The 57,671-nt window shown below is 69.2% G+C and carries 32 protein-coding genes, 2 pseudogenes and 1 riboswitch (2 of these 35 running past the window's edge); of the genes and pseudogenes, 7 read left to right on the top strand and 27 right to left on the bottom strand.

Annotation, left to right across the window (positions count from 1 at the left end):
* On the top strand, nt 1-66 hold the 3' end of the coding sequence (locus ACFWAY_RS08890) for a glutamate ABC transporter substrate-binding protein (protein WP_378510470.1). It extends 915 nt beyond the left edge of the window; 66 of the gene's 981 nt are visible here — the last part of the coding sequence; its start codon lies off the left edge, out of view; it ends in the stop codon at nt 64-66.
* An 8-nt stretch (nt 67-74) separates the two neighbouring features.
* Entirely contained in the window at nt 75-2,396 is a 2,322-nt protein-coding gene (locus ACFWAY_RS08885) for a tetratricopeptide repeat protein (RefSeq protein WP_378451816.1), read from the top strand.
* A 3-nt stretch (nt 2,397-2,399) separates the two neighbouring features.
* On the opposite strand, the gene ACFWAY_RS08880 is transcribed toward ACFWAY_RS08885, so the two are convergent.
* Both ACFWAY_RS08880 and pta read right to left on the bottom strand, forming a co-directional pair.
* Nucleotides 2,400-3,593: an acetate kinase gene (locus tag ACFWAY_RS08880; RefSeq protein ID WP_378510469.1), complete on the bottom strand. Its 1,194-nt coding sequence runs from the start codon at nt 3,591-3,593 to the stop codon at nt 2,400-2,402.
* Complete coding sequence (pta, locus tag ACFWAY_RS08875; RefSeq protein ID WP_378510468.1) at nt 3,590-5,710, bottom strand: phosphate acetyltransferase; 2,121 nt, start codon at nt 5,708-5,710, stop codon at nt 3,590-3,592. The genes ACFWAY_RS08880 and pta overlap by 4 nt, the downstream gene beginning before the upstream one ends.
* Before the next feature lie 62 nt (nt 5,711-5,772).
* Here pta and ACFWAY_RS08870 point away from each other — a divergent pair, with 62 nt between their 5' ends.
* Nucleotides 5,773-6,282 (top strand): nitroreductase/quinone reductase family protein, encoded by a 510-nt coding sequence (locus ACFWAY_RS08870; RefSeq protein ID WP_378510467.1) that lies wholly within the window; start codon nt 5,773-5,775, stop codon nt 6,280-6,282.
* Here the strand turns inward: ACFWAY_RS08870 and ACFWAY_RS08865 are convergent.
* Nucleotides 6,228-7,456: pseudogene (locus ACFWAY_RS08865) on the bottom strand (HNH endonuclease). The gene ACFWAY_RS08870 and the pseudogene ACFWAY_RS08865 sit on opposite strands and share 55 nt — an antisense overlap.
* A gap of 118 nt (nt 7,457-7,574) precedes the next feature.
* Here ACFWAY_RS08865 and ACFWAY_RS08860 point away from each other — a divergent pair.
* The gene (locus ACFWAY_RS08860; RefSeq protein ID WP_378510466.1) at nt 7,575-8,237 is read left to right on the top strand and encodes a CatB-related O-acetyltransferase; all 663 of its coding nucleotides are present in this window, start codon (nt 7,575-7,577) and stop codon (nt 8,235-8,237) included.
* A gap of 1 nt (nt 8,238) precedes the next feature.
* Here ACFWAY_RS08860 and ACFWAY_RS08855 read toward each other — a convergent pair whose 3' ends face one another.
* The gene (locus ACFWAY_RS08855) at nt 8,239-8,511 is read right to left on the bottom strand and encodes a hypothetical protein (protein WP_378451810.1); all 273 of its coding nucleotides are present in this window, start codon (nt 8,509-8,511) and stop codon (nt 8,239-8,241) included.
* A gap of 255 nt (nt 8,512-8,766) precedes the next feature.
* On the opposite strand from ACFWAY_RS08855, the gene ACFWAY_RS08850 reads away from it, so the two are divergent.
* Nucleotides 8,767-9,681, top strand: a complete 915-nt coding sequence (locus tag ACFWAY_RS08850; protein WP_378451809.1) for a diiron oxygenase — start codon at nt 8,767-8,769, stop codon at nt 9,679-9,681.
* Between the two features lie 90 nt (nt 9,682-9,771).
* Nucleotides 9,772-10,462: pseudogene (locus tag ACFWAY_RS08845) on the top strand (ATP-binding cassette domain-containing protein).
* Between the two features lie 479 nt (nt 10,463-10,941).
* Here the strand turns inward: ACFWAY_RS08845 and fgd are convergent.
* Entirely contained in the window at nt 10,942-11,949 is a 1,008-nt protein-coding gene (gene fgd / locus ACFWAY_RS08840) for a glucose-6-phosphate dehydrogenase (coenzyme-F420) (protein WP_378510465.1), read from the bottom strand.
* Between the two features lie 55 nt (nt 11,950-12,004).
* On the bottom strand, nt 12,005-12,346 hold the full coding sequence (locus ACFWAY_RS08835; RefSeq protein ID WP_378451807.1) for a YidH family protein: 342 nt from the start codon (nt 12,344-12,346) through the stop codon (nt 12,005-12,007).
* A 92-nt stretch (nt 12,347-12,438) separates the two neighbouring features.
* On the opposite strand from ACFWAY_RS08835, the gene ACFWAY_RS08830 reads away from it, so the two are divergent.
* Nucleotides 12,439-13,398, top strand: coding sequence for an alpha/beta hydrolase (locus ACFWAY_RS08830; protein ID WP_378451806.1), 960 nt, complete (start codon nt 12,439-12,441; stop codon nt 13,396-13,398).
* Here ACFWAY_RS08830 and ACFWAY_RS08825 read toward each other — a convergent pair.
* The 21 genes from ACFWAY_RS08825 to ACFWAY_RS08725 all read right to left on the bottom strand — a co-directional run.
* Nucleotides 13,354-24,888 carry an amino acid adenylation domain-containing protein gene (locus ACFWAY_RS08825; protein ID WP_378510464.1) on the bottom strand — a complete coding sequence of 3,845 codons (11,535 nt, stop codon included), beginning with the start codon at nt 24,886-24,888 and terminating at the stop codon, nt 13,354-13,356. The two genes, ACFWAY_RS08830 and ACFWAY_RS08825, sit on opposite strands and share 45 nt — an antisense overlap.
* Complete coding sequence (locus ACFWAY_RS08820) at nt 24,875-25,735, bottom strand: 3-hydroxyacyl-CoA dehydrogenase family protein (protein ID WP_378510492.1); 861 nt, start codon at nt 25,733-25,735, stop codon at nt 24,875-24,877. Before ACFWAY_RS08820 ends, ACFWAY_RS08825 begins: the two co-directional genes overlap by 14 nt.
* Before the next feature lie 14 nt (nt 25,736-25,749).
* Nucleotides 25,750-30,222 (bottom strand): condensation domain-containing protein, encoded by a 4,473-nt coding sequence (locus ACFWAY_RS08815; RefSeq protein WP_378510491.1) that lies wholly within the window; start codon nt 30,220-30,222, stop codon nt 25,750-25,752.
* A 26-nt stretch (nt 30,223-30,248) separates the two neighbouring features.
* A complete protein-coding gene (locus ACFWAY_RS08810) occupies nt 30,249-39,395 on the bottom strand; it encodes an amino acid adenylation domain-containing protein (RefSeq protein WP_378510463.1) in 9,147 nt (3,048 codons plus the stop codon).
* Nucleotides 39,382-40,953 carry an amino acid adenylation domain-containing protein gene (locus ACFWAY_RS08805; RefSeq protein ID WP_378510462.1) on the bottom strand — a complete coding sequence of 524 codons (1,572 nt, stop codon included), beginning with the start codon at nt 40,951-40,953 and terminating at the stop codon, nt 39,382-39,384. Before ACFWAY_RS08805 ends, ACFWAY_RS08810 begins: the two co-directional genes overlap by 14 nt.
* Nucleotides 40,950-42,002, bottom strand: a complete 1,053-nt coding sequence (locus tag ACFWAY_RS08800) for an HAD-IIIC family phosphatase (protein ID WP_378510461.1) — start codon at nt 42,000-42,002, stop codon at nt 40,950-40,952. Before ACFWAY_RS08800 ends, ACFWAY_RS08805 begins: the two co-directional genes overlap by 4 nt.
* A complete protein-coding gene (locus ACFWAY_RS08795) occupies nt 41,999-43,009 on the bottom strand; it encodes a 3-oxoacyl-ACP synthase (protein ID WP_378451801.1) in 1,011 nt (336 codons plus the stop codon). Before ACFWAY_RS08795 ends, ACFWAY_RS08800 begins: the two co-directional genes overlap by 4 nt.
* Entirely contained in the window at nt 43,006-44,103 is a 1,098-nt protein-coding gene (locus ACFWAY_RS08790) for an acyl-CoA dehydrogenase family protein (RefSeq protein WP_378451800.1), read from the bottom strand. Before ACFWAY_RS08790 ends, ACFWAY_RS08795 begins: the two co-directional genes overlap by 4 nt.
* Entirely contained in the window at nt 44,100-44,399 is a 300-nt protein-coding gene (locus ACFWAY_RS08785; RefSeq protein ID WP_009474881.1) for an acyl carrier protein, read from the bottom strand. Before ACFWAY_RS08785 ends, ACFWAY_RS08790 begins: the two co-directional genes overlap by 4 nt.
* 44 nt (nt 44,400-44,443) lie before the next feature.
* A complete protein-coding gene (locus ACFWAY_RS08780; protein ID WP_378510460.1) occupies nt 44,444-45,586 on the bottom strand; it encodes an LLM class flavin-dependent oxidoreductase in 1,143 nt (380 codons plus the stop codon).
* Complete coding sequence (locus ACFWAY_RS08775) at nt 45,583-46,497, bottom strand: LLM class flavin-dependent oxidoreductase (RefSeq protein WP_378451798.1); 915 nt, start codon at nt 46,495-46,497, stop codon at nt 45,583-45,585. The genes ACFWAY_RS08780 and ACFWAY_RS08775 overlap by 4 nt, the downstream gene beginning before the upstream one ends.
* 2 nt (nt 46,498-46,499) lie before the next feature.
* Nucleotides 46,500-47,297, bottom strand: a complete 798-nt coding sequence (locus ACFWAY_RS08770) for a DUF1684 domain-containing protein (RefSeq protein ID WP_378510459.1) — start codon at nt 47,295-47,297, stop codon at nt 46,500-46,502.
* The gene (locus ACFWAY_RS08765) at nt 47,294-48,658 is read right to left on the bottom strand and encodes an NtaA/DmoA family FMN-dependent monooxygenase (protein WP_378510458.1); all 1,365 of its coding nucleotides are present in this window, start codon (nt 48,656-48,658) and stop codon (nt 47,294-47,296) included. The genes ACFWAY_RS08770 and ACFWAY_RS08765 overlap by 4 nt, the downstream gene beginning before the upstream one ends.
* Nucleotides 48,659-48,662: 4 nt before the next feature.
* The gene (locus ACFWAY_RS08760) at nt 48,663-49,799 is read right to left on the bottom strand and encodes an LLM class flavin-dependent oxidoreductase (protein WP_378510457.1); all 1,137 of its coding nucleotides are present in this window, start codon (nt 49,797-49,799) and stop codon (nt 48,663-48,665) included.
* The gene (locus tag ACFWAY_RS08755; RefSeq protein ID WP_378510456.1) at nt 49,792-51,450 is read right to left on the bottom strand and encodes a dipeptide ABC transporter ATP-binding protein; all 1,659 of its coding nucleotides are present in this window, start codon (nt 51,448-51,450) and stop codon (nt 49,792-49,794) included. Before ACFWAY_RS08755 ends, ACFWAY_RS08760 begins: the two co-directional genes overlap by 8 nt.
* Complete coding sequence (locus ACFWAY_RS08750; RefSeq protein ID WP_378451793.1) at nt 51,447-52,367, bottom strand: ABC transporter permease; 921 nt, start codon at nt 52,365-52,367, stop codon at nt 51,447-51,449. Before ACFWAY_RS08750 ends, ACFWAY_RS08755 begins: the two co-directional genes overlap by 4 nt.
* Complete coding sequence (locus ACFWAY_RS08745; protein WP_378451792.1) at nt 52,360-53,352, bottom strand: ABC transporter permease; 993 nt, start codon at nt 53,350-53,352, stop codon at nt 52,360-52,362. The genes ACFWAY_RS08750 and ACFWAY_RS08745 overlap by 8 nt, the downstream gene beginning before the upstream one ends.
* A 3-nt stretch (nt 53,353-53,355) precedes the next feature.
* Nucleotides 53,356-54,981, bottom strand: a complete 1,626-nt coding sequence (locus ACFWAY_RS08740; RefSeq protein ID WP_378451922.1) for an ABC transporter substrate-binding protein — start codon at nt 54,979-54,981, stop codon at nt 53,356-53,358.
* A 155-nt stretch (nt 54,982-55,136) separates the two neighbouring features.
* Nucleotides 55,137-55,220, bottom strand: a complete 84-nt coding sequence (locus tag ACFWAY_RS08735) for a putative leader peptide (protein WP_310794466.1) — start codon at nt 55,218-55,220, stop codon at nt 55,137-55,139.
* A gap of 4 nt (nt 55,221-55,224) precedes the next feature.
* Nucleotides 55,225-55,318, bottom strand: a riboswitch (SAM riboswitch).
* Between the two features lie 47 nt (nt 55,319-55,365).
* Nucleotides 55,366-56,760, bottom strand: a complete 1,395-nt coding sequence (locus tag ACFWAY_RS08730) for an NtaA/DmoA family FMN-dependent monooxygenase (RefSeq protein ID WP_378510455.1) — start codon at nt 56,758-56,760, stop codon at nt 55,366-55,368.
* Nucleotides 56,761-56,775: 15 nt separating this feature from the next.
* On the bottom strand, nt 56,776-57,671 hold the 3' portion of the coding sequence (locus ACFWAY_RS08725) for an LLM class flavin-dependent oxidoreductase (protein ID WP_378510454.1). It continues 163 nt past the right edge of the window; the window shows 896 of its 1,059 coding nt (coding positions 164-1,059); its start codon lies beyond the right edge, outside the window; it ends in the stop codon at nt 56,776-56,778.

Below are 57,671 nucleotides of genomic sequence, written 5' to 3'. Positions count from 1 at the left end.
TACGACCAGTGGCTGTCGATGCTGGGGCCGTCCCCCGCCCCGCCGTCCGCCGCGTACCAGGATTGAGGGGACGCATGCCGCAACACTCGAAGAATCCGGAGTCCACCGACCCGGACATCGCCACCCAGGCCGCCGTCCGGGAACCCGAAGAGGACGCCACCCAGGCCGCGGTCCGGGAAGAACCGGACGAGGGTCCAGCCACCCAGGCCGCGCCGACGTCCCGGCCGTCCGGCGCGTCCGGCACCGGCCGCTCGACGCGCTCACCGCGCACCCGGTCCGGGCAGCGCCTGCGTCTCGGCGGCGGTCTCGTCGAGGTTCCCGTCGTGAAGACACTCGACCCGGCGTCCGCCGTGACGACCGACCCGAAAGTACCCGAGAGCAAGCGCTTCTGCTGGAAATGCAACAAGCCGGTCGGCCGCACCAGTGCCACGTCGGGGGGTTCCGAGTTCGGTCTGTGCCCCTCGTGCGGAGCCACGTACGACTTCCGGCCGCTCCTCGGCCCGAACGAGTTGATCGGCGGCCAGTACGAGGTGCAGGGCTGCATCGCGCACGGCGGCCTCGGCTGGATCTATCTGGCCATCGATCGCAATGTCAGCGACCGCTGGGTGGTCCTCAAGGGCCTGTTGCACTTCGGCGACGCCGAGGCTCAGGCCGTGGCGGTGGCCGAACGCCAGTTCCTCGCCGAGGTGGCCCACCCGAGCATCGTGAAGATCTTCAACTTCGTGGAACATCCCCGGTCGGACGGGACCCCGATGGGCTACATCGTCATGGAGTACGTGGGCGGTCATTCGCTGCGGGACGTCCTGTCGACACACACGAAGCCCGAGCGCATGCCGGTCGAGCAGGCCATCGCCTACGTACTCGAAATCCTTCCCGCACTGGCGTATCTGCACTCCACCGGCCTGGTGTACAACGACCTCAAACCCGACAACGTGATGGTCACCGAGGATGCCCTCAAATTGATCGACCTCGGGGCCGTCGCGGGCATCGAGGACTACGGTTACCTGTACGGCACTCCCGGGTATCAGGCGCCGGAGATCGTCAAGACCGGCCCGACCGTGGCGTCCGACATCTACACGGTGGGGCGCACACTCGCCGTGCTGACGCTCGACATGCCGTCCGACAAGGGCCGGTATCTCGACGGGATCCCGTCCCCCGAGCAGGCGCCGCTCCTCGCGGAATACGAGTTCTTCCATCGACTCCTGTTGCGCGCCACCGACCCCGATCCGAACCGGCGTTTCGCGTCGGCCGAGGAAATGGCGGGTCAGCTCACGGCGGTACTGCGGGAGGCCCTCGCGCAGCAGACCGGCGAGGAGCATCCCGGACTGTCGACCGTGTTCAGCAAGCAGAGAACGACTTTCGGCACGGACGGGGCCGTCGAGCAGACCGATGTGTACGTCGACGGCGTCGAACGGGACGAGAATCTCGATCCGCAGTCCGTGGCGCAGGCGTTGGCGGTGCCCCTGATCGACCCGACCGATCCCAACGCCCCACTCCTGGCCGCCGCGGTGCACAGCGAACCGCAGCAGACGCTGGATTCCATTCGGCACGCGCGCGAGAACGGTATCGAACGGGTCGTCGGCGACCTGGACACGTCGTTCTCCCGGGAACTCACGCTCGCCGAGATCAAGGCGCACCTCGATCTCGGTGACGCCGCCACCGCCACCGCACTCCTCCACGACGTCGAGGGAGACATGGGCGGGAACTGGCGCGTCGACTGGTACGCCGGACTCGCGACGCTCATCGACGGCGACTACGAGACGGCGTTCTCCCGTTTCGAATCCGTGCTGCAGGCGATGCCCGGGGAGACGGCTCCCAAACTTGCGCTGGCCGCCACCGCCGAACTGATTCTGCAGCACTGGGAGAGTTCCGATCCCCACCAGTGGCGGACGTTCGCCGAGAAGTACTACCGGACGGTGTGGCGCACCGACCACAGCATGGTGAGTGCGGCATTCGGGCTGGCGCGGCAACTCACCGACCGCGGAGATCTGCCCGGTGCCATCGCCGCCCTCGATCAGGTTCCCGCGACCTCCCGGCACTTCACGATGGCCCGGATGACGAGTGTGCTGATGCTGTTGTCCGGCAAGCCGATCGAGGAGATCGACGAAGCAGCCCTCCGGGAGGCTGCACTCCGTGTCGCCGCGCTCGCACCCGAGGAGAGCCGGGCACTGCAGATGCGCACGCTCGTACTGGGCACCGCACTGGACTGGATGCGTGCCGGTCACACGTCGGCGACGGAACGCGAGCAGATCCTCGGTGTGCCGTTCACCGAACGGGGCCTACGCAAGGGCGCCGAGGCCGGCCTGAGGGCGCTGGCCCGCAATGCCCCCGAGCGCACTCACCGGTACACCCTGGTGGATCTGGCCAACGCCATCCGGCCCAAGAGCCTGCTGTAACGCTCAGGCCCCGATCAGGTCCGCCGCCGCACGGGCGATCGCGAACTCCTCGTTGGTGGGCACGACCAGCACCTCCACGTCGGACTCGTCCGCCGAGATACGTCGTGCGTCCCGGGAATCCGCGCGGTTGCGGTCGTCGTCGACGACGATGCCGAGGCGCCCCAGCCCGGCCAGGCTGTCGCGGCGCACGTCGACGTTGTTCTCGCCGACTCCCCCGGTGAACGTGATGACGTCGACGCCACCCAGTTCCACCAGGTAGGCGCCGATGTACTTGCGGAGTCGGTGCACGTACACGTCGTACGCCAGCGCCGCAGCCTCGTCGCCCTCACCGACCAGTTTCAGGAGCGCCCGGAAGTCGTTGACCCCCGACAGCCCCTTGAGGCCGGAGTGCCGGTTCAGGAGGTCGTCGATCTGATCGATACCCATCCCGCTGCGGTGCAGGTGCATGATGACTCCGGGGTCGACGTCCCCGGACCGCGTGCCCATGACGAGTCCCTCGAGCGGGGTCAAACCCATGCTCGTATCGACGGCCCGTCCCCCGCGGATGGCGGAGGCCGATGCACCGTTCCCCAGGTGCAGCACGATCTGGTTCAGCTCCGACAGGTCCCGGCCGAGGAACTCGGCCGCCCGCGCCGACACGTACTGGTGCGACGTGCCGTGGAAGCCGTACCGCCGGATGGCGTGCTCCTCCGCGACCGTCCGGTCGATCGCATACGTCGACGCCTCCGCGGGCAGGGTGTGGAAGAACGCGGTGTCGAACACCGCGACGTGCGGGATGTCCGGCAGCTCCTCGCGCGCCACCTCGATCCCGATCACGTTCGCCGGATTGTGCAGCGGCGCAAGGGTCGAGAGGTCCGAGATGGACTGAACCACCGTGTCGTCGATGATCGTGGGTTCGAAGAACACGTCGCCGCCGTGGACGATGCGATGGCCGACCGCGACGATTCCCGCCTCCCTCAACGGTCGGCCCACCTCGGCGACGATGTCCGACACCATCTTCAGCCCGGCCCGGTGGTCGGCGATGTGAACGTGGCGCTCCGCCAATCCGGTGCGATGGTGATAGACGATGCGCCCCTCGGGTTCCCCGATCCTCTCGATGAGACCGGATGCCGAGGACTCACCGGTCTCCGGGTGGATCAGCTGGAACTTGATCGACGACGAACCGGAATTGAGTACCAGTACGGACCCCTCGCTCACTGCTCTGCTCCCTGCGCCTGGATCGCGGTGATGGCCACGGTGTTCACGATGTCCTCGACCAGCGCCCCCCGCGAGAGGTCGTTGACGGGTTTGTCGAGGCCCTGCAACACCGGCCCGACGGCGATGGCGCCGGCACTGCGCTGCACGGCCTTGTACGTGTTGTTCCCGGTGTTGAGGTCGGGGAAGATGAAGACCGTCGCCTTGCCGGCCACCTCCGAATCGGGCATCTTCTTGTCGGCCACACTCTGCTCGATGGCGGCGTCGTACTGAATGGGGCCTTCCACCAACAGGTCCGGGCGACGTTCCCGGACGAGTTTCGTCCCAGAGCGCACCTTGTCGACGTCCGCGCCACTGCCGGAGTCGCCGGTCGAGTACGACAGCATCGCGATGCGCGGATCGATGCCGAACTGGGCTGCCGTCTGCGCCGACGAGATCGCGATGTCGGCCAGCTGTTCGGCCGTCGGGTCGGGCACCACCGCGCAGTCCCCGTACGCGAGCACCCGATCGGACAGGCACATCAGGAACACACTCGACACCGTCGACACCCCCGGTTGCGTCTTGATGATCTCGAACGACGGCCGGATAGTGTGCGCCGTGGTGTGCGCGGCACCGGAGACCATGCCGTCCGCGATTCCCAAGTGCACCATCATGGTTCCGAAGTACGAGATGTCGGCCATCACCTCGCGGGCCCGCTCCACGGTCATGCCCTTGTGGGCGCGGAGCCGCGCGTACTCCTCGGCGAACGGACCGGCGTGCTCGGACGTCCGGGGGTCGAGTACCTGCGCGTCACCGAGGTCGACGCCGAGCTCCGCGGCGCGGCGACGCACCTGCACCTCGTCGCCGAGAATGGTCAGCTCCGCCACCTGACGTTGCAACAATCTCCCCGCCGCCCGGAGGATGCGGTCGTCGTCGCCCTCCGGGAGCACGATGTGCTTGCGGTCGCGGCGGGCGCGGTCGACCAGCTGATATTCGAACATCTGCGGAGTCACCACCGAGGGGATCGGCAGCTTCAACCGCTCCAGCAGGGTGGGTGCGTCCACCCGGAGTTCCATCACACTCAGGGCGGTGTCGATCTTGCGCTGCGAACCGACCGCCACCCGGCCACGGGTCTGAGCGGCCGCGCTGGCCGTGTCGAACGTGCCCAGTTCGGTGGTGAGGATCGGCAACCGCGGCTTGAGGCCGGCCATCAGCTTCGCGATCGCCGGGTGCGGCATCAGCCCACCGTTCATGATGATGCCCGCCAGCGACGGGAATCCTTCGGCCTCATGCGCATTCACCATGGCCAGCAGCACGTCGGAACGGTCGGCCGGGGCGATGACCACCGTGCCCTCCGTCAACCGTTCGAGAATGTGCTCGGCCGTCATTCCGCCCACCATCACCCGCAGCGCCTCGCGATGGAGAAGCTCGGGGTCGCCACTGAACAGGCTGCCGTCGATCGACTCGAGGAGTTCGGCAATGGTCGGTGCGACCAGCAGCGGGATTTCGGGCAGGCTCCACGCGGGCACACCGGTGGATGCCAAAGCGTCGGTGACCGCATCGAGCTGGTCGGGGTCACACCGATTGGCGACCACGGCCAGCAGGTGCGCGTGGTGGGCGGTCAGTTCACCGATGGCGAGCTGGGCGAGTTGGGCGATCTCCTCGGGGGTGCGCCGGGCTCCCTTCACTGCGAGCAGCACCGGTGCGCCGAGGTTCACCGCGATCCTGGCGTTGTAGCCGAGCTCGCTCGGGCTGGCCACGTCGGTGTAGTCGCTGCCGATCACGACGACGGCATCGCACTGCGCCGCCACCTGGTGATACCGGGAGACGATCTCGCTGAGCGCGCCGTCGGGATCGGCGTGGACCTGCTCGTACGTGACCCCCAGGGACTCCTCGTACCCGATGTCGGCGGTCGTGTGCTCGAGGAGCAATTCGAGGATGTAGTCGGTTTCCTGCGTCGATCGGGCGATGGGACGGAAGACGCCCACCCTCGCCGCGGACGCACACAGCATCTGCAGGACACCCAGCGCGATGGTGGACTTGCCGGTGTCCCCCTCCGGTGAGGCGATGTAGACGCTCGACGGCTGGGGACGTGCGTGCGGATTCACGGGTGAGGGTGTCACTGGCGCAGCCATGGCCATAGCGTATCCGGCCGCCGACTCTGGGCGATTGACACCGCACCCGCCCGGCGGTCAGATGACCTATGGCCGAATCACCCTTCCCCGACGTCCGATGGGGCAGCGACAACAGCTTCCTCCGCGAACCTGCCGCCACATTTGCCGCCACCCGACCCGGATCGTGGGTGATCCGGAATCTCGCCGGAGTCGACCGCCGACTCCTCCAGAAGAGCAGGGGGCGCTTCACGATCCTCGGCCCGATCGCCGCACCGGTAGTCCTGCTGACCACGACGGGTCGCAAGTCGGGCGCACTGCGGACGAGCCCGCTCCTGTACTACCGCGAGGGTGAGCAGATCTTCGTCGTGGGCAGCAACTTCGGGCAGGATCACCACCCGGCATGGTCGGGAAACCTCCTCGCCCAGCCGAACGCGAAGGTCACGATCGGCGGGAAGGACATCCCCGTCACCGCTTCCCTGCTCGCCGAACCGGAGCGGACGCGGATCTATCGCGAATTCGACGAGATGGTCCGCGTCTACGGCGTCTACGAGCACCGGACGAATCGCACGATGCGGGTATTCGCTCTCACCGCCTCGTGACCAGACCGCCGCGCCGCGCCCGGGAGCGGTGGCGCGGCCGAGCGGTAGTGGTCGGACCCATTGTCCGCCGTCGTGGCACCCTGATTCCGGCGGGAGCGGATGTGGTCGTGGTGCCGGATCGGCGCATCACACCATGGCGTACGGCACGTCCGATCCCTGAGGTCGATCAGCTTTCGCAGGCTTTTCGGAAACGTGCGCGACTGCGATTCCATCGCCGTCAACGCCCCCGACTGCGGGCATGCATACACCCGCCGCAACGACGTCTCGGTGTCGCTATCGACGGCGTCGGCCACCAACTGCCGGGCAATCCCCGCCGGCACCGGCCCGAAACCCTGCAGCTGCGCCGCCTCCTGCCCGCCGGCCAGCAGCGTCTCGTCCGAGAGCACGAGATTCACCGCCACCGGCACACCCGACGCCACTTCGGCTCCGGTGCCGCGTGCGAACAACAGGTCGACCATCAGCTGATTGCGGGTGCGGCCGCCGCTGTTGCCGGTCGCGATGAGACTGTCCGCGTCACGACCCAGGGTCGCCTGCAGGCACACCGCCTGTTCCACCGGCATCAGCACGCTCAGATACGCCATCGAATCCGGCGCGGGGCGTGTCGTGACGCGCCGTTCCGACACCGCTTTGCGGTGCCTTCGGACCACCGCGGCGGCGTCGAGTTCGACCGCCAACGCTTTCGCCCGTGCGATCAGACCGCAGTCGCCGACCCCGTCGAGGGTGGCCGGGTCCGAGCACAACCGGCGGTCGACGATTCCCCGATCTGCCGCGGACAGGCACGCTGTTTCCCGCACGAGCAACGTCGCACGCCATTCGTTCAACCGGCCGGTCTGCAACATGGCCAGAGTGTGGGCATCTCGTGCACCAGAGCCTGCGCGAACCCCAGATGCCGGCCGCCCCGATTCGGGGACTCCCTGCGTGCCAAGGCAATCTGCGAGGCAATGCCCCGACCCCACTCGGACTGCGGAAGTCGCCGAGCCCTGCGGTCCGCACGAATAATCGTCGCGACGTCGTCGGTGATCACCGCCTGCGCCGCGCACCCGACAGACTTCAACGCCTCGATCGCATCGAGCAAATCGATCCCCACCCCCGCATCCCCGTCAGCGGAAACCACAGGCAGCCGCGCCGTGAACGCACGCAACTCATCCGGATCCGGCGCCATCAACTCCCCCACAACCAACCTCCCCCAAGGTCGTTCGAATGCATGTTCGACCCTAGCAACAGTCCCTGGACAATGGCAATAGCCGTGCCCTCGTAAAAGCGCGGGCAGCACAGCCGCCGTACGCCGAAGAATGGAGACACAGTTGCCCACGAATGCCGCACCGGACCCAATGACCCTGCACCCCGTTTCGGGTCAGCCTCGGGTGGTTTTGCTCAAACCGCTGATCGAGAACCCGCTGATCGAGGTCGGAGAGTACAGCTACTACGACGACCCCGAGTTCGCGGACGAGTTCGAAACGCGCAATGTCCTGCACCATTACGGCCCCGACCGGCTGATCATCGGCAAGTTCTGCGCATTCGCGACCGGGACGACGTTCATCATGAACGGCGCTAATCATCGAATGAGCGGAGTCTCGACCTTCCCGTTTCCGATCATGAGAGGGGCGTGGGCCGAGCATGCCGATCTGCTCGCCGATCTACCGTCGCGCGGCGACACCGTCGTCGGCAACGACGTGTGGATCGGGGGCAACGCGACGATCATGCCCGGGGCGCGAATCGGGCACGGCGCGATCGTCTCGACCGGTTCGGTGGTGACGCGGGACGTGCCGGACTATGCCGTCGTGGGCGGGAATCCGGCCGTTCGCATCAAGGACCGCTTTTCGGAATCCGATATCGCCGCGCTGGTGCGGATCGCGTGGTGGGACTGGCCGATTTCCGTCGTCACCGAACATGTGCGAGCCATCGCCGCAGGCACTGTCGAGCAACTTCAGGAGATCGCCGACGGACTCGGCTGAATCAGCCGCGTGCCGCCTGCGGCGCTTCGGTGTCGAGGTCGAGTTCGAGCTCGCCGTCGTCGGCGAACACGAGGCGCCCGTCGTCGAGAGCGACGGCCCAGCGGTGCACGGGCGCCCAATCCCGTCCGAGGAGCCCCTCCGACTGGGACAGATCCGCGAAATCCTCGATCACGACACCCGGTGCGGGAGCGTCGGGGTCGCGGCGAACCCGAACGCGAGTGCCGACGACGACATCGGGGCCGTGGGGCTGTGCGGCACTCTTCTGATCAGACATGGGTTCATTCCGCTTTCTGCAGGGTGACGCCAGGGCAAGGGATCATCCGGGCCCGCTGCCGAGAACTCACTACAGACGATCGGCAAATTTTGAGCAAGCCTTCGGTCGGAGTTGTGGGGATCATCACCGAGGCCTTGACGTCCGAAGAACTACCCGTCACTTGTCCATCATTTGTACACCAAATACATTGACGTCAAGGAGTTCCTTCGACATGATTAGATGTAACTGTTGGTCACACTGACATGGAGGAATTTCATGGCACGCTCGACGCTCGCTATCCGCAATCCGAAGATCACGGATCGCCAGGACACCGGCGCCCGGCTCCTCCAGTCCTCCGCACGCATGTCATACGACCCGACTGTCGAGGTGGACTGGGACGCGCCCGTCCCCGACGACCTGTACGGCCTCACCCCCGAGTGGTCCTCGCTGTACGGCACGCCGATGTGGGACGAGATGACGTTCGAACAGCAGATCACGCTGACGAAGCACGAGGTGTCCTCGATCATGGGCACCGGAATCTGGTTCGAGATGATTCTCCAGCAGATGGTGATCCGGGACATGTACGCGAAGGATGCGTCGCAGGCCCACTTCCAGTTCGCGTTGACGGAGGTGGCCGACGAGTGCAGGCACTCGGTGATGTTCGCTCGCACCGCCGAGAAGTTCGGTTGCCCGTCCTACGTTCCGCGCAAGTCGGTGGTCACGCTGGGTCGCGGGTTCAAGGCGCTCGCCTCGGGGGAGGTCGCGTACGCCGGCATTCTCGTCGCCGAGGAGATCCTCGACGTCATGCAGCGCGACTGGATGAAGGACACGCGCGTCCAGCCGATCGTCCGCGTCACCAGCAAGATTCACGTGGTCGAGGAAGCGCGGCACATGCGCTTCGCCCGGGAGGAGACCCTGCGACGGGCCCAGGGCATGAGCAGGACGCACCGCGCGGCGAGCCGCGCCTGCATCGCGATCGCGTCGAACCTGATCGTCTCCAGCATGATCAATCCCGCCGTCTATGCGGCAGCCGGATTGGACACCGAACGCGCGTTGCGCGAGGCGAAGAACAACCGGTTCCGGGCGGAGAAGATCCGTGAGAGTTCGCAGCCGCTCATGCGGTTCCTGGACGACGCCGATCTGCTGGGCGGTCCTTCCCGGCACCTCTACAAGCGCGTGAACATGCTCTGATCGTCGAGATCCCGAGGGTGTAGGACCGAATCTGTCCTCAATTGTCTCTAGGTTCTGTGCAACGAGCCTACGACGACGAACGAGGACGTAATGATCCGCACCGAAGGACTGACGAAACACTTCACGCAGGGCAAGAAGACGCTCGAGGCCGTCCGAGAGGTCTCCCTCGACGTCGCCGAGGGCGGACTGGTGGCGCTCCTCGGCCCCAACGGCGCAGGCAAATCCACCACCCTGCGCATGCTCACGACGCTGTTGCCGCCGACGGCGGGCCGAGCGTCGATCGCGGGTTTCGACGTGGCGTCGGACCGCGACCAGGTGCGCCGCAGCATCGGCTATGTCGGGCAGGGCAACGGCGCCGGGCACAACCAGGGCCTCTGCTGACGAGCCGACACCGGCATGGACCCGCAAAGCCGCACCAATCTGTGGGACCACATCCTGCGCTTACGCAGGGAGATGGGCACAACGATCGTGCTCACCACCCACCACCTCGAAGAGGCCGATTCGATGGCCGAACGGGTGATCGTCATCGATCAACCCACGGTCATCGCCGACGACACCGCGGTGACGTTGAAAGCCGAACTGGCCGGCTGATCGTCCTGGCGTTCGAAGACGAAGGATCGGCGCGCGAAGCAGCGGTCGTGCCGTGTTGCCGGAACTGTTGCGCCTCAGCGAATCACGAAGGCTTCGCGTCCTCACCGCAGACCTCGCGCATCCCACACTCGACGACGTCTTCCTCGGACTCACCGGACGCAGCCTGCGCGAAACCAACGCCCACGCCTGACGTCCCACACACCCACTCGGGAAGGAAATCCCAAGCACGGAATTGTTCGAGACAGCATCATCGTGATGAACCGGGAACTGCGTCCGACACTCCGCGACCCGGTCAGCGTCGCCTTCAGCCTCATCCAGCCACCCATCCTGCTCGCCCTGTTCGGCCCGCTGCTGAAGGCCGTTCCCGCGATGGGTGAGGGCGTGTGGAACTGGTTCGTACCGGGCGTCCTCGTCACGATCGCGAGTCCTGCTCGGCGTGTTCGGCATCGGACTCGGAGCCCTGTCCTATGCACTGGCATTGGCTGTGCGTGAACAGGATTGGCTGTTCTGGGTCGTGCAGCAGACGCTGAGTTCCCGCTGCTCATCCTGTCCGGAACGATGCTGCCGCTCGACGACGCACCCGGGTGGATGCGCGCGGTAGGCCCTTCGGGCTTGTGCGCCTTTCTGGTAGCTCCCACTACCAAAAAGGCGCACGGGCGGCGAAGCCGCCTACCCCCGCAGGCGCGGCGCCAGATCCCGCTCGAAGAGTTCCAGGAACCGCTTCTGATCGTGGCCGGGAGCGTGGAAGACCAGGTGGTTCAACCCCGCATCGAGGTACGGGCGGATCTGCGCCACCGCCTCATCCGGATCCGACGCCACGATCCACCGCTTCGCCACCTGCTCGATCGGCAACGCATCCGCCGCCTTCTCCATCTCGATCGGATCATCGATGCTGTGCTTCTGCTCCGGCGTCAACGACAACGGCGCCCAGAACCGCGTGTTCTCCAGCGCCAACCCCGGATCCGTGTCGTACGAAATCTTGATCTCGATCATCTTGTCGATCTCCGCCACATCACGGTCCGCCTTCGCCGCCCCCTCCGCGACCGCCGGCATCAACTTCTCCGTGTACAACTCCATGCCCTTACCGGACGTGCAGATGAACCCGTCACCACTACGACCGGCATACCGGGCCACCACCGGACCACCGGCGGCGATGTACACCGGGATCCCGCCCTCGGGCACGTCGTAGATCGACGCCCCCCTGGTGGTGAAGTACTCGCCCTCGAAATCGACCCGATCACCCAACCACAGTTCGCGCATCAGCCGGACCGCCTCCCGCAGCCGCGCGAACCGCTCCTTGAACTCCGGCCACTCTCCGGCAAAACCCGTCGCGATCTCGTTCAAAGCCTCACCGGTACCCACCCCGAGCATGATCCGCCCCGGATACAGGCACCCCATCGTCGCGAACGCCTGCGCCACCACCGCCGGGTTGTACCGGAACGTCGGCGTCATCACCGACGTCCCCAACTGCAACCGTGACGTGCGCTCCCCGACCGCCGTCATCCACGCCAACGAAAACGGCGCATGGCCACCCTCGTGCCGCCACGGCTGAAAATGATCCGACACCGTCGCCGAATCCATCCCGTGCGCCTCCGCCAGAACACCCAGCTCCACCAACTCCCGCGGACCGAACTGCTCCGCGGACGCCTTGTAACCGAGCTTGAGTTCGTGGGCCACCGTGTACTCCTTCGTCTTCACGTCCGGTTCGCGAGATGCAAACCTCTTCTGCAGGTTAGAGCGCAGCCACCAGGCTGGCGACCGCCGCTCCCACTGCCACCACCGTCAGTGTCACCGCGAACAGCCACAACTCGTGGGGCGGTGGCATCGGTGCGCCGTCGCGCAGGGCCTTCTCGACCTGCGACCACCGCCGCATGCCGACGAGGGCCGCCGCGGCGGCGAGACCGATCAGGATCAGGCCGAGGGTCGTCCGCACCCACCCGGTGCTGAACTCGGGGACCAGGTGGATCATCGCGATGCCGCCGGCCAGGAGTGCGAGCGAACTCCGCATCCAGGCGAGGAACGTCCGCTCGCTTGCGAGGGTGAAACGCTCGTCGGGCCGGTCGTTGTCGGTCACCGAATCATCTTTACACCGGTTCACCGGAACCGCACCAAGCAGGTACCCCGCAGTCCTAGATTGGAAGGGCAGGCCACAGCCAGGGGGCGTCCATGCGACCGTTCGAAGCTCTGCGATCCGCGATCTCTCTGCGTGTACTGGTGGTGATGCTGCTGGTCGTCGCCGGGTGGGCGGTGCTCGGCCCGCCGTCGGCCTCTGCCGAGCCCCGCATCACCAGGGTGGACGTGTATTCGGAGTCGATGGGCCGGTGGGTGGCCAACGACGTCATTTCTCCCGCATCGGGCGGTCCGGCGCCGACCTTCTATCTGCTCACCGGCATCGGCGGCGGGTCGGACGGTATCTCCTGGTTCAACAACACCGGTGTGCGGGACTTCTTCGCCGACAAGCACGTCAACGTGGTAATGCCGATCGGCGGCCAGTACAGCATGTACACCGACTGGGACGCCGACGATCCGGTTCTCGGCCGGAACAAGTGGCAGACGTACCTGACGAGCGAACTCCCCGCAGCCATCGACAACCGGTTCGCGACCACCGGCGCCAACGCGATCGGAGGGGTGTCGATGGCAGGCGGCGCGGTACTCGACCTCGCCGTCCAGGTTCCGGGGTTCTACCGGGCCGTCGGCTCGTACAGCGGGTGTGCCGCGACGAGCGGACTGCTGGGGCAGGCAATGGTGCGGTCGATGGTCGAACTGCGTGGCGGCGGCAATGCAGGCAACATGTGGGGCTCTGCCCTGGACCCGCGGTGGCGGGTGCACGACCCGATGCTGAATTCCGAACGTCTGCGCGGCACAGAATTGTTCGTCTCGAGCGGCAACGGACTTCCCGGCAGCATCGACAACCACGACCCCGTGCTGGTGGTGCCCCAGACGATCGGCGGCAGCGTCGTCGAGATGGTGACCAACGTGTGTGCAGCCGCGTTCCAGTCGCGCCTGCACTCGCTGGGGATTCCCGCCACGTTCGCCTATCTCTCGCAGGGCACGCATTCGTGGGGGCTGTTCGAGACCGAGCTACGGGAGTCCTGGCCCGTCATCGGCGGTGCGATCGGGGCGTGACCCCAGCGAGCGCTCCAGGATCGGCCCGATGACCGCGAGGGCTTCCGGTGTGGTCATCCGCAGGTGGTCGCACTCCACCTTGTGCTCGACGATCACGCCGGTGATCGCGGGCTGCCAGACGCTCGGCGACGGCCGTTCGCCGTCCTCCCCGTCGGCGGACTGCGCGGCGCTGAAGAACAACAGGTCGCCGTCGAACACCCGCGGCAGGTATCCGGTGGAGATCTGCTTCGAGTTCTCCAGACCGGTGCTGATGCGACCGAGGAGGGTCGACGCGAACGCGGGGTCGCGGCCGAAGGATCGTCCGAGCATCTCGACCAGCTGCTCGCGGTACGACGTGCCGGCATCGCCCTCGCCCTCGAACTCGACACCCAGCCCGTGCAGCCACTCCTCGGCGTTCACCTCGAGGTCACCGAAGTCGTCGCCCTCCGCGACGTAGCTGTCCATCATCGCGAGTGTGCCCACCTCGGCGCCGGACTCACGGAGTTCGACGGCGATGGCCTGGGCGATGACACCGCCGAGGGACCAGCCCAGCAGGTGGTAGGGCCCCTGCGGCTGCACCGCGCGCATCTCGACGACGTACCGGTGGGCGAGCTCCGCCATCGACTCGAACGTCGCTCCGCCGCTGAGGATCGGCAGCTGCAGCCCGTACAGCGGACGGTCGGACGCGAGATGCTTCATCAGTCCGGCGTATCCCAGCGCGAGTCCGCCTGCCGGGTGCACGCAGAACAGCGCGGGTTGCGCGCCGGACCCCCGGAACGGAACGACGACGTTCAGCACGTCGTCTGCCGGCATGCTTCCGAGCGCCGACGGGTCGACGATGCGGCGAGCCAGGCCCTCCGGGGTGGGATTGCGGAAGATCCACTGCAGCACGACGTCGGTGCCGAGCCGGTCGCGGAGCGCGGACGCCACCCGGGTCGCGACGAGCGAGTTCCCGCCCAGTTCGAAGAAGTCGTCGTCGGCCCCGACGCTGTCGATGCCGAGGACGTCGGCGAAGACGTCCGCCACCGCCTCCTCGACCGGGGTGGCGGGTGCCCGGAACTCTCTGGGCGCGAGCACCGGTGCGGGAAGCGCTCGCCGGTCCAGCTTGCCGGTGCGGCCGACGGGCAGCCGGTCGAGCACCACCAGCTGGGCGGGCACCATGTACGGCGCGAGGTGGGATCCGGCGTACCGGAGTACCTCGGCGGTGTCGATGCTCGCACCGGCTTCGGCCGTCACGTATCCCACCAGCCGGTCGCCGGTGCCGCCGTGCACGGTGACCGCCGCGCGGCCGACACCGTCGCAGCGGGCCAGCACCGATTCGATCTCGCCGAGTTCCACTCGCTGTCCACGGATCTTCACCTGGAAGTCGTTGCGTCCCACATACTCCAGCCTGCCGATCTCGCTCCACCGCACGAGGTCGCCGGTCCGGTACATGCGGGAGCCGGGTTCGCCGAACGGGTTCGCCACGAAGGACGCGCCCGTCAGCGCGGGCCGCCGGTGGTAGCCGCGCGCGAGGCCCGGCCCCGCGACGTACAGTTCCCCGATCACTCCCACCGGAACGGGCTGCAGCCAGGTGTTCACCACGATCACGTCGACGCCCCGCCCGGGACCTCCGACGTTCATCGGTTCGTCGGGGGACAGCACCTCGCTGATCGTGGTCTGCACCGTCGCCTCGGTGGGTCCGTATCCGTTGAAGACGAATCGTCCCGGGGTCCAGCGGTCGGCCAGTTCGGGTGGGAACCGTTCGCCCGCGACGGCGAGTATCCGCAGGGACGGAAGGTCCTCGGGACGGAGGGTGTCCAGGATCGTGGGTGTGAAGAATGCGTGCGAGACGTGTTCACTTGCGAGGAGTTCGACCAGTTCCCGTCCCCCGAGGACCGTCGGTGGCACGACGACCAGTGTCGCGCCGACGGCGAACGCCATCAGCAGTTCGAACAACGACGCGTCGAAGCTCGGCGACGCCAGATGCGACACCCGCGCACCGTGCATGGATGCGAACCGTTCCCGTTCCTCGACTGCGAGGTTCGCGAGTCCGCCGTGCGTGAGTACGACCCCCTTCGGTGTTCCCGTCGATCCGGACGTGTAGAGCAGGAACGCGGCGTGTTCGACTCTCAGCGGACGCAGACGGTCGGCGTCGGTCACCGGGTCACCGGAGTACCCGTTCGCCATCTCGGGATCGTCGAGCAGCAGCCATGGCACCACCCCGGGCAGCCGGTCACGGTGCGCCGTCACCGTCAACCCGAGCACCGCACCCGAGTCCTCGAGCATGCCGCCGGTGCGCGCGGACGGCAGGGCGGGATCGACCGGCACGTACGCCGCCCCCGATTTCGCGACCGCCCACACCGACAGCACCCATTCGATCGATCGCGGCACGCCGATCGCGACGAAGGCGTCCGGACCGGCACCCCGACGGATCAGCGCCCTGGCCAGCCGGTTCGACCGCTCGTCGAGTTCCCGGTACGACACGGTGACGCCTTCGCACGACACTGCGGTCGCCCCCGGTGCGAGCGCGGCGCCCGCGGTGAGGACGTCCGGGAGTGTGCGTTCCGCGGCCGCGGGGAAGCCGCGCATGGGCACGAGTTCGTCCTGTTCGAGGGCATCGAGGATCTCGAGGTCGCCGACCCTGATCGACGAATCGGACACGGCCGCATCGAGCATCCGGACGAACCGGTCGGCCAGGCCGGCGACGGTTTCGGCGTCGAAAAGGTCGGTGGCGTAGGTGAAACCGGCGGTGATGCCTGCCGGTGATCCGTCGTCCGTGTACTCCTCGGACAACGTCAGCTGCAGGTCGAACCTCGCGATCGTCGCACCGAGGTCGATACCCTCGACCTCGACGCCAGGCAGCGAAAGGTCGGGGCGTTCGACGTTCTGGAACTCGAGCAGCACCTGGAACAGCGGCGAGTGTGCCGTCGAGCGGGGCGGATCGAGCGCTTCGACGACCTTCTCGAACGGCACCTCCGCGTGGGCGTACGCACCGAGATCGACGTCGCGCGCCTGCTCGAGCAGTTCGGAGAACCGGCTCGAGTCGGAGACGACGGTCCGCAGCACCACGGTGTTGACGAACATCCCGACGACGTCGTCGAGTGCGGCCTCGCCGCGCCCGGCCACCGGGGTGCCGACGGCGATGTCCTCGGTACCGGACATCCTCGCGAGGAACGCGGCCAGGGCGGCGTGCGCGACCATGAACACGGTCGACTGGTGCGTGGACGCAGTCGTCAGCAGCCGTCGGTGCAGACCGGCGTCGATCTCGAATCCGACCCTGCTCCCGTCGGGCGTGCGTTGCATCGACCGCGGGCGGTCGGCGGGCAGGTCCAGGGCTGCGGGGAGGCCGGCGAGCGTGGTGCGCCAGTAGTCGAGTTGCTGCGACACCATCGACTGCGGATCGTCCTCCGACCCGAGGAGTTCACGCTGCCAGAGCGTGAAATCGGCGTACTGGACCGTCGGCGGGTGCCACTGCGGGGCGTGCCCGGCCGCCCGCGCGGTGTACGCCACCATCATGTCGCGCGCGAGCGGGACCATCGACACGCCGTCCGCAACGATGTGGTGGACCACGATCAGCAGTACTCGATCGGTGGCGGACGTCTCGAACACGGCTGCCCGCAACGGGATCTGTCCAGTGACGTCGAACCCTTCCGAGACGGCCGCCGACAGCCGGTCCCGCAACTCCTCGTCGCTCGACACGGTCGCGACAGGCAGGTCCGGCACCGAATCCGCAGCCGAGAGGATCACCTGCACCGGTTCGTCGCCGGCCATCGGGAATCGGGTGCGGAGTGATTCGTGTCGCTCCACCACATCGGACACCGCAGCCGGCAGTGCGTCGAGGTCGAGTGCGCCGGTGAGCCGGAACGCCATGGCGATGTTGTAGGCGGGCGAAGAGGTGTCGAACTGGTTGAGGAACCACATGCGGGTCTGGGCCAGGGAAAGGGGAATGCGCTCGGGGCGCGGTACTGCCCGCAACGCCGGCCGGTGAGTCAGCACACCTGCTTTCGCCGCGCGCTCCGCGAACCCCGTCACGGTGGGCGCCTCGAACAGGGCGTGCACGCCGACGTCGACGCCGAGAGCGGCATCGACCCGTGCGACGACCCGGGTGGCCGACAGCGAATCTCCACCCAACCGGAAGAAGTCGTCGTCGGCACCGACGCGGTCGACGCCGAGGACGTCGCCGTACACCTCGGCGACGACGGCCTCGAACGGGGTTGCCGGAGCATGGAATCGACGCACCGGAGCGTCCGGTACGGGGAGTGCGGCACGATCCAACTTCCCACTCGCCGACACCGGCAACCCGTCCAACACCACCACCACCGACGGCACCACACCCACCGGCAACACCGACCCCGCAAACTCCACCACCACACCCGGATCCACCCGCACCCCCACCTCCGGCACCACATACCCCACCAACCGACCACCCTCACTCACCACCACCACAGCCGCCGCCACCCCCGGACACCGCCCCAACACCGACTCCACCTCCCCCAACTCCACCCGCTGCCCCCGCACCTTCACCTGAAAATCAGCACGCCCCACAAACACCAACGACCCCAACCCATCCCACCGCACCAAATCCCCCGTCCGATACAACCGCGACCCCACACCCCCGAACGGATCCGCCACAAACGACCCCGCCGTCAACCCCGCCCGCCCCAAATACCCCCGCGCCAACCCCACACCCCCCACATACAACTCCCCCACCACACCCACCGGCACCGGCCGCAACCACCCATCCAGCACCACCACCTCCACACCCACCGCCGGACCCCCCACCGTCACCACACCCCCCGCCACCAACGCCCCACTCACCGTCGCCTGCACCGTCACCTCCGTCGGCCCATACGCATCGAACAACTCCCGCCCCGGCGCCCACCGCGCCACCAACTCCGGCCCCAACACCTCCCCCGCCACCACCAACACCCGCACCGACCCCAACGCCCCCACCTCCACCGTCGCCAACACCGACGGCGTCACAAAACAATGCGTCACCCCATTAACCGCCAACCACTCCCCCAACGCCGCACCCCCGAACACCCCCGGCGGCGCCACCACCAACCGCGCCCCCACCGAAAACGCCATCAACCACTCGTACACCGACGCATCAAAACTCACCGACGCCACATGCGACACCCGACACCCCGACCACAAACCAAACCGAACCCGCACCTCCTCAACCAAATTCGCCAACCCCCCATGCGTCACCACCACCCCCTTCCGACCCCCCGTAGACCCCCACGTATACATCACATACGCCGCACACCCACCCACCAACCGCCCCGTCCGCTCCCCATCCCACACCACACCCCCCGACACCCCCTCCACCACCGACACATCATCAACCCGCAACCACTCCACCACCGACGGCAACACCACCCCCGACACCGACAACCCCACCACCGCACCCGAATCCACCAACAACTCCCGCACCCGCACCTCCGGCAACACCGGATCCACCGGCACAAAAGCCGCCCCCGACTTCACCACCGCCCACACCGCCACCACCAACTCCACCGACCGCGGCACCGCCACCCCCACCACCAACTCCGGACCCACACCCCGCCCGATCAACACCCGCGCCCACCGATTCGACCACTCATCCAACTCCCCATACGACAACTCCACACCCCCACACGACACCGCCACACCACCCCCACCCAACCCCACACCCCCCGCCAAAATCTCCGGCAACAACCGCACCCCCACACCCGCCACACCCCGCACCGGCACCAACACACCCCGCTCACCCACACCCAACACATCCACACGAGCCAACGTGACATCCGGATCGGAGGCCATCGCCTCGAGCACCCGGGTGACCCGGCCGGCCATCGCGTCGACGGTGGCCCGGTCGACCAGGTCGGGTCGGTAGTGAAACGTCATGCGCAGCTGCGTGTCCACCGAGAAGGCGACGCTCAGCGGATAATGCGTGGCGTCGACGCCGCGCACGTCGACCACCCGGATGCCCGCGAGGTCGGTGTCCTCGGTCAGGCCTCCCCGGTCGATCGGGTACGACTCGAAGACGGTTGCCGTGTCGAACCCGATGTCGGGGCCGGCTGCTCGCTGGATGTCGGCGAGACCGAGGTGATGGTGGTCGAGGAGCGCTGCCTGTTCCGCTTGTGTCCGGTCGAGCAACCGGCCCAGCGTTTCCCGGGGGTTCAGCGTGATTCGTGTGGGCACGGTGTTGACGAACAATCCGATCATCGATTCGACGCCGGACAGGTGCGGCGACCGCCCGGACACGGTGCTGCCGAACGTCACGTCGTGGCGGGACGTCGCTGCCCCGAGCACGATGCCCCACGCCACCTGCGTCACCGTGTTCAGTGTCGTGTTGCGGGTACGCGCGAGGGTGGTGAGGTCGGCGGTCAGTTCCTCGGACACGGTGAACGGGGCACTCTCGGGAGGAGCCGACAACGGCCGATCCCGTGCGTCCGGCAGCAGCAGTGTGGGACCGTCGACGCCGGCGAGCGCGGTCGCCCACGCCACTCGCGAGTCCGCCGGGTCCCGGCGATGCAGCCACGACAGGAAGTCCCGGTAGGGCCGGGGTCGCGGCAACGCCGACCCATCGTCTCCGGCCACATAGAGCGCGAGCAGCTCGCGGATCGCCAGCGGCATCGACCATCCGTCGAGGAGGGTGTGGTGATTGGTCCACACGAGTCGCGATTCGTGGCTGCCGGTCGTCACGAGCAGGAACCGCACCAGTGGGGCCCGGGAGGTGTCGAACGGCGCGGCCCGGTCGGCGGTGACGGCCCGGTCCAGTTCGTCGGTCCGCGCCACCTCGGGCAGGTCCGTGAGGTCGATCTCGCGGAACGGTAGGTCGACCGACGCGGGAACCACCTGGACGAATGTTCCGTCTCGGGCGGGAACGAACGCCACCCGCAGATTCGCGTGCCGACCCAGCAATGCCTGTGCGGCGCGGCGCATCCGGGCCGGGTCGACGGCACCCTTCAGGTGCAGTTCCACCTGCACCGTGTATGCGTCGATCGACGGCTTCGCCAGCAGGGCGTGGAACAGCAACCCGGCTTGCAGGGGTGCGGGCGGCCACACGTCGGCGAGCGCGCCGAAGCGTTCCTCCCACGTGTCGAGGTCGCCCTGGGTCACGTCGACGAGGGGCACGTCCGACGGTGTGAGTCCGCCGGCGTCCCCACTGCGAGCGTGGGATACCAATGCGGACACGGCCTCCCGCCACCGTTCGGCCAGCCGCTCCACCTCGGTGTGCGCGAGCAGGGTGTCCGGGAAGCCGAACCCGACCCGGAGTCGTCCGCCGATCACGATCGCGTTGACCTCGACGGAAGCAGACGCCGGCATGTCGGGGTCCGGGACGTACCGCAGGTCGCCGAACCCGTCGGCGGGACTCCAGCCGACCGCGGTGCCCTGATCCGCCGAATCCGGAACCTGGCCGAGATAGTTGAAACTGATCTGCCCCGGTTCTGTTCTCGGCAGGCCGCCCGCGGTGTCCGGGTTCAGGTAGCGGAGCAGTCCGTAACCGATACCCATGTCGGGCACTGCCCGGAGGTGTTCTTTCACGCGTTTCACGGCACTGCCCATGTCGTGGCCGCCGGCAAGCGCGTTGTCGAGGTCGATGCCGCGGAGATCGACGCGGACGGGGAAGACCGTCGTGAACCAGCCGACAGTGCGGGACAGGTCGGCGCCGGGCACCACCTGCTGCTCCCGGCCGTGCCCTTCCAGCCGGATCAGCATCGACGTTCCCGGGATCCCCCGCTCGGCCCGCCACCTCGACGACGCCACCACCAGCGCCGTCAGCACGACGTCGAGGACGCCCCCGTGATACAGCTCCGGCAGGCGAGTGAGCAGAGCAGACGTGTCGTCGGGGGAGATCTCGACGCTCACGTTCTGCAACGCGGTCGCGAGGTCCCGGCCCGGATCGAGGGGGCGTTCGGTGATGAGCGGGTCGGGTCCTTCTACGACGTTCTGCCACCACACCAGTTCGGCGACTCTCTTGCTCCGGACCGCTTCGTCGGCCAGCGCGTGCGCCCACCGGCGCATCGACGTCGCCGGTTCCGGGAGGGACGGCACGCTCCCTGTGCTGATCTGATACCAGGCACCGGCGAAGTCGGGCAGCAGAATCCGCCACGACACCCCGTCGACCGCGAGGTGGTGCGCCACCACGATCAATCGTCCGGTCCGGGCCGGGGGCGCGGCGGCGGGCTCCGGGTCGAGCCAGACGAACTGGACGACCACACCGTCGGACGGGCGCAATCTCTCCACGGCCGCCTGGTGCTCGGCCGCGATCAGGTCTGCCAGCGTGCCGGGATCGGTCGCCGGGTCGTAGCCGATGCGCCGGACCAGTGTGCCGGTGTCGATGTCGGTCGCGGCACGAGTTTCCATCTGCCACTGCCCGTTCGCGTCCTGGTAGAGCCGCGACCGCAGCATGTCGTGTCGTGCGAGCACCGCGGTGACGGTCGCGAGGAGGCGGTCCGGGTCGATGCCGCCCGGGAGGTCGAGCAGCACGCTCTGGCTGAACCGCTCGAAGTGCCCGCCGCGCTCGATCAGGTACCGGACCACCGGCGTGGGCGGGAACGTGCCGATTCCGCCGCCCTCGAGTTCGGCGAGCGCAACTGGGGTCTCACCGTCCGCGATCTCCGATTCCGCCGCGAGGGCGGCCACCGTCCGGTGCTCGAACACCTGTTGCGGCGTGAACACCAATCCTCGTGCCTTGGCGTGGGATACGAGCCGGATCGACAGGATGCTGTCGCCGCCCAGCGCGAAGAACGACTCGTCCAACCCGACCTCATCGACGCCGAGCACTTCGGCGTACACCGACGCCAGAGTGTGTTCCGCCGCTGTCCGTGGCGCACGGGTTGGTGCACGCGCCACGACGGGCGCGGGGAGTGCGGCACGATCCAACTTCCCACTCGCCGACACCGGCAACCCGTCCAACACCACCACCACCGACGGCACCACACCCACCGGCAACACCGACCCCGCAAACTCCACCACCACACCCGGATCCACCCGCACCCCCACCTCCGGCACCACATACCCCACCAACCGACCACCCTCACTCACCACCACCACAGCCGCCGCCACCCCCGGACACCGCCCCAACACCGACTCCACCTCCCCCAACTCCACCCGCTGCCCCCGCACCTTCACCTGAAAATCAGCACGCCCCACAAACACCAACGACCCCAACCCATCCCACCGCACCAAATCCCCCGTCCGATACAACCGCGACCCCACACCCCCGAACGGATCCGCCACAAACGACCCCGCCGTCAACCCCGCCCGCCCCAAATACCCCCGCGCCAACCCCACACCCCCCACATACAACTCCCCCACCACACCCACCGGCACCGGCCGCAACCACCCATCCAGCACCACCACCTCCACACCCACCGCCGGACCCCCCACCGTCACCACACCCCCCGCCACCAACGCCCCACTCACCGTCGCCTGCACCGTCACCTCCGTCGGCCCATACGCATCGAACAACTCCCGCCCCGGCGCCCACCGCGCCACCAACTCCGGCCCCAACACCTCCCCCGCCACCACCAACACCCGCACCGACCCCAACGCCCCCACCTCCACCGTCGCCAACACCGACGGCGTCACAAAACAATGCGTCACCCCATTAACCGCCAACCACTCCCCCAACGCCGCACCCCCGAACACCCCCGGCGGCGCCACCACCAACCGCGCCCCCACCGAAAACGCCATCAACCACTCGTACACCGACGCATCAAAACTCACCGACGCCACATGCGACACCCGACACCCCGACCACAAACCAAACCGAACCCGCACCTCCTCAACCAAATTCGCCAACCCCCCAAGCGTCACCACCACCCCCTTCGGACGCCCCGTCGACCCCGACGTATACATCACATACGCCGCACACCCACCCACCAACCGCCCCGTCCGCTCCCCATCCGACACCACACCCCCCGACACCCCCGCCACCACCGACACATCATCAACCCGCAACCACTCCACCACCGACGGCAACACCACCCCCGACACCGACAACCCCACCACCGCACCCGAATCCACCAACAACTCCCGCACCCGCACCTCCGGCAACACCGGATCCACCGGCACAAAAGCCGCCCCCGACTTCACCACCGCCCACACCGCCACCACCAACTCCACCGACCGCGGCACCGCCACCCCCACCACCAACTCCGGACCCACACCCCGCCCGATCAACACCCGCGCCCACCGATTCGACCACTCATCCAACTCCCCATACGACAACTCCACACCCCCACACGACACCGCCACACCACCCCCACCCAACCCCACACCCCCCGCCAAAATCTCCGGCAACAACCGCACCCCCACACCCGCCACACCCCGCACCGGCACCAACACACCCCGCTCACCCACACCCAACACATCCAGCCCGGCGAGCGGTGTATCCGGTGCCCCGACCGCGGCGGCGAGGATGTGTGCGAGGCGCTGCGCGTCGCCAGGACCGTGCACGTCGACGGTCCAGGAGCCGTCGTGGTCGTCGACTTCCACGATCACCCCGTCGCCGCCGGAGTCCCACCGCTTCACGACGGCGACGGCACCCGCACCGATGCGTTCGACGCCGAGCGGTTCCCGCATGCCGCCCGCCACCGGCCACCAGTCCACTGCACCATCTTCGGAAGCGAGGAACCGGTGTCGTCGGGATCTCCGGAGTTGCAGACCCACGTGCCGTGTCAGCGCGTCGAACGTGAGTTGCGGTGCGAGGGAAAGCCTCACGGGTGTGGTGGAACCGTGCGACCGGTGCCCGACCACCACGTCCTCGACGGCGGTGCGGCTGTGCCAGTACACCGCCAGCGCGGCGAGCAGGACGGCAGCGGGACCACCACCGCTGCGGCGCGCGAGCCGCACGAGCGCGCCGTCGGCGGGAATGGTGAACGGGCCGAGGTTCTCCTCTTCGGAGACCGGACCGGGTGGGGTCTCGTGTCGCGGCGCTCCGGCGAGCAGGTGCTCCCAGTAGCGGCGGTCGTCCGCCCACGATTCGCTCTCGCGGTACCGCGCATCGGAGGTCAGTGGGACGGACGGCGGCACGAACGGCCGGGACTCGGGCGGCGAGGTGGGGGCGGCGTCTCCCGACTCGTAGGCCTCGGCGGTGCGGCGGACGATCGCCGTCATGCCCGGTTCGTCGTTCACCAGCCAGTGGTAGCGCTGGAACCACCCGTATCTGCCGTGCGGCAGCCGGAACAGGACGTGTACGTACAGCGGTCCGGTGCCGGGGTCCATGGGCCGGTTCAGCTCGTGGTCGATCCACGTCGTCACGAGTCGGCCGGGATCGTCGGACGCGGTGGCGTCGAGGACGTCCGGGCCGGTCACCGCGGCGCCGGTGACCTGCCCGGGTTCCGGTCCGTCGAGCACGAAAGTACTGTGCAGGCCGGTGCATTCGGCCAAAGTCGTCTGCAGTGCCCGGCAGAACCGGTCTTCGTCGAGCGGCCCGTCGAGTTCGAGATACTGGCCGAAGGAGGCATCGGGCACACCGGCGCGGAGCACCGCGAGTTGATCGTAGGTGAGGGGCAGCACCTCACCGGTACTCATGGAATCCTCGCCCGGTCTTACGCCCGAGGTGACCGGCCTCGACCAGGGCGACGAGCGACTCGGGCGGGCGGTAGTGGTCGTCACCGGTCAACTCGCGCAGCGCGGTCATCGTGTCGTGGACGTTGTCCAGACCGATCAGGTCCGCTGTCCGCAGTGGTCCCATCGGGTGGCCGAGGCAGCCTTCGAACAACGCATCGGTGGTGTCCGCGTCGGCGATACCGTCGCCGAGCGCGGCGGCCGCCTCGGCGATACACAGCATGAGGACACGGTTGAGCAGGAATCCGGGTCCGTCGCCGACGACGATGCCGGTCTTGTTCAGTGAGGCGAGGAGCGCCAGCGCACGGTCCAGCGACTGCGGCGACGTCCGCGGCCCCCGCACCACCTCGACGGTGTCCTTGAGCGGTGCGGGGTTCATGAAGTGCAGTCCGACAACCTGTTCCGGCCTTGCGGTGCTCTCCGCGAGTCGGTCGACGGGGATGCCGGAGGTGCACGACGCGAGTAGCGCGTCGGGTGCGCAGACCCGGTCCAGTTCGGCGAAGACCTTCTCCTTGAGATCGATTCGCTCGGGGACGCATTCGATGATTACGGTGGCCTCGCGCAGATCGGTCATCTGCCCGGTCCAGTGCACCCGCGCGGTCACCTCGGCGGGCTTCGGACCACCGGCCCGGCCGAGGAGAATCGCCAGGCGCAGCGAGTCGCGCATCCGAGACCGGGCCTGTTCGACAGCCTGCGGGTCGGGGTCGACGACGATCACGTCGTGGCCGGCCTGCGCGAGACATTCGGCCACCCCGGCGCCCATGGTCCCCGCTCCGACCACACCGATCCTCATCGCACTGCCCCCAGTCATCGCGCTGCCACTGGTCATCGCGCTGCCTCCGTGGAGAAGCCTGGGTCGTCCTGATGCACGTACTCCATCGCCACCTCCTGGGTGGGCTGGTCGGGATGAGCCACGAGTCCGGCCAGCAGGCGCCGGAGGTCGGTGAGCATCGCGGTAGCCGTGCTCCGGTCGAAGAGATCGGTGGCGTAGTCGAGTTCGAGGATGAGTGTCGTGGGGCCGCGGGTCCACGACAGCCCGAGTTCGACGGGCGACGGGTCTGCCCGCTCGGCACTGTCGTCGCGCTCCCCGTCGCAGCGCACCGGGAAGTGCCGCGCCGCCGTGTCGGCCACGCGACTGTCCGAGGACAGCTCCCGGCGTACGGTCTCCACCAGTTCCGGGTAGGTGGGGTCGCCGGACAGGTCGACGGCCACGAGCCGCGGCGATGCCCCCGGTCTCGCGGCCGTGCCCACCGCCACCTCGTCCTGCGCCGTGTACCAGGCGAGGAGCGTGAGCCAGGCGGCGAGCAGTTCCGGGTGGCCCGGGTGTCCGTCGAGCGTCGCCGTTACCCGTGCCGTCGAATAGCTCGGCGGTTCCGCGCCGGTCGAGGGCTGCCGGGGCCGGTCGGCCGGGACCAGGGGCGGCGCCTCCACACGCGACACCGGCGCTGGAGCCGCGTCGGTCAGGAACGCGGAGATAGGTTGTGTGCGCGGCGCATCCGCGACACCGTCGAGGATGCGAACGTACTCGGCGCACAGCGCGGCGGCAGTCTGCTCGGTGAACAGTTCCGTGCTGAACTCGAGCCCGGCCGCCATGCCGTCCTCGCCGCCCCGCTCCGTGGTGACGAGGGTGAGATCGAACTTGGCCGTGCCGGACGGCACCCCGCCGAACGCGATGGCCGCGGGATCCTCCTGGTCGAACAGCGTCTCGGTGAGTCCTTGCTGCGACTGCAGCGCCGGCAGTTCCTGGTGGACGTGGCAGACGTCGAACAGGGGTGTCCGGCTCAGGTCCCGGTCGCCGGTGAGTGCGGTGACGACGCGGTCGAACGGGATCTCCTGGTGTTCGAGGGCGCCGAGCACGACGTCACGCACGCGGGCGCACAACTCCGTGACACTCGGGTCCCCGGACAGGTCGGCGCGCAGTGCCACCGTGCTGTTGAAGTACCCGATCATGCCGGACAGTTCCTGTCGGTTGCGTCCGGTCGTCGGTGTCCCGACCACGAGGTCGCGCTGGCGGCTGCGGCTCGCCATGAGGAGGTAGAACGCGGAGAGCAGCACCACGAACAGCGACACGGACTCCCTCCGCGCCACGACCCGCAGGCTCCGTGTCAGGTCCTCGGACACGGTGAACGTGTGGAACGCGCCGGTGAAGTTCTTCCGCTCCGGGCGCGGGAAGTCGGTGGGCAGCCGGAGCAGCGGAACGTCGTCCAGAACGGTTCTCCAGTAGTCGAGTTCGGAGTCGAGTGCGGCGCTCGCGATCAGTTCCCGCTGCCACAGGGCGTAGTCCCAGTACTCGATGGGAAGCGGGGCCAGGTCGGCGCGGCGACCGGCTCGGCGTGCCGCGTACAGGGCGGGCAGTTCCTGCTCGAAGATCCTCGGCGAACCCCCGTCGTTGACGGAATGGTGGGTGGTGACCTGCAGGACGTGCTCGTCCGGGCCGACCCTGATCAGCAGTGCGCGCACGAGCGGGTCGGTGGCCAGGTCGAACGGTGCCACCGCGGCCTCGTGTACGAGGGCCCGGGCCGAGGCCACCGGATCCGGTTCGCCCGACACGTCGGCGGTGCGGAAGAAGTCGCCGAGGGATTCGCGGATCCGCAGTTCCGGCTCCCCGTCGACCTCGACGTAGTTGGACAGCAGCACCCGATGCCGTGCGGCGAGGTCGTCCCACATTCCCCGGACGGCGGATTCGTCGATCGGCCCGTGCAGTTCGCTGACCATCGGCAGGTTGTAGATGGTCGTGGCGGCGTCGAGTTGATGACGGAACCACATGCGTACCTGACCGAACGACAGCACGTGCCGCCCCCGCGGCATGATCGGGGGCAGCCCACCCGACGCGGACGTGCCGTCCGCGAGGAGTGCGGCGAAGTCGGCGACCTTCGGGCGCTCGTAGAGGTCGATGAGTTTGGGCCGGACCCCGTATCGGTCCGACACCCGGTCGACGAGTTGCATGCCGATCAGCGAGTTTCCACCGAGGTCGAAATAGTCGTCGTCGGCGCCGACGTCCCTCTCGCTGTGGAGCAACTCGCGCAGTGTCGTCTGCAACCAGTCGAGGCTGTCTTCCGGCGCGGCCGTCACCGATCGGGTGCTCGGTTCCGCCGACGGATTTTCCGTTACGTCGGCCCAGTCGGGTCGGCCCGGGAGGTCGAACCAGCACCGCGAACCGCGCATCGGGTGGCCGGGAAGTCGCACTCGCCGGGCGGAGTCGTCACCGCGGTCGACGGCCGCCCAGTCGAGGTCGATTCCGCGCTCGTACAGACCAGCGAGGAGGTGTGTGACCGCCTCGGATGTGTCCGGCGCACGGAGTATTTCGGCGTCCGGCGTATCACGGAGGGCGTCGGCGAGCAGTGCCCCGAGGCGTCCCTCCGGGCTCGGCTCCACGAAGACGACGGGTCCGTCCGCGAGCATTCCCTTCGCGACGGCGACTAGCCGGTCCGTGTCGATCGACGGGTTCGCGGCCGCGTCGGCGATGTCGGCCGCATCCACCGCCGACAGTGTGTCCCGCAGATACCGGGCCGCGTACCGGGACACGCCGCCGCTGAGGACGGCGTCGACCGTGACGCCCATGGCGCGGAGTTCCCGGTGGACGGCGATCTGGCCGGCGAGGAGGTCCGCCTCGTCGCCGGTGGCGGGAAGCTCCGACGGCAGGGTGCGGCCGCGCAGCGCGGGCGGCATCCGGTCGGGTGACAGCAGCAACGCCACGGCGGGGCGTTGCCGGGTCGTCGGTGCGGAGTCCTCGCCGCGGGCGCCGAGTTCGGCCGCGCGCGCAGCGAGCGACTGCGAGAGTTCGGCGATGCTGCGTGCGTGCACCGCCACCCGGTGGTCGTGGTGCGGGCGGCCGCGGTTGAGGGTGAAGACGACACCGTCGACGTCGTGCCCGCGCACTGCCGTCGCCAGTTCGGCACACAGAGTGGCGAGGGCGCCCTCGCTCTTCGCCGACACCCCGACCAGTCGGGTCGTATCGGCGGCGCGGGATCCGGCGGCACGCTCCGGCGGCTGTTCCACCACGCAGTGGGCGTTGATGCCGCCGAGGCTGAACGAACTCACCCCGGCGCGCCGGGGTCCGGTCTCGTCGCTCCACGTCCGGGCCTCGGTGACCACCTCGATTCCGTTGCCCGCGAGGTCGACTCCACCGGTGGGTCGTTCGAAGTGCAGCGACGGATACAACTCGCCGTGCTCGACCCCCAGGATCGCCTTCACGAGGCCGGACACCCCGGCGGCGTGGTCGAGGTGACCGATATTGGTCTTAACCGAACCGATCGGCAGGACGCCGGGGCGGCCCCGGAACGCGGACGTGATCCCTTCGAGTTCGACCGCGTCGCCGAGTGGGGTTCCCGATCCGTGGGCCTCGAGGTACCCGGCATCGCCCGGGGTGAGGCCCGCCGTCTGCCAAGCCCGGGAGATGACGGCCGCCTGTGCCCGGGCGCTCGGGGAACTGATGGTCGCGGACGAATGACCGCTGGACACCGTTGCGGTGCCGCGGATCACGGCGTGGACCGGGACGCGGTCGGCGCGGGCGCGGGCCATCGTGGTGAGGAGAAGCGCCGCCCCGCCCTCCCCGACCGCGGTGCCGTCCGCGTTCGCGTCGAACGCGCGGCAGCGCCCGCCGGGTGACATCAGTTCCGCGGATCCCTCCGCCATGTCCGCGCGGAGGCCGTTCACCCGCAGACTGACTCCGCCCGCGAGAGCGAAGTCGGCGTCACCCGACCGCAGCTCACGGCAGGCGTGGTGCACCGCGATGAGCGACCCGTTGCAACCCGAATCGACGGCGTAGCAGGGTCCGGTGAGGCCGAGGTGGTACGCGATCCGGGCCGGCACGGCGAACGGAACGTTGCCCAGTGTGCTCAGCACACCCGGTTCCGCCCACATCGCCGGATACGTCGAGGTGGCGGCGCTGAACACCACCGCCGTCGCGCTGCCGCGGAACTCCGCCACCGAGTAACCGGCGTCCTCGACCGCCTGATACGCGAGGACCAGTGCGAGCCTCTGCTGCGGGTCGATCAGCGACGCTTCCCGTTTCGACAGGGTGAAGTAGGCGTAGTCGAACGTGGAGATGTCCTCGACGAAACCCATCGCGTGGTAGTGGGACGGAGGTCCCAGCCCGGTCGCCTTCGCCCGTGACCGCGACAGCGGACGCACCGAATCCCGGCCCGCCGCGAGATTGGCGCGGAACTCCGCCAGGTTCGCGGCCTCGGGGTAGCGCGCGGCGATGCCGACCACGGCGATGTCGTCGTCGCTCGGTGTGGGATGTCGCATGGTCCCCGGTGTGGGATGTCGCATGGTCCCCGATGTGGAATGTCGCATGGTCACGGTTGCCTCCTCCCGGCTGGTCAGAACTCGTAGGTGGCGGGCGCGGGCGCCTCGCTCGTGTCGGTGGACTGCGAAATCGCCTCGGCCTGCGCCGCCACGGTGACGAGGTCGAACAGCTGGCCCACCCGCAGAGCTCCGGGCCACCGTTCATCGAGACGCCGCTGCAGTTCCACGACGCGATGCGAGTTGCCGCCCACGTCGAAGAACCCGTCTTCGGGACCGAAGTCGTCGTGCCCCAGCACCGCCGCCCAGTGCTCGGCAACGGACCGTTGCAACGCGGTCCAGCGTTGCCGCGACTCGCCGGACGCAGGCTCCGCCTCGGAGACGAGTGCGCGCAACGCGTTCTCGTCCACGTCGCCGTCCGCCGTTCGCGGGACCGCACCGAGTGCGACGAACCGCGTGGGAACCGATCGGGCGTCGAGCCGCCCGGCACTGAACTCCCGCAGGTCTTCCGCCATGGGGAGCACGGCCGCCGCGGCTGCCGGGACCCAGAAGGCGGTGACACCGGTCGCGGTGGTGAGGACCACCGCTTCGCGGACCGCCGAGTGACTCTCCACGACGTCCGTGACCGACCGTGCCGGAGGTCCGGTGGCGCCGACGCTCAGCAGTCGTCCGGACCGGTTCCATCGCGCGAGCGCGCCCGTCCGGACCATCCGGGAGCCCGGGGCGCCGAACGGATCTGCCACGTACGTCGTGGCCGCCACCCGCGCCGAGGTGTGGTGCTCCCGCGTATCGGCCACGTACGCCGCGCCGGTCACGCCTTCGGGGGTGAGCTGCAACCGGGGATCGAGCACGACGATCTCGGCCGCCGCACTCCATTCGCGAATCCGGGTGCGCTCGTCCGGGGCCATCAGGTCGACGTCTCCGACGGCGACACTCGGATCCGCGACGAATGCAGCGAGGATCCGGGTGAACCGATCGGCCAGGGCCTGCACGGTCGCCGCATCGAAGAGGTCGGTGGCGTAGGTGAATCCCGCCGTCATCCCTTCCGGTGTTCCGCACTCGTCGTACCGCTCACGCACCGTCAGCTGCAGGTCGAACAGCGACACCTCGACGTCGGGTTCGAGAACTTCGGCCTCCAGGTGCGGGAGGGCGAGGTCGGGGTGCTCGGTGTTCCGGAACTCGAGCAACACCTGGAACAGGGGTGAATGCGACTGGGACCGAGGCGGGTTCAGTGCCTCCACCACCCGCTCGAACGGCACGTCCGAGTGGGCGTAGGCCGCGAGGTCGGTCTCGCGGACCCGTGCGAGCAGATCCTCGAAAGTCCCCGACACGTCGGTCCGCAGCACGAGCGTGTTGACGAACATTCCCACCACGTCGTCGAGGACGGCCTCGCCGCGGCCGGCGACCGGCGACCCGATCACCACGTCGCCGGTACCGCCCGAGCGGGACAGCAACACGGCGAGGGCCGCGTGCACGACCATGAACACGGTGCACCGCCGGGTCCTCGCCAACGCCACCACGTTCCGGTGCAGGTCGGCGCCGATCCCGAACGCCACCCGGTCGCCGGAGGACGATCGCCGCGGCGGGCGGTCACGGTCCGTGGGCAACTCGGTCACGGCCGGCGCGTCGGCGAGAGCGGATCGCCAGTAGTCCAGTTGCCGCGAGAGCAGCGAGTCCGCGTCGTCCTCCGAGCCGAGGAGTTCCCGCTGCCACACCGTGTAGTCGGGGTACTGCACCGGCAGCGGCTCCCATCCCGGCGCGCAGCCCTCGGACCGCGCGGTGTAGGCCGTCATCACGTCGCGGGCGAGCGGAACCATCGAGAACCCGTCGGCCGCGATGTGGTGCACCACGACGACGAGCACGTGCTCCCGGTCGCCGAGTTCGAACAGCCTGGCCCGCATCGGGACCTCGGTGGCGACGTCGAAACCCGCCGACACGAGTTCCGAGATCTGTTCGCGTACCGGATCGTCGGACGTCGACACGGTGAGCTGCGCGACGTGGCCGGCACCGACGATCACCTGGGTGGGTCCCGAATCGCCGTACGGGTACCGGGTGCGGAGCGATTCGTGCCGATCCACCACGTCGGCGAGGGCGGCGGTCAGTGCGTCGACGTCGAGGTCACCCGACAGCCGGACGATCATCGCGACGTTGTACGCCGGCGAGGACGGGTCGAACTGGTTGAGGAGCCACATCCGGTGCTGCGCCCACGACAGCGGCACCGGGTCGGGGCGCCGGGGCACCGCCACCGCAGGCCGGACCTCGCCGCCCGCGGTCTCGCGCGCGATCCGCGCCGCGAGCGCCCGCACGGTGGGGGTCTCGAACACGTCCCGCACACCGACGTCCTTGCCGAGCGCGGAGTTGATCCGCGCGACCACCTGCGTCGCGGTCAGCGAGTTGCCACCGGACGCGAAGAAGTCGTCGTCTGCTCCGACGACGCCGGTCCCGAGAACCTCGGCGTACACGTCGGCCACCGCGGTCTCGAACGGTGTGCCGGGTGCACGGAAGATGCGGGGCGCGAACTCGGGGTCCGGCAGCGCGTGCCGGTCGACCTTGCCGTTGGCTCCGAGCGGCAGCCGGTCGAGGACCGTCACCGAGGCAGGCACCATGAAGGGCGCGAGCACGGATCCGGCGAACCGCAGCACCTCGGTCGTGTCGAGGTCCGCGCCGTCCTCCGCCGTGACGTATCCGGCGAGGACCGCCTCGGCAGCAGGCGTGCGGCGGACAACGACCACCGCCTGCGCGACACCGGGGCAGCGGGTGAGAGCCGCCTCCACCTCCCCCGGTTCGACCCGCTGTCCGCGCAATTTTACCTGGAAATCGTTGCGGCCCAGATATTCCAGCCGACCCTCCTTCGTCCACCGCATCAGATCGCCGGTGCGATACATGCGGGAGCCCGGGTGGTCGAACGGGTTCGCCACGAACGAGGCGGCGGTCGCTCCGGCCCGCCGGTGGTAGCCGCGCGCCAGACCTTCCCCCAGCACGTACAGCTCACCGACCACGCCGACCGGCACCGGACGCAGCCACTCGTCGAGGACGAGTTCGCGAACACCGCGCATCGGGTGGCCGATCCGCACGGGGTCGCCGGGTGTCATCGGGTCGCCGATGTTCGACATCACCGTCGTCTCCGTCGGACCGTAGCCGACGAGCAGGGTGCGCCCGGACGCCCAGCGAGCCAGTAGCTCCGCCGGGCAGCGTTCGCCGCCGACGACGAGCGTGCGGAGCAGGCGCAGACCTCGGGGGTCGATGGTGGCCAGGACCGCCGGGGTGGTGAACGCGTGCGTGATCCGCTCTGCCGCCAGCAGCTCCGTCAGTGCGGCGCCGCCGTACACCTGCGGCGCCGCGATCACCAGTCGCGCACCGGCACCGAACGCCATGAGGTATTCGAGCATCGTCGCGTCGAACCCGGGCGACGCGAGATTCAGGGCGCGTGAGGCATTCGTCGTCGCGTACCGGGCGCGCTGATCGATCGTGAAGTTCTGCAACCCCGCATGGGGGATCACGACGCCCTTCGGTGCCCCCGTCGATCCGGACGTGTACATCAGATACGCCGGATGGCCCGGTCGCAGCGGCACGACCCGGTCGTCGTCGGTGATCGGATGGGACTCCCATCGCCGCGTCGGACCCGGATAGTCGAGAAGCAGCCACTCGACGCCGTCCGGCATCCGGTCGCGCTGTTCGGCGACGGTGAGTCCCGCCACCGCCCCGCAGTCGGCGAGGATGTCGGCGATCCTTCCCTGCGGCAGATTCGGATCCACCGGGACGAACGACGCACCCGACTTCGCCACCGCCCACACCGACACCACCAGTTCCACCGACCGGACGAGCCCGATCGCCACGTGGTCCTCCGGTCCGATTCCGCGGCGGATCAATACCCAGGCCAGGCGGTTCGACCAGTCGTCGAGTTCGCGATACGACATCACCGCATTGCCGTACGACAGCGCGACGGCGTGCGGGTCCCGGGCGGCCGCGGCGGAGAGGATCTCCGGCAGCAGCCGGGTCGTTCCGGTGGGCCGCCCGCGCACCGGGACGAGTGCCTCGCGTTCGCCGGGGGACAGCAGATCGAATCGGGCCAGTGGAACGTCCGGGTCGGCGACCACCGCGTCGAGGAGCCGCACGTATCGTTCGGCGAACTTCCGGACGGTCGCCGTGTCGAAGATGTCGGTGGCATAGGTGAATCCCGCACTGATCCCGGCGGGCGCCCCGTCGTCTCCGAATCGTTCGGCCAGGGTCAGCTGCAGGTCGAACGTGGAGACGGAGACACCGAGGTCGATCTCCTCCACCTCCAGTTCCGGCAGGCTCGGAGTGGGCCGCACGACGTCCTGGAATTCGAACAGCACCTGGAACAACGGCGCGTGGGCCGTGGTGCGCGGGAGAGCGAGCGCCTCGACCACCCGCTCGAACGGGACCTCCGCGTGCGCGAACGCCTCCAGATCGCAGTCCCGCACGGCTGCGAGCAGCGTGGTGAACGAATCGGCGCCGTGGACGGGGGTGCGCAGTGCCAGGGTGTTGACGAACATCCCCACGACGTCGTCGAGGACGGCCTCACCGCGGCCCGCCACCGCGGATCCGATCACCACGTCGGGGGTGCTTCCCAAGCGGGACACCAGGACCGCGAACGCCGCGTGCGTCACCATGAACACGGTCGCATCGTGTTCGCGTGCAAGGGCTACCACCTTCCGGTGCAGGCGGTCCCCGATCTCGAACGACTCCCGCGCGCCGGCGAGCGACCGGTGTTCGGGACGTGCGCGATCCATCGGCAGGTCCGTCACGACCGGCGCATCGGCGAGCGCGGAACGCCAGTACCCGAGCTGACGGGACATCAGGGAACCGGGATCGTCCTCCGATCCGAGCAGCGCCCGCTGCCAGATGCTGTAGTCGGCGTACTGCACCGGAAGCGGCACCCAGTCCGGCGCGTGTCCCCGTGCCCGTGCGGTGTACGCGGATGTGATGTCCCGGGCGAGCGGGCCCAGCGACAGCGCGTCCGCCGCGATGTGATGGACCACCAGGGCAAGGGCGTGATCGCGCGGACCGACCTCGAACAGGTGCGCCCGCAACGGAACCTGCGCGGTCACCTCGAAACCCGCCGACAGCGCCGCCGCGAGCCGGTCCCGGAGGGCACTCTCCCCCGACACCGTGACCGCGCGGAGGCCGGGCACCGCGTCCGCCGCAGGTATCACCGACTGCACGGGCGTGTCGCCCCGCATCGGGAAGATCGTCCGCAAGGCCTCGTGCCGGTCCACGACGTCCGTCAGCGCCGCGTGCAGCGCCGCGACGTCGAGGGGCCCGCGCAATCGGAAGGCCGCCGCGATGTTGTAGGCGGGCGACGTCGTGTCGAACTGGTCGAGGAACCACATCCGCGTCTGTGCGAGGGACACCGGCGCCGCCGCGGACCGGTCCGTCGCCACCAGCGCCGGCCGGTCCGCCGAGGCCGCCCGGCTCACCCGGGTCGCCAGCGACCGCACCGTCCGCGCCTCGAAGACGTCGCGCACTCCCACACCCGCACCGAGCACACCCTGAACCCGCGCCACGACCTTCGCCGCGATCAGCGAGTTGCCGCCGAACGCGAAGAAGTCGTCGTCGACCCCGACCGCGGGAACGCCGAGCAGCGCGGCGAAGATGACCGCGAGCGACTCCTCGACGGGAGTGCCCGGTGCCACGAATTCGGCCGGGGAAGCCGTGACGGGCACCGGAAGTGCCGCCCGGTCCAGTTTCCCGTTGACGGTGAGCGGCAGCCGCGCGAGGACCGTCACCGAGGCCGGGACCATGTACGACGGCAGCGCGCCTCCGGCGAATTCCAGCACGGCCTCCGTGTCGACGATCGCACCCGCCTCGGGCACCACGTACGCCGCCGGTGCCGGGCCGGTCACCGGGTCCTCGTGCAGGGTCACCACTGCCTGCGCGACCCCGTCGCACCGGCCCAGCACCCATTCCACTTCGCCGAGTTCCACTCGGAATCCACGGATCTCGACCTGGAGATCGTCGCGTCCGAGGTAGTCGAGACTCCCGTCGCGTCGCCACCGCACCACGTCCCCGGTCCGGTATATCCGGGCGCCCGACGCATCCGCCACGAAGCGGGACGCCGTGAGCCCGGCGCGGCCCAGATAGCCGCGCGCGACCTGCGGTCCCGCCACGTACAGTTCGCCCGCCACACCGACCGGCACCGGATGCAGCCGCGCGTCCAGCACCGCCACCCGGAATCCGGGAATCGGCCGCCCGATCTTGCTCGTCCACGCGGCGGCGGCGAGCCCGCGGCCGAGCGGGAGGTGCGTGACGTGCACCGTCGTCTCGGTGATGCCGTACATGTTCACGAGCACGGGCGCGTCCTCGCCGCGGCGGGAGTACCAGCGTTCGAGCTGCCCGAAGTCGAGCGCCTCGCCGCCGAGTACGACGTAGCGCAGCGGCGGTGGGCCCACGCCGTCCTCCACCTCGGCGGCCTCGATCAGTTGCGAGAACGCCGTCGGGGTCTGGCTCAGCACCGTCACCCGCTCGCGGCGCAGCAGGGCGAGGAACGCGTCGGGCGACCGGGTGGTGTCGAAGTCGACGACGACGAGGGTCCCGCCGTGCAGCAGCGCGCCCCACAGCTCCCAGACCGAGAAGTCGAATGCCGGGGAGTGGAACATCGTCCACACGTCGGTGTCCCCGAACCGGAACAGGTCCCGGGTGCTCGTGAAGAGAGAGACCACGTTGCGGTGCGACACCGCGACGCCCTTCGGCCGTCCCGTCGATCCCGACGTGTAGACGACGTAGGCCGACGAGTCCGGATCGACCGGTGCCCGTTCCGCATCGGTCAGCGGGTCCGCGGAGCTGCCGCCGAGATCCGTGTCGGTCGGATCGAGGAGCAGGACAGGGACGTCCGATGTCGGCAGGGCGTGTGCGGTGTCCCGGGTGGCCAGAATGCACACCGGGTGGGCGTCGTCGAGGACGAGCGCCGAGCGCTCACCGGGATGGTCCGCATCGATGGGGAGGTAGGCGGCCCCGGCCTTGACGACCGCCACGAGCGCGACGACGAGCGCCGCCGATCGCGGCATCGCGACCGCGACCGACGACTCCGGACCCACACCCAGGGAGAGCAGTTGCCGTGCAAGACGGTTCGACCGGGCATCGAGGTCGCCGTAACTCAGGCGCTCGCCACCCGACACCACGGCGGTGGCGTCGGGGCTTCGCGCTGCCCGGGCGGCGAACAGCTCACCGAGCGTCGTCTCGTCGGCGGCCTCAGCCGGCCGGGTCGACCAGTCCTGCAGCAGAGCACGTTCGGCAGGTTCGACCAGGTCGATGTCCCCGATCACGGCGGACGGATCCGCGGCGGCGGTCTCGGCGGTCCGCACGAACCGCCGAGCGATTCCCTCCACGGTGGCGGCGTCGAACAGGTCTGTCGCGTAGGTGAATCGGACCGTCGTGCCCGACACCGTCACCCGCAGATCGAGGTCGCCGAGTTCCCCGCCGGGGTCCGAGAATTCGAGCAGCACCTGGAAGAGTGGTGCGTGCGACCCGGAGCGCGGCGGGTCGAGCGCGTCCACGATTCGCAGGGCGGGCACACCGTGGTGGGCGAACGCCTCCGCGTCGACGTCCCGCACGGTGTCGACGTACTCGCCGAGACGATCCGAGCCGCGCACGTGGGTCCGCAACACCACCGGGTCGGTGTCCGTCCGCCTACCGATGACGACGTCGTCGGTACGCGCCGAGCGTGCCAGCACCAACGCCAGCACCGCATGGGTCACGGTGGCTGCGTCCGTGCGGTGTGCGACCGCGAACGTGTCCAGCCGACGCCGCCGATCCGGGTCGAGTGCGACGTCGACGGCGGCACTGCGGTGGGACGGCCGTGCGGGCCGAGGACGGTCGGTGGGCAGGTCCAGCACCGGGGGCGCGTCCGCCAGTGTGCGCGTCCAGAAGTCGAGCCGGGCCGTCTCCTCGTGGACGGTGGTGAGCGCGGCGCCCGCGGCGGCCGCGACGAAGTCGCCGAGCAGCTCCAGGAACTGCCGGTGGTGCGCGCCGACCTCGTCGGCGTCGTACCGGTTGGGGTTGGCCAGGAAGTGGACGAAGGTCCGGACCGGCGTGCCGCTCCGGTACACGTTGACGAGCAGGTCCTCGACCGGCCCGGACGTGACGATGTGGTATTCGCCGACGAGCGGCCCCAGAGCGAGTTCCTGGTGGAAGAGCATGACGTTGACCATCGGACCCGACAGTGACTCCGCCGCACCGGCGCCCGCGTCGCGCCGGATGTCGCCGAGCCCGAAACGCTGGTGTCGCAGCGCGCCCATCAGGTCGAGTTGCACCCGCTCCACCAGCTGCCCCACCGTGTCCTCGGGGCGGATCTGCACGGGAAGCGGCACGACACCCGCCACCATTCCGCCGGACCGTCGCAGGGTCGCGGTGGTGCGCGCCGACACCGGGATCTTCACGAGCACGTCCCGGCGTCCCGTCGTCCTCGACAGGTAGCAGGCGAACGCGGCGATGATCTTCGCTGTCCCGTGGGCGCCGGCGTCGCCGAGCGCCCGCTCCGCCGCGTCCGGCAGGGGCGCGGTGACGTCGGTGCTCGTGGCGACCGCGGGGCCGGTCCGTCGGGCCAGGCTCGATCCGGGTCCGAGGCCGCCGACCTGTTCGACCCAGAACTGCCGGTCCGCGGCGAAGCGGCTCGACGACCGGTACCGCTGATCGGCGTCGTACAGATGCCGGGGATCTACGGCCTCGTTGGGCGGCAGTTCCCGGTCGAGCACCTCCGCGGTGTACCGGGCCGCGATGCGGTTGAGCATCGTCATCGCACCGTAGCCGTCCAGGGCGACGTGATGAATCTTGCTGTACCACAGGTAGTGCGCGTCACCGACGCGAAGAATCGACGATTCGACGAGGCGGTCGCGAGTCGGATCCAGAGGGGTCTCGCAGTCGGCGCGCATCCATCGGCGGGCGGCCTCCACCGGTTCGGCGTCCCCGCGGAAGTCCATCCGGCCGATCGACCGGTCCGCCGACGGATCGACCAGTTGGAACGGCTGACCGTCCCTGTCGATCAACCGGAGAAAGGGCGATCCGAATTCGTCGGCGGTCGCGAGGGTGGCCTCGCGCAGGAGGTCGACGTCCAGGTCGCCGTGCACTTCGACGTATTGGGCGATGCACAACGGCACCTCCGGGGCCAGTTGCTGGGCCAGCCACGCGTCGTATTGGGCCGACGACAGCGGGAACGGTGCTTCCGGGCTGCCGGCGGCCTCGGTATGGTGCTCACGCAACGCCACCACCTCCGCTGGGCAACAGCCGGCGCAACGCCACCTCGTCCACCTTGCTGCTCGGTGCGAGCGGAAGGGCGCCGAGCGCGAGGAAGCGGTCGGGCACCGCCTGCGCGACGAGCCTTTCGGCGCAGTGCGCGATCAGATCTCGCGGCGTGGGCAGTACGGTCGCCGCGGCCGCGGGCACCCAGAACGCGGTCAATGCCGTCTCCCCGTGTTCGTCGGCGGTCGCGAGGACCACGGCCTGGTGTATCGCGGGGTGACTCTCCAGAACGGCCTCCACCGCGTGTCTCTCGACCCGGGCGCCACGCACTTTCACCTGTCCGTCGAACCGGCCGCAGAATTCGATGTCGCCGTGCGGATCGACGCGCGCGAGGTCACCCGTGTGATACATCCGCGCACCCGGCCGCTCCGCGAAGGGGTCCGCGACGAAGCGGGCCGCGGTCGCGGCCGGGCGGGACGCGTAACCCTCGGAGATCTGCGGACCGCCGACGTACAGGTCCCCGACCGTTCCGTACGGCACCTCGACCAGTTTCGCGTCGAGGACGTAGGCCGTGCTCGCCCCCAGTGGTCTGCCGATCGGCGCGATCGAGGCGGGCACGTCGCGCACCGGATGAGCCAGGCAGCTGACGGTCGTCTCGGTCGGACCGTACTCGTTGCTCAGCGGGACCCCGGGCAGCACCGCGCGATGTTGTTCGACGAGCGTGCCCGGAAGTGCCTCTCCCGCAAGCGTCACCAGTCGCAGGCGTTCGCGCAGCGGGGCGAGATGCGGCAGCAGCAGCCGGTAGAAGGAGGGGGACGCGACCAGGTGAGTGGTCTGCCACGTCCGGGCGAGCGCGGCGACGGCCTCGGCGTCCATCAGTTCGTGAGCGTCCGGCAGCACGCTGGTGCCGCCGGTGCACAACGCCCACAGGGTCTTCAGCAGGGAACCGTCCCACGTGAGGCGGAACGCGGAGAACGTGACGAGGTCGCCGTCGTCGTAGTCGTAGTTGCGGCCGTCGACCATGCTCGCGAGGTTGGCGCGGCTCGCGACGACGGCCTTGGGGATGCCGGTCGACCCGGACGTGGTGATCACGTAGGCGGCGGCGCCCGCGGGCACGTCCTCGGGAAGATCCGCCGGTTCGGCCACGGGCGGGTGGACGGCGTCCCGGTCGTGCAGAGCCGGAACACGTCCGCCCGCACTCCGGGCCAGGTCCCGGACCCACTCCGGCGACGTCTTCGGATCCGCGGACCCGAAGACGATGGCGCCGCAGTCGACGTCGCCGAGGAGTGCCCGGAGCTGACCCACCGGATGTCCGGGCTCGATCACGCACCACGCCGCACCCAGCCGCAGCGTGGCGATCATCCCCACCACCGTCTCGACGCTCTGCCGCTGGTGGATCAGCACCACCTGGCCCGGCCGCACGCCCAGCGCAGCGAGTTGCCGCGCCAGGGCCTCGCTCGCCGAATCGAGTTCGCGATACGTCAGCGACCGGTGGCCCACCACGATCGCGATCCGGCCGGGAACCCGCGCGCACTCTCGCAGGATCCCGGACATCACCCCACCGTTCGCGACCACGTCCGTCATGGCGCCACGTCTCCTGAGAGGACCGCGACGTGATCGGTGTTCGGCGCCGCCGCACTGCGAACGTCACTGCACAGCAGCAGCATCCGATCGGGGTCCGGGTCGACGACGTCGAAGCCCGCGAATCGCAGGGTCACGAGCATGACCCGGTTGACGTCCGTCGGCACGAACTCGGCGAGCGCCCGCCTGCCGTGGGCGCGTGCCCGCTCGACGACGTGCCGGATCAGCGCCGTCCCGACCCCGCGGGACATCACCCGGCACGACATCAGCAGCAGTTGCAGGACGGAATCCCCGCCCCGGATCTCCGAGACCGCGAGACCGATCGTGCCGTACCCGCCGAATCGGTCGCCGAGCGACGCGACGAGCACCTCGTGGTCGTCCGAGGCGCACAGCTTGCGCAGTTCGTCGATGCCGAAAGTCCGGCCCGTGGTGTTGAGTTGATGAGACCGGACGGTCAGTTCGTGGGCGCGTTCGAGGTCGCCCTCGGTCGCTCTGCGGACCGTCATGACCAGTTCGAGCGAGGCCAGGAACTCGGAGTTGGACCCGTGGAACTCCTGTTCGCTCACCTGACGGATCCGTTCGGCGCGGTACAGCGACCGCCGCTGCCTCGCCTCCTCGGTGACGGCGAGCGGGGTCAGCTCGGGAAGGTCGGGGAACGACGCGATCTGCTCGGCGGGATAACAACGCACCGGGGGAAGTGCCTCGGCCACCTCGGCCCGCTCGACGGGATCGTTATCGACGAAGGCGATGGTGTCGAGACCCAGATTCAGTGTCTCCGCGATGCGCCGCACGGCCTCCGACTTCGGGCCCCAGCCGACGTCGATGGCGCAGAACAGCTCCTCGATGCCGTGCAGGCGCAGGTGCGCGGCGGCGGGTTCGTATTCGCCGCGGCTCGCGACGGCGTGCAGGATGCCGCGGCGGTCGAGCACATCCAGGGCGCGGAGGGCGTCCGCTTTCGGCACCGGGGCATCCTGTTCGAGGACGACGCCGTCCCAGATGGTGTCGTCGAGATCCCAGACCACGCACTTGACCGTCTGCTCCATCGCGATCACTTCCCGCGCCCGGGCTGATCCGGCAGGCGTCGGAGCAGCGCGCTGCTCCAGGCCGCGACCGGGCTGCTGTTCATGATCACGCAGTAGTCGCCGGGCGCCTGTGCGGACGCCGCGTGCTCGAGGTTCGCCGCGATGTCGACGGATCCGAGGTGGCCGAACCGGGCCAGGTTGTCGCGGCAGACGGGATCGATGGTGACGTCGAGTGCCTCCTGCCAGAACGTGAACGCACCGAGCGACAGGTTCTGCATGAGGAAAATGCCGATCGCGTCCTGCTGCAGCCCGTTCCGGGCCAGCAGTTCCGCGTTGATCTCCGTGAACCGCTTCCGGCTCTCGACCGCGAGGCGGAACGAATACGTGGGTTCGTCGGCGCACTTCTCGACCCAGTCTGCTTCGCGGACGTCGCGGTAGTCGATGTGGAACAGGTCGGCGTATTTTCCGTCGCTGCGGATCATCTGGTCGACGAGTTCGTACCGCCCGATCCCCGACGTCGTCAGCAGGACCGCGGCGGCGCCATCGCCCAGGAGCGTCATCGGCGATCGGTACCGCGACCGGGTCGGTGTCTTCGCCGCCGCGGCGACGAGGACGTTCTGGCAACGGGGGTCGCCGCGGAGCAACGCCGACGCGAGCGCGAACGCCGCCGAGACGGACACGCACCCGAGGTCGCCCACACCGGTGGTGAACGCCTGGGTCGCGCCGAGCCGGTGCTGCAGGCGGGTCGCCTCGGACGCGAGCAGATACTGCGGAACCCGGCCCTGCACGAGCAGCAGCGCATCGAGCTGGGTGGCGTCGAGGCCCGCCTTCCGGAGCACCTCGTCCGCCGCGGCGTGCGCCAGATCCACCTCGGAGAGCCCGATTCCGATCCGCACCGTGTCGATGCCCAGCGACAATGCGTGCTCGCGCTGAGCGATCGGCAGTTCGTCGAGCTCGGGCAGGCCCGCCACGGTCACCTCGTCGTCCGGGAACCAGAGCGCGACCGAATCGATCGCGACCGGTCGGTCAGCCGTCATCGCGCACCTCCCCCGAGCACGTAGTCACCGATCTGGAGTTCGGCGACCTCCGTCGCGCCCTCGATGATCTGCATGACCTTGGCGTCGCGGAAGAAGCGACCCACCCTGCTGCCGGGGGCGCACCCCGCGGCCCCGAGCACCTGGACCGCCTGCTGGCTCACCGACGCGGCGGCGCGGGCAGCGGCGTACTTCGCGGCGATCGTCGTGAAGAGCGCGCTCGGCTCGTGGGCATCGCGTTGTTCGGCGGCCCGCTCGCACAGTGCGCGAGCGCCGGCGGCATCGACCCAGCTACGACCGAGGATCGCGCGGACCGAGTCGTGCTCGGACAACACGGCGCTGCCCTGCACTCGGGTGGACGCGTGCGCGACAGCGTCGGCGAGGCACCCGCGCGCCATCCCTGCGCACCCCCACGCGATGGTGTACCGGCCGTGGTCCAGGGCGGTGCCGACGACGTGGGACAGTCCGAATCCCGGCGGTGCGATCAGGTGGTCGGCGGGGACGACGACGCCGTCCAGCGCGATGTGCGCGATCCGGGCGCCGCGCATGCCCAGCTGCCCGTGGATCGGTTCGACGGTCACTCCGGGTGAGTCCGTTTCGACCAGCGCAGTCGCCAACCCGGCCGGCGACCGGCCGAGGACGAGCAGTACGTCCGCGACCTCGCCGAACGTCACCCACAGTTTCCGCCCCGAGATCCGGTGATCCGAGCCGTGCGCCTCGAAACTGGTAGTCACAGAGGAGAGGTCGCTGCCGGCCCCGGACTCGGTGGCGGCGAATCCGGCGAGGAGTTCGCCGGTCGCCAGGGCCGGCACCCACTGTGCCCGCTGTTCGGCGGTGCCCCACCGATCGAGGGAGGCGTTCACCATCCCCTGCACGGTCAGCAGCGAACGCAACGACGTGCAGACCGCCCCGAGTCTTTCTGCGACCGAGCCGAGTTCGGCCGCGTTCAGGCCGAGTCCCCGGCAGTCCGTCGTCCGGTCCAGCCCGAGGACTCCCGCCCGCGCGGCGGCCTCGATGACGTCGACCGGCAGTCCGGTCTCGTCCCAGGTGCCGGCGTCGGTCTCGGCGGAGGCGACAAGTGTGTCGATACCGATCATGGCGACGCCCCGTCCGTCGCACGAAGCTGCTCGCCCCGCTTTCTCCGAATGAAGCCCGCTACCCGCGCTGCGGTGCGGAAGTTGTCGAGATCGAGATCCTCCACCTCGACCACGACGTCGTGGGAGCCTTCGATGTACGTGACGATCTCCAGGGCCCGCAACGAACTCACCAATCCCAGGGTGAAGTAGTCGTCGTCGGGACCGAGTTCCGTCGATGTGATCGAGCTCAGGTACTGCCGTAGCTGCTCGACCAGCTCGTCACGGGACTCGGGCACAGGGGCATTTGCTGTGTCCATGGGCGTGGGATTCCCATTTGGACCAGCGTTCAATCATCGTGCTGTCAGGCGGCCAGCAGGCCCGGCAGTCCCCACTCCGCTGCGAGCAGCTCGTAGGAGCGCAACCGGTCGCCGTGATCGTGGGTGACGCTGGTGATCACCAGTTCGTCGGCGTCGGTGAGCCTTCGCAGGCTGTCGAGTCGGTCTGCGACGGTGGCCGGTGCCCCCACGAACTGGGTGATGAGCCGGTCCTCGACCGCCGCGCGTTCCGTCTCGCCGAGCGGTGCCGTGTGCGCCGGGTCGGGATACGGGATCGCCCCGTGCCCGCTGCGGATGCTGTGCGTCCAGTGCGCGAACGTCGACGCCAGTTCCGTCGCGGTCGCGTCATCCTCCGCCACGACGGCGTCGGCGGAGACGACGACGTACGGCTTCTGCAGGTTCGGCGACGGGCGGAACGCGGCGCGGTAGGCCTCGACCGCTTCGAGGGTCGTCGACGGGCTCACGTGGTAGTTCGCGCCGAAAGGCAGCCCCAGCCGGCCGGCCAGTTCGGCGCTCGGTCCCGCGCTGCTGCCGAACACCCACACGTCGACGTCCGCGCCCTCGCCGGGGCTGGCGTGGAGCTCGATCCCGTCCGGGGTGCGGTACGTGCCGCCGAGCAGTGCCAGGATGTCGTCGACCTGCTGGTCGAATGCCGGCGACAGCGCGCCCGGCTGCTGCAGTGCCGACTGCGCCGCCGTGAGCCGGGGAGACAGCAAGAGCCCGGACGGATCGAACGGTGCCGGGATCACGACGCCGTCGCAGATCTCCGTCTCCCGGTGGGGCGGGGCCGACTGGTTGTTGCGTTCCGCAACCGCTTTCAACGCCTCGGCCCGGCGCTGACCCGACCGTCCGAGCCCGAGGTCCACGCGACCCGGGTACAGCGCGTCGACGGTGCCGAATGCCTCGACCACGGCCGCTGCGGTGGTGTGGCCCAACTGCACCGCGGCGGCGCCGACCCGGAGCGTGCTGGTCGCGGCGGCCAGGATCCCGACGAGCACGGCCGGCGAGGAACTGGCGACCCCCACGAAGTGGTGTTCGGCAACCCAGTAGCGCTTGTATCCCCACGCTTCGGCGTGCCGGGCGAGGTCGACGGTGTTCCGCAGCGCGGTGCGGGCGGTGGTGCCCTCGCTGACGGGCGACAGGTCGAGGACGGACAACGGAGTGGTCATGAGGGCACTTTCTGGAGAGAGCGGGGATTGACAGCGCGATGGCTGCGCGGGGCACCGAGTCCGAGGTGCTGCCGCAGCGTGGCGGTGGTGTAGTCGGTGCGCAGAACACCACGGTCCTGCAACAACGGCACCACCGTGTCGACGAACAGGGCGAGTTCGTCCGGGGTGAGGTGGGAGGGCAGGACGAACCCGTCCGCTGCGTCCTCGCGGACCCACCGGACGATCCGGTCCGCGACGGACGTGGCGGTACCCACGAACGTCGTGGTGACCAGAACCTTCACCGCGCCGGCGGGCCTGCCGGCCTCGACCGTGCGGCGCGCGAGGTCGTCGTAGAACGCGCGACCGGCGTCGAACGTGCCGAGCGGGGCGATGATCACATCGCCGTGCCGGGCGGCGAGATTCCGGGCCTCCGGGCCGTCCCCCGACACGATCACCACCGGTTGCGCTTGCGGGCTCCGCGGGACGGTGAAGCGTCCACCGATGTCGAAGTGCCTGCCCCGGTGGTAGAATGCGCCGGCGGTGGGGTCCGAGACGAATCGCCCCGCGCCGCGGTCGACGGTCACGACCCCCTCGGCCCAGGAATCCCACAGCGTGCGTGCGGTGTCGACGAACTCCGCGGCCCGCTCGTCGCCGGGAGCCACGGTGTTCCACGCTGCACGCCCGCCGGACAGGTGATCGAGTGAGGCCAGCCGGCGGGCCACGTCGTACGGTTCGGCGGAGGTCGTGTCCAGCGTCGCCGCGAGCCCCACTGTGTCGGTGAACCCGGCCAGCGCGTTCGCCGCGGTGACGCCTTCGGCGAGGAAGAGGTCGAATCTCCCCCGCTCCGCGGTGCGGGCGGCCTGCGCGAGGAAGGCGAAGTCCGTCCGCCCCGCGGGTGCCGCCGCCCCGAGCACGACCTGCTTCTCGGCCATGTCTACCGCGGGTTCTTCTCGCCGGCCTCGACCGCGAGCGTCAGCCGGTTCTCGGCGGGCGCGACCGGGCAGGTGGCGTAGTCGGTGAACGCGCACGGCAGGTTGGCCGCCCGGTTGAAATCGAGGATCACCCGGCCGTCGGCGGCGGGGGCGTCCACGGCCAGCGACCGCGCCGCGGGGTACGTGCTGACCCCGCTGGTGGCGTCGGTGAACAGAACGTGCAGGCCACCGTCCTTGCCTGCGAACGCGACGAGTTCGTGTGCGGCGCCGCCGTACTCGAATGCGAGCGTCCCCAGCGCCGTGTGGTGGTGCTCGAGTCCCTCGACGACCGCACCCGTCGTCACGACGCGGGACTGCGGGAACGGGGTGAACGTCGCCGGCACGGCCCACTGCTGCGCGGGCAGGAACGTCGGGATGCCGGTGAACGCGGCGAGGGTGCCTGCCTCGGGGTCGTGGATCCGCAGGGCGACATCACCGGTTCTCCGGATCACCTCGACGTTGCTGCTCCCGTTCCGCACGAGCAGACCGGGTGCACCCTCCAGGGGTGCGAGCGTCGCCGTGCCGTCGACCGCTTCGCCATCGACCTCGAGCCCGGCGTCGGCGGTGGCCGTGATCACCACCCCGTCCGCGTCGGCCCGCCACTTCCCGGGCAGGTCGGGGAACGTGGTGTCGGTCTCGACGAGCCAGTGCAGGGCCGTCAGACTCAGCCATCCCAGCGGGTCGCGGAAAGACTCCTCTCGCGCCGAATGCCAGTCCTGCCAGTCCTGCTCGAATGTCGCGCCTGCCGTGACTGCGGTCATGATGCCCGAACTCCTTCTGTCTGGTGATGCGGATGGCGCAGTCCGAGATGACTGCGCAGGGTCGTGCCCGAGTACTCGGAACGGAAAGTGCCGCGGTTCTGCAACTCCGGGACCACCTTCTCGACGAACTCGTCGAGCCCGGCCGGAGTGAGGTGCGGTACCAGGATGAAGCCGTCGCACGCGTCCGCTTGCACGTAGCGGTCGATCTCCTCGGCCACCTGAGCGGCGGTGCCGACGAACTGCTGGCGAGTCGTGACCGCGATGATCAGTTCACGGATGCTGAGCTTCTCCGCTTCCGCCTTCGCCCGCCACGCGGCAGCGATCTCGCGCGGATCCTTCGCGTGCCGGACCCGGCCGCGGGTGATGTTCGTGTCCTCGGCCGGTTCGACGTCCGGCAGCGGACCGTCCGGGTCGTACGCGGAAAGGTCGCGGCCCCAGACCTGTTCGAGAAACGCGATCGCCGTCTGCGGGCCCACCTGCTGGTGGCGGATGTGGTCGGCGCGGTCGGCCGCGTCCGCCGCGGAGTCGCCCAGCACGAAGGTCGCCGCGGGCAGCACCTTGAGATCGTCGTGGCTGCGCCCGTACTTCGCCAGCCTGCCCTTGACGTCCGCGTAGAACGTTTGCCCGTCCTCGAGCGACCCGTGGATGGTGAAGATGGCGTCCGCCTGCGCGGCACCGAATTCGCGGCCCTGATCGGAGTCGCCGGCCTGCAGCAGCACCGGGTGCCCCTGCGGGCTCCGTGGAATCGTGAACCGTCCCCGGATGTCGAACTGGGAGCCGGAGTGGGTGACGTCGCGGATCGAGTTGTCCGCGGCGAACACTCCCCGGGCGCGGTCGATCTGCAGCGCATCCTGATCCCAGCTGTCCCAGAACTTGCGGGCGCCCTCGATCAGTTCGCCTGCGCGGGTGTACCGGTCGGCCTTGTCGAGGTATCCCCCGCGCCGGAAGTTCTCGCCCGTGAACGCGTCCGAGGACGTCACCATGTTCCACGCGGACCGGCCGTCGGACAGATGGTCGAGCGAGGCGAATTGCCGTGCCAGCTCGTACGGTTCGTTGAACGTGGTGTTGATCGTCCCCGCCAGGCCCAGATGGGTGGTGACTCCGGCGAGCGCGCCGAGCACCGTCAACGTGTCGGGGCGGCCCACCACGTCGAGGTCGTGGATCAGGCCCCGGTGCTCACGCAGGCGCAGGCCCTCGGCGAGAAAGAAGAAGTCGAACAATCCGCGTTCGGCGGTCTCCGCGAGGTGCACGAACGAGTCGAAGTCGATCTGGCTCTTCGACTCGGGGTCGCTCCACACGGTGGTGTTGTTGACGCCGGGAAAGTGGGCGGCGAGATGAATCTGCTTGCGCTGGTTGCTCATGATGTCAGTCCTGTCCCGCGAAGTGATTGACGGGACGGGTGAACCCGAGCCGCTCCCGGAGCACTCCGCTGCCGGACGCTCGGTCGCCCGGCCGCAGCAGTGGCAGGACGTGCTCGGTGATCTCGTTCAGGCCGGACGTCAGCGCCAGCGGCCGGAGAGTGACACCGTCGACGCCCCCGGTGTCCACCACGTCGGTGATCAGGCGGGAGAGCCCCGGCGCGTCGCCGCGGTGGAGAATCGACGCCGGCTCGTACCGGCTGCCGGACCAGTTCTCGAGCTGGGCGAGGTCGCGTGCCGCCGCGTCGACGGTCTCGGCGATCACCACCTCGATATCGAGCAGGATCCGGAGCGCAGCGGGGTCCCGGCCGGCCTCGGCCGCAGCACGTCGCACCCGGTCGGCGACGTCACGGGCTGCGTCCACGGTGGGTGCGCCGATGCGGATCACGTCGGCGCGCGCGGCGGCGACCCGGGTGGAGTGCTCGTCCCGCGCACCGATCACGATCAGCGACTGCCCCTGCGGCGACCGCGGCGTGATCGAGGGACCCTTCACGGAGAAGTGCGTGCCCTCGAAATCGATGTAGTGCAGCTTGTCCCGGTCGATGAATCGGCCGGTGGCCACGTCGCGGATCTCGGCGTCGTCCTCCCAGCTGTCCCACAGCAGACTCACGACCTCGATCGCGTCGGCAGCCTCCGACCACAGACTCTCGGAATCCTGTGCATCCTTGCGCCCGAACAGATTCGCCTGCGCCTGACCGTCCGACACGTCCACCTGCCACCCGGCGCGGCCGAGCGACGCGTGGTCGAGGCTCGCGATGGCCTTGGACACATGGAACGGTTCGGTGTGAGTGACGGTCACCGTGGGAACGAGGCCGATCCGCTCGGTGGATGCGACGGCCCTCGCGGCGATCGCCACGGCGTCCAGCTGTCCACGCTGATCGGCGTGTCCCGTCGTGGCGATCGCGAAGGTATCGCCGACGAAGGCGAGGTCCACTCCGGCCGAGTCGGCCTGCCCGAGCAGGCCGGTCCAGTAGCCGGCGGTGAAGAGGTCCTCGGCGCGCGAGTCCTGACGACGCCAGGACTGCGGATGGATCCCCGTGCCGTACAGATCGACGGCGACGAGCGGGTCGTGTGACTCAGGCATGAATCGATTCCTCCAGCTGTGCAGAACGTGGGCGCCCGACGGATCGTCCCGGGATGGCGTCGAGCAACTGCCGGGTGTAGTCGTGGCGGGGGTTGTCGAATATTTCTGCCGCGGTGCCCGATTCGACGATGCGGCCGGACCGCATCACCGCGACCGTGTCGCTGATCTGCCGGACCACGGCAAGGTCGTGTGAAATGAAGAGGTAGCTGAGCCCGAGTTCCCGCTGCAGGCTCTCGAGTAGCCCGAGGATCTGCGATTGCACCGAGACGTCCAGGGCCGACACCGGTTCGTCGAGCACGACGAGTTCGGGGTGCAGCGCGAGCGCGCGGGCGATGGCGACCCGCTGTCGTTGTCCGCCGGACAGCTCGGCCGGTCTGCGTTCGAGGTAGGTGCGCGGCAACGCGACCTGTTCGAGCAGTTCGGCGACTCGTGCCGCCCGTTCCGCCCTGGTGCCGACACCGAACGCACCGAGCGGTTCCGCCACGATGTCCGCAACGGCCAGCTTCGGATCGAGGGACGCGTACGGGTTCTGGTACACGATCTGCACCCGTCGGCGCAGGGCGCGCAGCGCGCCGCCGCGCAGGGTGGTGATGTCCCGGCCGTCGAAGTCGATGCGGCCAGAGGTGGGAGATTCCAACCGGATCGCGATCCGGGCCACCGTGGACTTGCCCGAGCCGGACTCCCCCACCAGCGACAGCGTGCGCCCGCGCGGGACCTCGAACGACACGTCCTGGACGGCGTCGATGGCCGTGCGCCGATCGATCCGGAACGTCTTGGCCACCCCGGACACGCGCAGCAGGACATCGGGGTCGGCTCCGCCCGCCTCCGCGGCGCGGCTGGGCCCCCGCCCCACCGAGAGACTCGGCGCCGCGGCCAGCAGGGTGCGGGTGTACTCGTGCTGGGGGTTCTCGAGGATCTCGCGGGTGGGACCCGCCTCCACCACCTCACCCTGACTCATCACCACGATCCGGTCGGCGCGGTCGGCTGCGACACCCAGATCGTGCGTGATCAGCAGGACCGCGGTGCCGGACTCGGCTATCCGCGCGTCGAGATGATCGAGAATCCGGCGCTGCACCGTGACGTCGAGCGCGCTGGTCGGTTCGTCCGCGATCACAAGTTCGGGGCTGCATGCCAGCGCGATCCCGATCAGGACGCGCTGCCGTTGCCCGCCCGACAGGTCCTGCGGGTACTGCCTCGCCCGCACCTCGGGCTTGTCGATCCCGGCCTCGGCGAGAATGCGCACCGCCTCGATGCCGGCCGTCCGCCGGTCGGCGAGACCGTGGATCCGGAGCACCTCCGCCACCTGGGTGCCGACCCGCAAGACGGGGTTGAGCGACGTCGTCGGGTCCTGGGGAACGAGGCCGATCCGGGCGCCGCGGATGCGGTCGAGGGCGCGCTCCGACTTGGTGTCGAGACGCTCACCGTCGAACGTGACGGTGCCGGCCACGGCACGTCCGGACCCGCTGAGCAGTCCGAGGATGGCGTGCGCCGTGGTGGATTTTCCCGAGCCGGACTCGCCGACCACGGCCACCACTTCCCCGCGCGAGACCGTGAGGTCGACGCCCTTCACGGCCACGACGGGATCGCTCACGCTCCCGTACGCCACCCGGAGTCCGGAGACCTGCAGGATCGGGGTGTCGTTCGCGCTCATCGCACTTCCCTCTGTTCGAGTGCATGCCCGAATCGGTGCGCCGACAGCACGACGGCCACAATCACCAGTCCGGGCAGGGTTGTCATCCACCATGCGGTGGCGAGATAGTTCCGGCCCTCGGCGATCAGCGAGCCCCATTCCGGGGTGGGCGGCACCGCGCCGAACCCGAGGAAGCTCAGCGACGACACCGCGAGCACCGCCATCCCGAACTCGACGGCGGCGAGTGCCACGACGGGCGCGTACGAATTCCGCAGCACGTGGCGGCGCAGCACCGTGTGCCAGCGGACACCCGATGCGAACGCCGCCTCGACGTACAGCGACCGGCGCACCCGCAGCACCTCCGAACGCATCACGCGGGCGAAGTTCGCGATCAGTGACACTCCCACCGCGATGGCCACGTTGACCGTCCCGAATCCCAGGGCGGTCACCAGTGCGAGCGAGAGCAGCAGCGCGGGGATCGACAGGAGAACGTCGACGATCCGCATCAGGACGGCGTCCAGCGCACCTCCGAGGGCACCGGACAGCAGTCCGATCAGCGAACCGACGACCAGTGCGATGCCCACGGCCAGCAGTGTTGCGGTCAGCGACAATCCGGCGCCGTGGACCACGCGGGTGTACACGTCACGTCCGATGTTGTCGGTGCCGAACCAGTGCGCGGCACTCGGCGCCTGCAGCTTCTGGGCGGGCACCCCGACCAGTGGGTCGCCGCTCGCGAACACCGACGGCGCCACCGCGAATCCGACCGCGACGAGGAGCACGGCGGCCGAGGCCACCAGCACCAGATTGCGACGCCACCACGCCACCACGCGGCGTCCGCGGCTGTGCGACCTGGACGCGATCGCGCGCGGCGGTTCGTTCGGCGGAGTGCCGAAACCCTCGGCCTCGTCGATCAGTTCCCTGGTGAGGATGTCAGACATGAACCTTCTCCTCCACATCCGCGGAGTCGTCGTTGCGGTCGGAACCGCGCCTGCCCTCGACGATCCTGGGATCGATCAGCGGGTAGAGCAGATCGACGGCGAGATTGACGAGTACATAGACGACGGAGCTCAGTACCACGATTCCCTGGACCACCGGAATATCCTGTGCCATCACGGAAGTCTGGGTGAGCCGCCCGACTCCGGCGCGCGAGAACACCGTCTCGACGACGACCGATCCGGCCAGCAGATTACCCACGAGCACGCCGGCGATGGTGAATGCGGGAATGCTCGACAGGCGCAGCGCGTGCCGCGTCTGGATCTGCCAGCGGGACGCGCCCTTCGCCCGCGCGGCTTCGATGAACGGCTGCCGCCACGTGGTCTGCAGACTCGCCGCGAGCACCTGGGCGATCACGGCGCCGGTCGGCAGCGCGAGCGTCACCGCGGGGAGCACCAGCGTCGCGATCCCCTGGTCGCCGAACGCCGGAAAGGCCTGCAACCGGAACGAGAACAGCTGCAGCAGAATCAGTCCCACCCAGAACGTGGGTACCGCGACACCGAGCGGAGGCAGGGAGAACAGCAGATTCCGCACCCAGTGGACCCTCGTGTAGGTGGCGAGGAACGCGACCGATGCCCCGAACACGACCGCGAGAACCAGCGCCGCGGACGCCAGCGCGAGCGTGCTGGGGACCGCGTTCCCGATGGCCTCGGTCACCGATTGCCCGGTGGCGATCGAGTACCCGAAGTCACCGCGGACAGCGTGGCTCAGGGAGTTCCAGTACTGCACCCACACGGGCTGGTCGAGGCCGTACCGTGCCTGCAGCTCCGCGACGGCGGCCGCGTCGACCGTCGTTCCGGTGGTCGCCGAGTCGACGGCGATGCTCACCGGATCGGACGGCAGCAGGAACAGCACGGCGAACGACACGGTGAACGTTGCCCACAGGACGGCAATCGCCTGCAGCACCCGTAGTCCGAGGTAGCGAATCATGGCTCAGCGTCCGCTGATCCAGGTGTCGAAGAACTGGAGCCGGGCCGAGGCCTCGAACTTCAGATCCTGCACGTTGGGGCCGGCGCCGATCGCCTGCGACAACTCCACCGTGGGGATCCACAGACCGTTGTCGAGCACCTGCTGCTGGGCGTCGGCGACGAGCGCGCTCCGCTCGGCGGTGTCGGTGGTGGCGAGCTGCTTCGCGAGCACGTCGTCGAGCGCGGGAATCGGTCCGCGGCTGTTCAGGTTGCGGCCCTCGAGGCCGAACTGGGTGCGGAGGATGTCACCGTCTGCGCGGGTGCTGTTGTAGTAGGTGGCGTCGAAGTCCTTGGAATTCTGGCGGGCGGTGGCCTCGGGGGTGGACACGAGATTCAGCTGCAGATCCACTCCCACCTCTTTGAGCTGCTGCTGCACCAGCTCGAGGATGGCCTGGTTGCCGGCGAACACGGAGCTGAACAGAACGGGGAAGCTCAGCTTCTGACCGCCCTTCTCCCGGATGCCGTCGGCACCGGGAACCCAGCCCGCCTGATCGAGGATCGACTTCGCCTTCTCCGGGTCATATGTCACGTCCGGCAGCGCCACGTAGCCCGGGGTCCGGCTGGCCAGCGTACTGGTGGCCGGCTTGAAGTTGGGGCCGAGCACGGTGTCGACCAGTTCCTGCCGGTTGATCGCGGGGACCAGCGCACTGCGCACGACGGGATCGACGAGCGGTCCACGGGTCACGTTGGGCTGGAAGCCGAACGGGGTTCCGGGATTCGACGTGGTGAGCACCTGCCCGCCCGCACCTTCGATCTGCGGGGCGTCCTGCGGCAACGCGTCACTGATCGCGTCCAGCTGCCCGGAGGACAGGCTGCCCGTGCGGACACCTGATTCGGGGACGACACTGAACTCGATGGTGTCGAGGTAGGCCTCGCCGTCGTGGCCGAACACGTCGGAACCCCAGTTGTACCCGGCGCGCTTGGCGAGGGTCACCGACTTGTCCTGCTGGTAGTCGGCGTACGTGAACGGCCCGGTGCCCGAGATCTTGCCGGTGCACCGCTCTTCGGCGGACTTCGCGACGGACGCATCGGACAGGATGCCGAGCTGCGGGGTGGACGACGCCTGCAGGAACTGCGCGTTGGGTGCGGCGAAGTCGACCTGCGCGGTCAGCGGGTCGATCACGGTGGTGCCGGTGTAGCCGGTGAGGTAGCTGGCACCGAGCGCTGCCTTGGCCCCGGTGAGGGTGTTCACGATGGCGTCGAGATTCTTCTTCACCGACTCCGCGGTGAAAGGTGTTCCGTCACTGAACGTCACCCCCTCCTTCAGGTGGAACGTGAAGGAGGACGCGTCGGCGTCCGTTTCCCAACTCTCGGCCAGCCACGGCTTCAGTTCGCCCGTTGCCGGGTCCTGATCGGTGAGCGAGTCCACCACCTGACGAGCGACGTAGATCGTCTGGTTCGTGCCCGACTGTGCGGGGTCGGCGCACGTGGGTGCCTGCGAGAGGCCGTAACGGAGAGTGCCGCCGGGCTGTGCGGGGCCCGCATCCGCGGAGGAATTGCTGGAACCCCCACCGCAGGCGGTGAGCGCCGTGGCCAGCGCGGCGGCGACTCCGATACCTGCTGCGATCCGGTAGGGCGAGGACAAAGGCACTGATGGCACCGAGAACTCCGTGATCTCGAAGAAGTGCCGTGCGCGCTGCCCGTCGTATCGGCAGCGCTCACGCGCACAGAAAGGTGAGTGACACCGGATCCGACGCGGATGCGGTGTGTAGAGCAGGAACCCCGGATGTCTGTCGGGGTGTCAGGTCAGCTGTGACAGATGGAGGTGGACAGCCGGCAGAGATCGACGTGCAGACGCCCCCAGGCGCTCACGAAGCCTTCGGTCAACATGGTTCCTCCATCGATCCCGGCGGTAGCACCCGCACCCGCAGGGCGGGGGGTTGCTGCGACGTCAACGAGCCAGGTCTCTCGGTCGCTCTGGATGGTCGTTACCGAGTGTAAGAGATCCCCGGTCGCGGCGCCACATGGACCCTCGCTACCCGACCGCCTGCCGGGACTCGACCTCCCGCCGCGACAGGGCGGGCCGGAGCCCGAGGTGCTCACGCAGGGTGGAACCGTCGTATTCCGTTCGGTACGAACCGCGCTCCTGCAATTCGGGTACGAGCAGGTCGACGATCTCGTCGAGCCCGGTGGGCACCAGGTACGGCGAGATATTAAAGCCGTCCGTGGCCCCACTGCGTACCCACCGGGTGAGCTCGTCGGCGACCTGTCCGGGAGTACCGGCGAAGCCGGAGCGCTGAGTGGTCGCGATCGCGACCTGCCGCAGCGACAGGTTCTGCGCCTCGGCCAGGGCCCGCCATTCCCTGGCGATGGCCAGCGGATCCTTTCCGTCGCGCGCGGCCCCGCGGGTGACGGAGATCGGCGCGGGCACCGGATCGAATTCGGGCAGCGGACCGTCCGGGTCGCGATCGGACAGATCGCGGCCCCACACCTGGCCGACCAGAGACAACGCCGTCTGCCCGGTGTACTGGCCCTCGCGGACCCAGCGCACCTTCTCCTCCACCTCGGACGCGTTCTCCGCGAGCACGATCTGCGTCCCCGGCAGGATCTTCACATCGTCCTCGGGGCGCCCCGCACGACGCAGTCTGCCCCTGATGTCGTCGGCGAAGGCGAGCGCCTCGTCGAAATGCGTTCCGTGCCGGGAGAAGATCACGTCGGTGTGCGCGGCCGCGAAGTCCCGGCCCGCCGGTGAGTCGCCGGCCTGGAAGATGACGGGATGCCCCTGCGCGCTGCGCGGCAGCGTGGGGGTGATCGTGACGCCGAACTGCGACGTGCGCCGGGACACCTCCTGCACACCGTCCGGGGTCGACCACGACGGCGCGTCGGTGCGCGTCGCGACCGCATCGTCGGCCCACGCATCCCAGATCGCCCGGGCGGTGTCGAGGAACTGCCCGGCCCGCTCGTACCTGTCCGCGTGATCGAGGAAGCCACCGGGCCGGAAGTTCTCTCCGGTCCACGCGTTGTCCGTGGTGACGGCGTTCCAGCCGGCACGGCCGCCGGACAGCAGGTCCAGCCCGGACAGCCGGCGGGCGAGGTCGGCCGGTTCGTTGTATGTGGTGTTCTGGGTGGCTACCAGCCCGATGTGCCGGGTGATGCCGGCCAGCGCCGAGAGTTGGGTGATCGCGTCCGGCCTGCCCACGATGTCGAGATCGAGAATCTTGCCTTCCTGTTCCCGCAGGCGCAGGCCCTCGCCGAGGAAGAAGGCGTCGAACAGGCCGCGCTCGGCGGTCAGAGCCACCCGCCGGAACGTTTCGAAGTCGATCTGCGATCCGCTCGACGGGTCCGACCAGATCGTCGTGTGGTTGACGCCCTGGAAGAAGACACCGAAGTGCACCTGGGCGCCGGGGCGCGCGTACGAGTTATCGGTCATGTTCTCCACAACCTTTCAGCGAGAAGAGTCTTCGAGGCGCTCGGCCTGGAATCGGGTGACGGGACGGTCGAGGCCGAGCGTGCTGCGCAGGGTCGAACCGGGGACGGGACGGTGGGCGATGCCGGCGCGAAGGAGTGCCGGGACCACGTACCGCGCAAGCACCGGAAGATCCTCGTCGACGACGGCGGGATGCAGGCGCACACCGTCGACGTACGTATCCAGGGCGCGCAGCAGTTCCAGCAGCCCGGCGGCATCGCCGGCGAACGACAGCCGTCCGCTCGGCGGGGCAGGTGGGGACGAACCGAGTGCGACATCCAGTTCGGCGAACACCAGCACCGCCCCGCCCGCCTTCGCGCGCCCGGCGGCCTCGACGGTGTCCTCGAGTGTCGGTCCGGACACCAGCACGACGTCGACCAGCGACGGATCGGTGTCCCCCTCGAGGCCGAAGACCACCAGCCGCCCCTGCGGCGGCCGGGGCACGATGGCCGGACCCTTCACCGAGTACGTCTCGCCCTGGAAGTCGATGTAGTGCAATCGGTCGCGGTCGACGAAACGGCCGGTGGCGTAGTCGCGGATCACCGCGTCGTCGTCCCACGAATCCCACAGTTCCCGGACCACGGTGATCGCGTCGCGTTCCTCCCGCTCGAGGTCGGCGGGTGCGGTGACCTCGGCCCGCCCCAGTGCGCTCGCGACTCGCGGGTCGGTGTCGCGTGCTGCGATCCAGCCGCCGCGACCGCGCGACGCGTAGTCGAGCGTCGCGAGCTGGGAGGAGGTGTGGAACGGCTCGGCGTACGTGGTGCCGACGACCGGTACGAGTCCGATCGTGCTGGTGGTCGCGGCGACGAATGCCGCGCGGTTCACCGCGTCGATCCGGCCGACGGGTCCCCCGTCGGCGCCGGGTGGCAGGAGCG

The organism is Rhodococcus sp. NPDC059968 (genome assembly GCF_042738615.1).
Classification (GTDB): domain Bacteria; phylum Actinomycetota; class Actinomycetes; order Mycobacteriales; family Mycobacteriaceae; genus Rhodococcus_F.
This window is presented reverse-complemented; position numbering and strand designations above follow the sequence as displayed.

Excerpts from the sequence above, each read along its gene's own strand:
- ACFWAY_RS08885 (WP_378451816.1), top strand. The coding sequence starts at position 75 with ATGCCGCAACACTCGAAGAATCCGGAGTCCACCGACCCGGACATCGCC.
- pta (WP_378510468.1), bottom strand. The coding sequence starts at position 5,710 with ATGGCCATGGCTGCGCCAGTGACACCCTCACCCGTGAATCCGCACGCA.
- ACFWAY_RS08870 (WP_378510467.1), top strand. The coding sequence starts at position 5,773 with ATGGCCGAATCACCCTTCCCCGACGTCCGATGGGGCAGCGACAACAGC.
- ACFWAY_RS08860 (WP_378510466.1), top strand. The coding sequence starts at position 7,575 with ATGGAGACACAGTTGCCCACGAATGCCGCACCGGACCCAATGACCCTG.
- ACFWAY_RS08855 (WP_378451810.1), bottom strand. The coding sequence starts at position 8,511 with ATGTCTGATCAGAAGAGTGCCGCACAGCCCCACGGCCCCGATGTCGTC.
- ACFWAY_RS08850 (WP_378451809.1), top strand. The coding sequence starts at position 8,767 with ATGGCACGCTCGACGCTCGCTATCCGCAATCCGAAGATCACGGATCGC.
- ACFWAY_RS08830 (WP_378451806.1), top strand. The coding sequence starts at position 12,439 with ATGCGACCGTTCGAAGCTCTGCGATCCGCGATCTCTCTGCGTGTACTG.
- ACFWAY_RS08825 (WP_378510464.1), bottom strand. The coding sequence starts at position 24,888 with ATGAGTACCGGTGAGGTGCTGCCCCTCACCTACGATCAACTCGCGGTG.
- ACFWAY_RS08820 (WP_378510492.1), bottom strand. The coding sequence starts at position 25,735 with ATGACTGGGGGCAGTGCGATGAGGATCGGTGTGGTCGGAGCGGGGACC.
- ACFWAY_RS08815 (WP_378510491.1), bottom strand. The coding sequence starts at position 30,222 with ATGCGACATTCCACATCGGGGACCATGCGACATCCCACACCGGGGACC.
- ACFWAY_RS08805 (WP_378510462.1), bottom strand. The coding sequence starts at position 40,953 with ATGACGGACGTGGTCGCGAACGGTGGGGTGATGTCCGGGATCCTGCGA.
- ACFWAY_RS08795 (WP_378451801.1), bottom strand. The coding sequence starts at position 43,009 with ATGACGGCTGACCGACCGGTCGCGATCGATTCGGTCGCGCTCTGGTTC.
- ACFWAY_RS08790 (WP_378451800.1), bottom strand. The coding sequence starts at position 44,103 with ATGATCGGTATCGACACACTTGTCGCCTCCGCCGAGACCGACGCCGGC.
- ACFWAY_RS08785 (WP_009474881.1), bottom strand. The coding sequence starts at position 44,399 with ATGGACACAGCAAATGCCCCTGTGCCCGAGTCCCGTGACGAGCTGGTC.
- ACFWAY_RS08780 (WP_378510460.1), bottom strand. The coding sequence starts at position 45,586 with ATGACCACTCCGTTGTCCGTCCTCGACCTGTCGCCCGTCAGCGAGGGC.
- ACFWAY_RS08775 (WP_378451798.1), bottom strand. The coding sequence starts at position 46,497 with ATGGCCGAGAAGCAGGTCGTGCTCGGGGCGGCGGCACCCGCGGGGCGG.
- ACFWAY_RS08770 (WP_378510459.1), bottom strand. The coding sequence starts at position 47,297 with ATGACCGCAGTCACGGCAGGCGCGACATTCGAGCAGGACTGGCAGGAC.
- ACFWAY_RS08765 (WP_378510458.1), bottom strand. The coding sequence starts at position 48,658 with ATGAGCAACCAGCGCAAGCAGATTCATCTCGCCGCCCACTTTCCCGGC.
- ACFWAY_RS08760 (WP_378510457.1), bottom strand. The coding sequence starts at position 49,799 with ATGCCTGAGTCACACGACCCGCTCGTCGCCGTCGATCTGTACGGCACG.
- ACFWAY_RS08755 (WP_378510456.1), bottom strand. The coding sequence starts at position 51,450 with ATGAGCGCGAACGACACCCCGATCCTGCAGGTCTCCGGACTCCGGGTG.
- ACFWAY_RS08750 (WP_378451793.1), bottom strand. The coding sequence starts at position 52,367 with ATGTCTGACATCCTCACCAGGGAACTGATCGACGAGGCCGAGGGTTTC.
- ACFWAY_RS08745 (WP_378451792.1), bottom strand. The coding sequence starts at position 53,352 with ATGATTCGCTACCTCGGACTACGGGTGCTGCAGGCGATTGCCGTCCTG.
- ACFWAY_RS08735 (WP_310794466.1), bottom strand. The coding sequence starts at position 55,220 with ATGTTGACCGAAGGCTTCGTGAGCGCCTGGGGGCGTCTGCACGTCGAT.
- ACFWAY_RS08730 (WP_378510455.1), bottom strand. The coding sequence starts at position 56,760 with ATGACCGATAACTCGTACGCGCGCCCCGGCGCCCAGGTGCACTTCGGT.